Here is a 57,671-nt window from a genome sequence, read left to right on the forward strand (position 1 = left end):
TTCATACTTTGCTGCTCGCTACCTGCGCAGGCAATGAGATGTATCTACGGCCAAATTGATGGTTAACGTAAAATTTACAAAATAAAAAAAGCCCAGGTATTATCCTCCCTGGGCCTGTTTGATTATCTATTTCTTATCTTCTTTTTAAACCTCTAAACGCACTGTAGATTATCCAGATCAAAAACCCTATAGCCACTATAGGAACGAGTGCAGCCAAGAAGACGTACGCAATTACAAGCATTACCAAAAATATGATAACACCAAGGATCCAAACCAAAAGTGGTGTTAAGAACGGCAATAATGAAATCACTATCAGTGCAACAACCAAAATCCCTATAAGTGTGAATATCCACATTTTAGTTACCTCTTTTCTTTAGAATTACTTCAAATCCAGCAATTTATAATCAGGCAACCCGTTCTTGAATGGTGGATAGAACTCTCCCTGGATCAACGGTAGGGCGTATCTGAAGAACTTCTCGGTTACCGTAAATTTGTCAAAGTAATCCTTCGGAAGCATCTTTGTTTGTTCAGCGACTAAGTTCAGTGGTACGGAAGAATACCTAATCTCGTATGGATCATCCGAAATGCGCTCCATTGTGACCATAACACCGTAGTTATCCTCAAGTGCATACCTCACTGCCATCCTTCCGCACATCTCAGCTTCCTGGACATCAGTGGCACTTGCTATATGCCTGCCGCTTCTTTGCAGATAGTCCGGAATTGCAACATGCGTTTTCAAACCAAGCTCGGACCTCACCATTCCAGCGATAGTAAATCCGACACCACCAAGCTGTCGGTTACCAAAACTGTCGGTGAATCCCATATCCGAGACAAAGAAACCATCGGGATACTTCAAACCTTCGGCAACTGCGATTGCGCAGTGCCCCTTTTTCGAAACGACATTATCAACCGCAGCGATAAACTCATCCTTATTGAAAGGTTCTTCCGGAAGTAGGACAATATCTGCGCCTATACCATTCACCCAGCCAAGAGCAGCCGCTGCAGCAAGCCAACCCGCATGTCTTCCCATGATTTCCATAACAAAGACTTGTGTCGAGTCCACGTACATACTTCGCAAATCAAGAGCTGCTTCCATCATTGCTATCGCTATGTATTTCGCAGCCGAACCGTACCCTGGACAATGGTCGGTGTGGGGCAAGTCGTTGTCAATTGTTTTGGGCACACCGACAACTTTCAGTTCATATCCCCTTTTTTGTGCTTCCATTTGTAACCTCCAAGCTGTATCCATAGAATCGTTACCACCATTGTAGAAGAAGTATCTAATATCGTTTTTCCTAAAAATCTCGAAGAGTTTCTCTATGTCAGATTCGCTTTTCAGCTTTTTCCTGCACGACCCAAACGCACCTGCAGGAGTATACCTCAGAAATTCTATGTCAAGCTCAGTTGCATCTAAAAACTTCTCTTTCAAAACTCCTGTAACACCGTTGATGCCGACGTATATTTCCAAGCCGTTCCTTCTTGCCTCATCGATAACTCCGTACGCGCTCGCGTTTATAACGCTCGTAACTCCACCCGACTGTGCGTACAACGCCTTCATATCAACAACACCCCCAAACTCCGTCCGAAATTTTACAGTCTCCAAAGAATACTTATCAGTATTTTACCATAAGAGTCTGAAAAAACAAAAAAGCCCCGGAGGTTCCAACCCGGGGCTTTGTAATTTGTAAAACAATAATTATTGGACAACAGACTAGAAGTTCACATACCCACTAATCATTATTGTATTTGTCATTATGTCTGTAATATCTGGATTTTCTATCTTTATGTTAAGTCCTTTTTCCTTATCGAACAGTCCGAACAAGAGGTATACCTTGGTTGGATATGTGTAACCCAAACCAACTTTGTAACCATCCGCAATGTACGTAACATTCCCACTCAAGTCCGCACTTGAAATGTCGAAAGAACCAGAAAATGCCAATTTTTCTTTACCAAGCACAACGTTTCCACTCATTCCGATTATCGAACCATCGAAATCAACAGACAACCCGAAGAGCTCGGTATCGAAACCAAGCGCGAAGTAGTAGCTGTTGTCCAAACTGTAAAGTCCAACGAGCGAGACATTTATCGCACCTTGTAGAGAATATTCACCAACAACTGAATAGTTATTTGTGTAATAATCCTTCGCGCCGAAAAGTCTAATACCACCGAACTCAATACCTGCTATCAAGGGCAATTTGTTACTTTCGTATCCCAAGCCAAAGACGATGCTGGTATCTTTCGCAATTTCGTAAGAAAACACTATTCCTGTATCCTTTCCTTCAACAGGCAAAGTCCAAGGCTTTTTGTAGTGGAAACCAACAAGCAGTCCATCGTTTTTCATTCTCAGCAATGCGTTGGAAATTGCTGCACCACCGTATGTCAATGACAGGGAAAGGTCTGGATTTGGGGTGAACGTTAATGTCAACTTGCTTGTTGCCCCAGAGAAAACAAGGTAATTCGTTGCGTTCGTTTGGAGTGTGTATGTGAATTCGTATTTCCCTTTTACTGGTAGTCCCCCACTTTGTGCTTCTACTCCCTCTATTTTTAGAAGCCCATCCTTTTGGACTAGGTTGAAAACACCGTTCTTACCACCAAAGCCATCTGGTTCATACCCAGGTGCGTGCGGGTCTTCTTCCCAAACGTCGTTTCCACCAATTACAAAAACGTATTTATATTTGTGAACCCCCGGTTGCAGAGCGAGTGAAGTCACCCAATAACCATCAACAAGTTGCATCTTCTGCGCCCTTGGATTCCAACCGTTGAAAGTTCCGGCAAGGTAAGCCTCCTGCGCGTTCTCTTTCTTAACAGCAAACACAACCTTGCCATCGACAATTGAAAGTCCCGGAGTTACCTTCACGGTTGTCACTACTGCTGGCTTTTCTTCTGCCTTAACTACTTGCTTTCCTTCCTTGACCGCTCCGGCTGGTGCTCTTACAACGAGCTTTCCACTTTCCATAGCAACTTCAAGAACTGAGTTCAACCCGCCAAATCCGTCATCTGTGTACGCAAATGCATTCGGGTCTGGTATCCAGTTACCGTCAACAACAAACTTGTATTCGTACACCCCTGGCTTTAGTTCCAAAACCGCTTCCCACCAGCCATCTTCGATGAAATAAAGCGGTGTGTCATCAGCTTTCCAATTGTTGAATGAACCAGCGATATATGGCTGCTTTGCATCCTTGTTGTAGTAGCGGATGATGACGTAACCATCGACATCAACAAAAATCGTGTTTTCTCTCTTTTCGTTCAACACATATTTCTTCCCAGTTGGTTGGGCTTGTGTACTTTCCGCTTGCCCTAATATTTTGCCGTCTGGTGTAAGTGTAAACATTCCATTTTTCCCGCCGAATCCGTCATCTGTGTATGCTGGAGCTTCTGGGTCTTCTTTCCAAATCTTGCTGTCAATAACGTACTTGTATTGATAAGTACCGGGTTTCAACTCGACTTCGTACACCCAAACACCGTCAACTAATTTCATAGGCCACGTTGTTGGGCTCCAGTTGTTGAACGAGCCTGCAAGATAGACAACTTGTGCTTGAGCTTTAAATGTGAATACGACCTTACCATCTTTGTACTGAACAGCAGCAAACGAAAATGTGAAAACAATCAAAAATGCAACCAATAAGAATCTCCTCACCATTCTCAAACTTTCCATTAAGTAACACACCTCCTACATAAAAATATGGTATAAATAATTTAGCTTAAAAAAATTGAGGGCAGGACAACTTATGTCACCTTGGCTTTTAAGCCATTTTGGGAGTCTGTTGCCTGCCTTTAACCATGATAAGTTGGTTGGGCTTTCAGCCCTCGTCAGCATGGAGGATTGGTTCAGTAGGCTCCCTGCCCTCATCAATTGAAAGGAGGTTCTTGTATGAATAACTTCTCCATATTCGTCGGCATCGATGTTTCCAAGGATAAGTTCAACGTCTGCGCTATCTCTAATCCCAGTTCCATCATCTTCGAATCTTCTTTCGATATGTCCCAGCAAGGCTTTTCCTCCTTCGCAAACAAACTCTCTGCCTTCCCAAAACAATCCATCATCATCGCTATGGAATCTACTGGCTGTTATCATCTCAACCTTCTGGCTTTCCTTTCTTCCAACGACTTTGCTTGCGCTGTTTTTAATCCTCTAACTGTTAAAAACTTTGCTTCTCTTCGAAAGACCAAAACCGACAAAATCGATGCTCGCATTATCGCTACTGCTTTGTTTTACCTACAACATCAAATTCCTTCTTCTGCTTTTGTCAACTCTGAGCTTCGTGATATTGTCAGAGCACGCGAAAACATTATCCACCGCATCGCAAAAGTTAAAGACAATATCGAAAAACTGCTCAACGTTCTTTTCCCTGAACTCGAAAGAGTTACCAATATCTACAGTGACACTATCCTCAATCTTCTTTCTCATTTCCCTTCTGCCAAGGCTATTCAAAAGGCTCGTAATCTGGATGTGTTCTTTTCCAAAGACCGTGGCAGAAGTACAAAACTTAATGCTCAAAAACTTAAAGAACTCGCTAATAACTCGATTGCTCAATATTGGCCGATGAAAGAAAAGATTCTTGTGCAAAATATCAAAGAACTACAATTTTTACAGCAACAGCTTGAAGAATACGACAAGATGATGAAAGAATATTGCGAATGTAGTGCGATAAACCTTGATATCGAGATACTCACGTCAATACCAGGTATTGGTGAAAACAGCGCGATGCATTTCTTGGCAGAAGTTGGAGATATCTCAAGATTTAGTACATACAAAAAACTCATTGCGTATTGTGGACTCGATCCAAGCATTGCCCAATCAGGCAAAAGCAAAGTAGAAGGACACATATCGAAAAGGGGCAATGCCCACCTAAGACGAATACTATGGCTAATGGCAGTGAGTGTAGTGATTCACAACGAATATTTCCGAACATACTATGAACGAAAAAGGCAGCAAGGTATACCGTACAAAAAAGCGATAATGTCAGTAGTACACAAGTTATTGCGAACGTTGTACGCAATGTTGAGAAAGAAAGAGAAGTTCAATATTGATTATGCTATCTCACACTCAAAACAAAAATTTAATTTTGCATAGTTGACTCCCAATTTTTAACCAATTTATCGATAATTTTTTCAAACATCTGTTCATTACCACCAGGTGTTTATAATAACATTAACAACTGGCCTGAATGGATTATCACCTGCAAAATCACCATTCCCGAGCTGCATAGAGATTTGAGCATTCTGAAATCCTGTCAATTTCAGTTCACCGAAGAAGGAGTCCTTTTCTTCGTAATAACCTATAATTTTCTGGTATTTTGCAAACGCTGAGACGTTGCCAAACGACCTTCCCAATTCCAAGTAGTATATTTCACCTATTGTGTTAATCGAGGAGTGTATCGGTTTACCGAACGAGTAGGACGCTTTTCCTGAAAAGTCCATAAACGAGAACGTGGACCCAAAAGTTACGATGAACTTTCCCCACTCTGTTGGCATGAAACCTGTGACATCAGAAAAACCTACCTTTTTGAGATTCGCAAAGAATTGACCGAAATTAACATCTATACCAGCTTCGGAATTGTTGAGCAGGTCATCGAAAGTGTTCTCAAAATCAAAGTTTGTGTTCACATACGTATTAAACGCCGGTGAGCTGCCAAATTTGTACCACAGGCTTACGACATTCTGATTGCTTATATTCGTCGGGCTCAACGCTAAGCGAGTATTTGTAGCACCAGCAAGAATGTACCTAACTCCCCAGTTGTAGCTTCCTTCTGCAAGCGATAAAAAGGCGACACTGTTTTTGAGTTCAAAGTTTGTTAAATCCTGCTGGATGAGTTCATAACTTAGATTAAAACCTGAGACCTTTTGATAACCGGAAAGCGCTACGTCAAACTTATTCCCCCTCTTACCGAGCATGACTTTGTGGTTGGGAATCATCGGCACTGGAGCATCGAAATACATCACATCCTGGCTCAGAACCAACTTACCGAAAGCAGTGTTTACATCTATCCCATCCCTACCGCCATCAACTTTGTACAATACAACTGGATCGCTTGTGGAAATGAAAGATATATTCTTATAGAGGTTCAATTTCAAATCGCTGAGCTTCAAAGAAAGTTTCGCAGATTCCAGATTAATATCTTTCAAACTCACCGAAAGATCGAAATCTCTACCGAATGCTGAAGGATTCATTCGAAACTCGGTTGAAAACCACGTATTTGGTGCTTCAAAGCCGTTCGAAAAGTCAAAGCCGAGTGAAAAATTCGCCGAGTAAGTCGATTGGAATGCAAAAACATTTGCGGTAAGTAGCAAAGTACACAATAATATTGCAACCCGTTTGGTCAAATTCTGAGCATTTCTCACGCCATCATCACCTCACAAGGTAATTATTCATATTTACCAACAAAGGCTATTTCTTCTCGTATTTCACTTCCAGAATAGAGAATTTTGGATTATACGTGAACGTTACATCGTACGTTCCAGCCTCTGGGAGCGAGAATGATGCGTCTTGCCCCATCCCCGCATCGTATTTCTTCCCATCGTAGTTCATTTCCCACGGCTTCCAGTCGTTGTCTGTTCTTGAAAGCTTGTATTTGTACTCTTTCTTCTCACCTGTGAAGTTCGTTCTTTCGTACAAAAAGACCTTCTTTGCACTATCCCAATTCATCTGCCCTTGCGACAAATTCCAACCGTTAATTTCCCCACCAATTGACCAGTTCTTAAGTGCTGTTTTGAATTTCTCAGAATCACCCACCCCGACTGCCTGACCGTTCACCATAGCCGTTGGTGTTGCGTAGATCGTCAGTTTAGTATCAGAACCGAGGTTTTCTTTCCAAACGGGTATCGCTGAAGAAACATTCGTAACTCCACCTTGTTTGTATATAACCTTGTACCATCCGATCGAAAACTGAGGACCTGATCTACTCGGATTAAACGTGACAGATGCAACCGGTAGTTCAAATACATATGCATCTTCCTCGCTACTATAAGTCATTTTGTCTGCTTCTGTTGGCACCCAGCCATTCCATTCTCCGACAACGTACACACCATCAGGTAATTGTAGGTTCAATAATTTCATACAACTTGAAACGGTTCCAAAAACAAGTAAAAAAATCGAGATGGTGTAAAGCAAAATAAACAAACTTTTTTTCTGCCATTTTCTCAAAAAAATCACCCCTTTTACAAGCTGCTGGCATTTCGTTCAGTTTCTTACTATTAAAGAAGGGGCATACGCCCCTTCTAAGTGGAAATCTATAGTTAGAGCTCTGTAACTTATTTTTTTAGAGGATTAGAAATAGTCTTAGCTATGACAACCGGCACGTTATAACCACCATCTCCAGCTTCAAATCCCTGATTCGGATAGAAGTCCCCTGCGTATTGCTTGCTTCCGTCATTGCTCAATCCACCAGTTAATACGAAAACAGCCTTTACAGAAAGTTTATTGGGATCCGTGACACCAAGCTTATTAAGTGGGACGGCTATTTCGACTACTTTGTGACCATCAGATGTTTCTGTTGATGCAAGTGTAACTTGAACACTCGTAGCTTCAGCTGATGTAAATCTCCAAGCACCGTAGCCATCGCCCCATGTTTCAAGGACAAAGTCCACATCACCTTTCTCGAATTTGTATTTTCTTCCCCAAGGATGTTTGGTTGTGTCTTGTGCACCAGTTACACCTGAAAGGTCGACGATGACCATGAAGTTGTTGAAGCCTTCCTTCGTAAACTCGCCAGCGATGTAAAGATTTGTCGCATCAAAGAGAATACCAGCTCTGTAAATTTCGTTATTTGCACCCCACTGTGAATCGGTTGCTCCGTCGGTGTAAACATAGTTTCCCCAATCTGAAAGGCTACCGTCAAGTGTCACGGTCTTAAGAAGTGGTGGAGCCTGGAAGAGTTCACAACTCGTAAGCAGCAACACAACCAAAACAGCCGCAAATACCACAGTACTTTCTTCATAACCCATACCTCCCCTTTCTAAAGGTTTTTTAAGTTCAGTTACTAAGTAGCAGCGGACATCGTTAGAACAAAATAGGTCGATTAGATCATCCAAATTTATATTATACTATTTTCCAGAGCATAGATTTTTCGTCGTGGAACAAATTCCACACTCTTCCAATTGTAAAATACAATTCTTAGTCCTTCACAAACACATACACTTGCCTTGGATTGACCGTCCAGTTGGTATCTTGACTCAGTGTTGATTCGTTTTTATTGCCAAATTCAAATAAGCTTTCATTAAAGAACGCATACCAGACCCATCTGTATCCTGCTGGTACTGTGTAATTGTTCGGCCAAGTTGGGTCTAAGTTTATCAATACAAGCACTTCCTGACTTCCGTATGTTCTTCTGACAACGTACAAGTTCTTCCAGTCGCGTTCTATCGTCAACAAACCTTTCGATAAAGCCGGATATGTCTTCCTCAGGTTTATGAATTGTTTGAAGAAGTTATATATCGTGTAACCATTCATCTGCTCTTCTACTGAAACCCCATCGTTCGGATCATCGTACATCGCACCATCGACGTTTGCATTTCCAAACGTAATTCCTTTTTGTTGGTAAATTGGCTTCGTCCACCATGTCTGCCCAGCTCCGTTTTGACTTGCATACCACTGCATCGGCTCTCTCACTGGCAAGTCCCACGGATCTTGATCCCATTTCCATCCTCTCAAGCCTATTTCATTCCCATAATAAATAACAGGCATACCATTTAAAGAAAGCAAGAGTGCATTCGTCAAAATATACTGCTTTGTACCAACTTGTGTGTTTCCACTATACTTTTGGTCGATAAGTACAGATATCCATCTGTTCAAATCGTGATTATCTATGAACGGGAAATGTTTTACGTTGAGATAATAACTCGCTCCATTAACCCATGAAATTGTTTCTCCCAGCAGGTTATCTTTCCCCTCATGGTTGCCTGTTATTCCATACATGAATGTAAAGTTAAATGCCGGCATCGGTGCGAATTGCGAAAGAACCGATGGATTTCCATCGTACACTTCTCCAACAACTATCGCATCGTTTCCTAACTTGCTCCTGATGTAACTTTCTATTTCCCTTGCGATTGCTGCAGAATCCGAAATTCCATCGTTCCAATCCCAGCCTTTGTAGTGCTTTGGTGCATCAAGTCTGAAACCATCCACACCAACGGTTATCCAAAAATCGATTATTCTCTTGATTTCGTTCATTACTTGTGGATTGTCGAAATTCAAATCGGGCATTGATGAGTCAAACAGTCCAAAGTAGTAAACTTTTAGCCCTTTTGAGTTTATCTTCCAATGCCAGTGATTCCAACCGTCTCTATTTTCAAGTGTCATTATGTAGTAGCTCCAATACTTCGAATTCGTTGTGTTCTCAATGGCATCCAGGAACCACGGGTGTGTATCGGAAGTGTGGTTCACAACCAAGTCCATAACGACACGAATTCCGTTCTGATTGAGTGTTTTTATCATATTTTCAAGTTGTGCGAATGTTCCATAGTCAGGTTCTACATCGTAGTAGTCTTCAACATCGTAACCGTGGTACGATTTTGCTTTGTTGAACGGCAAGAACCAAACTGTATCCACTCCAAGCGTTTTGAGATAGTCTACTTTTTGGGCAACACCGTTGTAGTCACCTACACCGTCGTTGTTTGTATCGTAAAAAGAGCGGATGAAGAGTGTGTACATCGTTGAGGACGTGAGTGGAACATTTAACGAAGTTATACTCACATCTTCTTTGTTGATGTACTTAGTCTGGCTCTCTTTACCGTTAACAATCGCACAAACTCCGAATTTCTCTGCTTCCCAGAAGTCTTTACCATAAAAGTCTTTTACACTTAGTGTTGTTGCACTTGTTGAACCCAAAGGCTTCTTCTCACCTGTTTTTTTCAAAACGTACACATTAAAGTGAATGCTTGACAAATTGGAACTCCAACTAATCGTAAGTTCGTTGATATCGATATTGTAAGTAACGAGTCCCTTTTCTATGGAAGGCAACTTTATAACACACGAAGACGTGACGAACAGTATTAGAATAAAAGAAGTCAAGATCAGTAGCAAAGTCTTGTTCGGCATACCTTTCCGCATAAAACTTTACCCCCAGTTCCAAGGTTGTGGAGTATCCACATCTAATCAAAGATTGTATCACTTTTACTCACCACTTTTTTAAGAATTCAATGCGTTCCACGATTTCTACTTTGAGAATTATGCGAACATTAAAAATCCCCCTCGCTTGGCAGATTAAGGAAAATTCCAGCAAGGAGGGGGATTTATAAGTCTGCTTTTCAATCTACAGAATCATTTTATCTTTCCCTCGTGGACAAGATAGCATGCAACGTAGTGACCTGGAGCAACCTCTTTCAGTTCAGGATGCGGATCGGTTTTGCACTTTTCAACTCTAAATGGGCATCTATCGTAGAACCGGCAAATTGGTGGTGGGTCAATTGGAACGCTGATATTTCCAATGATGTTTGGTTCATTCCTTTTGTATTCTGGATCTGGTACTGGGACCGCATCCATGAGAGCCTTTGTGTAAGGATGCATCGGATGGTGTAGTAATTCCTCGGTTTCAGCAAGTTCAACGATTTTTCCAAGGTACATAACCGCTATCCGGCCAACCATGTATCGAGCGACAGCTAAATCGTGCGTGATGTATAAATAGCTCATACCGTGTTTTTCCTGTAGTTCCATCATAAGTTCCATAACGGCAGTTCTAACGGAGACGTCTAACATCGATGTCGGTTCATCAGCGACGATGAGCTTCGGGTTTAGAACGAGTGCCCTTGCGATGGCAACCCTTTGCCTTTGTCCACCAGAAAGTTCGTGCGGGTACCTCCAAAGAAAGCTGTCAGGCGGTGTGAGTCCCACTTCTTGGAGTAGTTGAGAAACCTTGGCCTCTCTTTCTTCGAGCGTTCCTATGTTGTGTATATTGAGCGGCTCGGCGATGATATCAAATATCGTCATCCTCGGGTTCAGTGATTCGTACGGGTCTTGAAATATCATTTGGACCATCGCATGGTATTCCATGCGCTCGTATTCGTTGATGTCTTTTCCCAAGACCTTTATAGTCCCATCTGTCGGTGCTTCGAGCCTTACTACCATTCTTCCAGTTGTTGTTTTTCCACATCCCGATTCACCAACAAGACCGAGTGATTCACCCTCCAGTATTTCGAATGAAACGTCGTCAACAGCATGTACAAAGTGTTTGGCTCTGGCAAAGAGAGCCCTTTCAGCTGGGAAATATTTTTTCAAATTCTTTATCTCAAGTAACACATTTTTATTTTCTGAACGCATCTCTTCTCACCTCTTCTGTAAGTGGATACCAACATGCAACGAAATGCCCCTTTTCTACTTCCTTGTACTCTGGTTCTTGCTCACGGCACTTGTCCGTTGCCCAAGGACATCTTGGAGCAAACCTACAACCAGTTGGTGGGTTGAGTAAGTTGGGTGGCTCGCCCGGTATTGTGAAGAGTTTCTTCTTCTCACCTACATGGCTCGGAAATGCGTTCATGAGCAGGAACGTATACGGATGCATTGGTCGTTTGAAGACCGTCGTTGCATCAGCCTGTTCGACGAATTTACCTGCGTACATGACTGCGATCTTATCACTGACTTCCGCAATGACTGCAATATCGTGCGAAATGTAAATCATCGCCATGTTGAGTTCTTTCTGAATCTTCTTCAACTCGCGCAGAATTTTATCTTGAACGATAACGTCCAGGGCTGTTGTAGGTTCATCGGCAATAATCACTCTTGGATCACAAGACAGCGAGAGTGCGATAACCGCCCTTTGTTTCATACCACCGCTGTATTGGTGTGGATACTGGTCCATACGTTTTGGGTCAAGTGTAACCAGTTCAAAAAGTTTCGCTACCTTTGCCTTTGCGTCGTCGATAGGTGTGTCTGGATAGTGGTTGAGTATAGCCTCAACGATTTGGTCTCCGACTCTGTACACTGGGTTCAATGAGTTCATTGCGGCCTGGAAGACCATGGAGATGCCCTTCCATCTGTAGTGCCTCATTTCCTCTTCTTCCAAACTAACAAGGTCAACCATTTTCCCATTATCGTTAAACCACACATGCCCACCCATGAACTGTGCGTTTTCTGGAAGTATTCTGAGCAATGTCATGGAAACGGATGTCTTACCACAACCAGATTCACCAACGATACCTAAGCTCTCCCCGGCTTCGAGTTCAAATGATATCCCATCAACGGCTTTAACATAGCCCATTTTTGTTTTGTAATGCATCTTTAGATCCTCTACTTTCAACACTGCCACAGCAATCACCTCTTTCTAAGTCTTGGGTTGACAATCTCTTCAAGTCCTCTACCGAGGAAGTAGAAAGCAGAACAAAGCAACGTGATAGCTCCACCGGCCGGAACCCACATCCACCAATACGCACCGATGTTACCAGAGCCAAGGTAACCGGAACTCCAAACGGTGTTTATCATCAAGCCCCAAGACATTCTCACTTTCATCAATCCAAAAAAGCTCAAAACCGCTTCTGAAAAGACCGCACCAGTTACATTGAACATCATGTAGAGGAAGGAAAGTGGCATAACGTTCGGGATGATGTGGTTAAAAATTATATAACCATGGCTACCTCCGGAGACCCTTGCAGCATCTATGTATGGTTTAACCTTGATTGTAAGTGCTTGCGCTTTCAGAACAAGTGTAATACCTCCAAACCCTCCGAGCAAACCAAGTATAACCGCCAGTTTGAACAAGTTCATCGTCATGAAACCAGAGAGGACTATCAAGAACGCTGTTGACGGGAAAAGCATCATCAAGTCAGCTATACGCATGAATATAACATCAACGGCTCCACCGTAGTAAGCTGATGCCGTACCAATTATCGTACCAATCACGACGGTGATGAGTGCTGCAAGTACACCGAGCACGAATTCACTGGGGGTACTGACCATGAGCTGGACTAAGATATCTCTACCTATTGGGTCCGTGCCAAGCCAATGCCATTTACTTGGTGGTAGTGGATGCGCAACTCCGATTTTGTTTGTAAGAGACAGCCTATTGAATATCTCGACGAGTTTCGCTTCTGCAAACTGCTTGTTCCACTCCACCCTTTTTGGTTCCATCTGTGCAATTGTTTCAGAAGAGATTTTGTCCCAAAGCGCAGAATTTTCAAGGTACGTTTTGTGCTCATCTATCATTTTTTGATATATTTCTTCGTCTATATCTCCCTTGCCGATCAGGAAATTAACAGCTTCAATAGGTTCTTTATTTTCGAAAATCTTCAACTTCTCAACGATATCCAGCCTTCTAAAATCATCAAGTTGTGAATTCTCGATGTTTGAGATCACCTTTTGCAGTTTGTTTGTACCACTAAAAGCATAGGCCATAAGTGAAGTGATAGGATCAGAGATAACCTTAATAACCTCACTTCCAAGCATTTCGTAACTGTCTGGAACATTTTTGTCATTAAGAAGTTTTGCCATCATGGTCCTTGCGGTTGCGATGTCTTTGAATATCTTGTTCATTTCATAAACATATCCTTTGTGAACTTCTTCTGAGTATTCCATTATTTCGTTTTCAAGTTTTGCTCTTGTCTCTGTTCCGATATCAACTGAGACTTTTGCAAGTTCCATACCTGCGTAAATTTCGAGGAACTTTTCAACATCTTCGTGCGAAATCTCTACACCCGCTTCTTTCAGTTCTTGCTCAATTGCACTCAGCGTTGTTTTAGCTTTTTTCAAGGCAGGTTCGAGTATCTCTTTCTTTGAAAGGTCAGAAAGCTTACTTTTTGCAATTTCTACAAGCGCATTAAACTTGGAAGCTTCCAATTTTTTGGATATTTCCTCGTCTTCATAACCCAAAATCAAAAGGTCCTGTATCAATGAAAAGACCGCTGCATTGATTAAGTCAGAGACACTGACGATGCTGTTATTAATAACTTCTGCTAACTGCGTATCTGAATTGACGAACAACTGCTGCCCACTACTTCCAGAAACCAATCCTCTTGCAACTTCCAATACTTTCTTTTCTGCCTCTTCAACTTCCTCTTCTGAATATTCTGCAGATAATAGTTCGTTGAACTCTTCGACAATTTCAGGTCTATCCCTGTTCAAACTTCTGAACCAGAGCTGTACTCTTGAAACTTCGTCAGAATCTTTGAACGCAGAGAGCGCAACCGCTAGTGTTTTATAATCAACTTTCTGGAGTAGCTCTGAGAAATTTTGGAACGTGAACTTATCTCTGTTGCCTACATCTTTAACACTTACTAAAGCAGAGAATTTGATTATACCTTTCTCAACAAGTTCAGAAATGCTATTTTGGAAGTACATTCTCTCTTTTGCAGGAATGTAGCTATCCGCTATCGTATCAAGTAAGTGCCTTAGTGCGTCCGGAGCATAAGTTGTCATGATTTCGTATTGTGAGTTCCTAACGAGGTTCTCCATCGATGACTTGAAGGATTCGCCTTTGTCCATGAACGAATATACCCACATCTGCGCTGTCGGAACTTCAATTCCCTTGACCAAGTTCTGCGTAGATAAGTAATCGGTGATGTATTTACTGGAAAGAATCCTGGCATCAAGCCCCGTGACAGGATCATAAATATTCGGATCGAGCACGTTAAGAACGATAGGGGAAAGTGCCCCAAATATACCGAACGCTATGATAACCCAAAGCCCAAACATTCCCATTTTGCTCTCTTTAAAGAGTGCCCAATTCTTTCTGAAATTCTTAACAAAGAGCTTGAATTTTATCTTTAAAATCGATTCTTTTACTTCGGCATTATGCACTTGTGCCATCTGCTGTCACCTCACTTAGTATCTGATTCTCGGGTCTAAGAATGCGTAGAGTACGTCCGCAACCAAGTGTGCAACCAATACCAAAACACCTGTAAAAACAAGGCATCCAATAGCCAGTGGTGTATCTTGCGAAGTTGTTGCTTCAAGTAGAGTAAGTCCCATACCTTTCCAGGAGAACATTGTTTCAGTTATAACTCCACCACTTACTGTGGAGGCGAGTCCGATCACAAAGCTTGTCATGAGCGGTAGCAAAGCCGTTCTGGCTGCATGCTTGTCTCTTATCACTTTGTCAGGTAATCCTTTCGCACGTGCTGTAGTGATGTAATCTTCTTTTATAACTTCAAGCATCGTATCTCTCATAACAAGCATGTCACCTGCAAAGTGCAGCGTCACTAAAGCGATGACCGGTAGCGCGAGGTGATAGATGATATCAAGAGCATAGCTTCCCATACCGTTTGTAGACCAATAAACAAAAGCTAAGACTATTCCCGCGATGATAAACGACCAAACAGCTGTTCGTTTCGCTTTAATAGTCTTCAATCGGGAAGCCACAACAATGCCTGCTATCCACATAATCAGTAAGAAGAATTCAGTCCATAGAAGCTTGATGAACACAGCCTGTGCACTAAACGGGGCGTTAAACCACTTTGCGGGCGTAACAAATCCAGATAGTGGGAACCACCTCAGTGTAACGGCGAAAAGCCATATAAGGATAAGCATGTAGAATGGAGTGAAGATCGTCCAGAAAACAATTCCAACAAATGTAGCGGTTTTATCGATTAATCCTCCTCTTCTCCACGCAATTCTTTTCCCCAGGTCAAAACCAAGTAGGAACGAAAGTACGGAACTGGCAAGGAACAAGAAAAGTGTCCTTGGTAGTCTTTCTGCTATGATTTCTTCTACCTTTTTTGGATATTCGCTGAACGATATTCCCATTTCGAGGTTGAAGAAGTTCCTCATATGTTTGTAATATTTCACATACCACGGGTCGTCAACACCAAAAAGTTTTTTCATCCTTTCGTACATTTCTGGGTTTCTCATTAACTTTGGGTCTAGGAACTTCGTTGTGTAATCTCCAGGCATGGCAAGGAATATGAAAAATACAACTGTTACATAAATAACAAGCAAAAGAACTATTTGAGCCGTTCTATTTCTGATAAATTTGGCAAGTCCAGGAAGATCAAAACCATAGAAATAGATTATCGGTGCAATGATAAAGTTGAATCTCGGGCTAAACAAATAAAGATACTTCACATTGAAAAGCGCACCATAATACAGTGCTAACGAAATTGCGAGAAATATGTAATTCGAAGGTTTTTTCCCTTTATTAATGGAAAAATAGACACCTAACAGCGGTACGACGACTGCGAATAAAATCAGCTCCAAGCTTCCCATCTTCACCTCTCCCTTTTCTTAGTTTCGCAACCCTGACGCACTTTACTTATGTTGCTCAATCAGAACTTTATACTTTAAGATCTTCATTTAATAGTCCCCCCTTGCGGGGGGACCTGAAAAAGATATAGTGAACAAACTATCAGAAGTGGAATGTTATTGGATTACTGAACCTTTCTTACTCCTTCTGGGAATCCGTAGTAACCCTGGATACCATCAAGCATTTGGTCAAACGGGAATTTGATACTTGTTCTGTAAGCTTCTATCATTGGGTTCGTGAAGAGGATTATATATGGAAGGTCTTCTGCAAGTATCTTTTGAGCTTCAAATATAGCTTTTCTTGCCTGCTCAAATGTGTCTGCATATTCGAATTCTTCAACAAGGGCATCGAACTCTGGATTGCTATAACCAGGTGTGTTGAAACCATCTGGTGCCATTTCTGAACTATGCCAGAACGATTTGAAGTAGGTTGGAACTCTTCCAATACCCCAACCAAGTATGTACATATCGAAGTCAACATCGTCAAATGCTTTTGTGACTATTTCGTTGAAGTCTGTGAGTTTCAGGTTGAGTGGTATACCGATGTTCTTTGCCCACTGTTCGATGTACATAGCGGTCTGCGCTCTCATTGGGTCGTAGTCCATACCCGGTGAAAGGAGCGTAACAGTTGGGACTGGTTTTCCATCTGGACCTTTTAAGCCCTTACCGGCAGTCTTAACTGGGTTCTTCGTATCCTTTGGATCGATGACGGGTTCCACATCCCACTTGAAGCCGGCTTTCTTGAGCAAACTGACCGCAAGCTGGTATCTTTCACCCATACTCAAACCTTCACCGATTGTCTTAACTGCAGAGTTGTACCAGAAGCTGTTAGCTGGTGGAACTGGTGTTGCAAGTGGAATAGCTCTACCTTGGAGTACTTGGTTACAAATGAAGTCGCGGTCGATGAGAGCAGCGAGTGCCTGTCTGAATTCTTTCACGTTCATCGGGAACTTCCTCATGTTGAATGCAAGGTACCTGAAGCCAAGTTGTGGGTTTGAAACGATCTTTATATCTTTCTGACCTTTGAGTTGTTCAGCTTCACCTGCTGTCAATCCTACAGGGTTGTAGATGTAGTCAATGTCACCAGCAATAAGTGCTTGGATAGCAACTTGTTTGTTACCAAAGATTTTGTAAACTATCGTGTCTACAAATGGACCATTCTCAACTTCGAGTGTAACTGGTTGTTTCGTGTCTCCAGTTGACCATTTGAAGCCTGTTTTCGGGTTAACTATTGAGAATCCGCCGCCTTTGTAGTAAATGTTCTTTTCACCGTATGCCCAGTACTTGTCGTTTGCAACTTGCTTTGTGACCTGGATAAACGCACCTTTTTCAACTTTCCCAAGGTTGAGTGCAGTAATACCTGGGTCTATGACTTCCTGTGAAAGAAGCCACTTGACTGGGTCTTTTTGTTTTTTTGCTTTTTCAACGATCGGTTTCCAGTAGTTGCTGCAAACAATAGCAGTCATAAGCGTGTCGTAGTAGATCGTCATTGTTTTCTTTTCTTTGAAGTAAAATTTCACTGTCCATTGGTCTACTTTTTCGACTTTTTCTGGTTCGTAGGCCCCACCCCAGTTACCACCAGGGATTTGCATTTCTTTTACTGTGGTGTAAGTGAATACAACGTCGTCCGCTGTAAATGGAGCACCATTCGACCAGCGCATGTCCTTTCTGAGCTTAACTGTTACGGTGTACATGTTTCCTTCTTTGACGATTTTTGGAATTTCAGCAGCTGCGGATGGGATGAGCGTTCCGTCTTTGTTCATACCAAGCAAGGATGGATACTTCCAGAGCTGAACAACGAAGTTCCAAGATGATGATCCTGAGCCAAGTAAGTTCCAAATGTTCGTGGTTGTAATGTCGGAAAAGATACCGTAGTTAACCTGCACCGCAAAGATAGAGAGTGCAACAAGCACCAAAAGTCCCACAACAACTTTCTTCACAGCTGACCCCTCCTTTTGATATGGTGTGGGAACATACCCCCGCTTTTTGCATTAATACATGATTAAAAAACCAGAGTAGTAATGATACAAATTTAGCCACTTTACAAAAGCTACATAAATTATACAACATTTCTACCATCCATTGCAAGTAGGTGTAGCCAACAAATAGCTACTAAAATAGAGCATTCTTAGTTATCGGTGAAGTAATTGAATATATTTCCAATTTTTAAGGATATATGATAAAATAACAATATACCGGGAGGTGATATTTGTGTATCATAAAGTATCAAGAGATCCCATATACTCCGAAATCATGTTGTACCCGATTGAAATAATGGTCATAGACACAAAAGCAATGCAGCGACTTAGGTATCTTAGCCAGTTAGTAGGAGCAGAATACGTTTATCCAGGTGCAACCCATACTCGTTTTGCACACTCTCTTGGTGTGATGCATCTTTCAGGAGTCTATGCGGAACATCTTTACGACACGCCTGACAAAGTTCGTATCCTACGCCTTGCAGGACTTCTACATGATATCGGTCACGGTCCGTTCAGTCATCAATTTGACGATGTTGTTTACAAAAGACTTGGATTTGATGACGGTCACGATGAGTATAGAACCAAACTTTTAAGAGAATACTTTCCAAAGGAACTAACAAAAAAATACGAAGAAGCACCTTCGACGTTAAAACGGGCTGTTTTAGAAGATTTGGAGATAACACTCGGAGAACTTTCGAATAATATGAAGGATAATTTTGCTCAGCTGATGGAAGAGGTTGTTAAGGTTTACGAAGGTGAAGAAAAAGGAACTATTGATTTCGCGATTGTTCAAGGTCCTCTTGGAGCTGACAGGCTCGATTTTGTTCTGAGAGATTCTTATTATGCAGGAACACGTGGCTTTGGAACAGGTTCAATAGATAGGTTGATAAGAAATTCAAAAATAGTGGAAAAAGATGGAAGGTACATACTTGCTTACGATTCAAAGGTTGTAGATGAGATATACACAATTCTCTTCGGCAGGTTTATGATGTACAAAAACGTATATTTCCACAAAACCTCTAGGGCTGCCGACATGATGATCCAAGAACTTCTTGACCTTTCTTACAAAGCCCTTAAATTAGACGAGCGAGTACTCGATATAGAAAAATTCCTTGACCTTACAGATCAAACAATAATCAACGAGGTTGTATTTAATTTCTACAACCTTGTCGAACAATACGGTGGAGGAGAAGAGACAAAACAAGCACTCCTGAAATACGAAATAGACCTGCAACCGCTTGAACTTGACATCGTAATGGCATACGAAATCGTTGAAAGACTGAAATCCCGTAATTTATGGAAGGTTGTTTTAGAAACACCATTCTCGATAGAAGGAGTCGATCCTACGCTCGTAAGTCAAGGTATAGCAGGTGATTTGCTCCAAAAGATCCGTTTGAGATTGGAAAGATGTTTGGAGATTGCCGACGAAGAAGATACAAGACTCATAAAACACATCCTTGGCAACTTTGACGAGCTATTCAAAATCGATACACCTTATAAATTGACAGTTGTTCATCCGGAAGAATTTTTGAGAAGTAACATTTACATACTGAGAAAACACAACCTCATGACATTTGAAGAATACGTCAGACAATATCCAGCGTACAACTTTATGAAGAGTAATTTAATACAAATCATAAGGATTTACGTCACGAAAGATATACGTGAGATACTAGAGAAGTACAAGATACTCCCTGAAACTGGTGTGGAAGTAACTACACGGTGGTAAAATGTGGTAATAGAATGTGAGGTGAATGTCAAACCATGGTCCTACTCTTCGACGTTGGAAATACGCATACAACTATTGCACTGACAAGAAACGGCAAAGACTTTGAAAAATACAGAATTTCAACTTCAAAGTACGAAACAGAAGACGAACTGTACGCATTCTTAAAGAGCTTTTTCAAGGACTATGTTGAGAACTTGCCGATAGTTGTATCTTCCGTTGTTCCTTCTGTAAACACGGTTTTTGAGTACTTTTCCCAAAAATACGGAAATGGAGAAGTACATTTTGTTAAGGCTCATGATTATGATAAAATAATATGGAACGTGCACTATCCGAAAGAGATAGGTGCAGACAGAGTTTGCGATGTGATAGCTGCCAAGAAAGACTACGGCGATAATTGTATCGTTATTGATTATGGAACAGCAATAACTATAGAAGTCCTCAGAGATGGGGTTTACGAGGGTGGAGCAATACTTCCAGGCTTTGCAATGATTGTAAATGCACTTTTCAAAGGAACTGCAAAACTACCGCTTGTGGAACTTAGACCTTCTCCTACATTCATTGGCAAAGATACCGAGTCGAATATACAGATCGGAGCTATAAATGCAACGGTTGGTGCGGTGAAATATGTTGTGGAAAATATTATTAAAGAGTTTTCAACTGATCCCAAAATTATTCACACAGGGGGTCAAGCTATTTTCGTGAAAGATATAGTGGCCGGAATAATTGACAAAGATTTGACATTGCGAGGGATGTACTATTTTTATGAGGAAAAGAAAAATACTACTCGTTAACCCTTGGATTGAAGATTTTGCTGCGTACGACTTTTGGTTGAAGCCAGTTGGCTTACTTTATGTGGGAAGTTTTTTGAAAAGTATAGGAATAGAAGTTGAATTGATAGATTTGATGAATCGATACGACCCAGAATTACCACTGTATACAAGAGTTCCAAAAGACAAATTTTACGGCACAGGTAAATTTCCACATATGGAAATTAAAAAGCCTGAGATACTTGACTTCGTGCCCAGAAAGTACAAACGCTACGGAATGCCGGAGGAACTTTTTAGAAAAAGATTGCGAGAAATTGGAAAAGATGTTAGCGCTGTTTTTGTTACTTCGACTTTGACTTATTGGTATCCAGGTTACTTTGATACGATTCGTGTGTTGAAAGAGGAGCTTTCTGTTCCTATCGTGCTTGGGGGGTTCTTCGCAAGAAACCAGCCTCATGTGGCCAAAAAATCAGGCGCATACGTTTTTACTAAAACAGATTTGAGGTATCTACCGCGGTTTCTGAATGAACTGCTTGGTTGGGATATTCCAGACACGGAAATAGATTGGTTCACAGATCTATCTCCGGCGTACGAGTTATACAACAGGGTAGGGTATGTTGTCTTATTAACAACACTCGGTTGTCCATACAGATGTACTTATTGTATAGCCCATAGAAACTGGGAAGTCATGAAATTCAAAGATCCGGACGTGGTGGTAGGAGAAATTGAAAAGTTCTCCGAGTTGCTCAGTGTCAAAGATATTGTCTTTTTTGACGATGCGATACTTATTAATAAAGAAAGGCACTTTAAGGTCATTCTGAGAAAGATACTCGAAAAGAACTTGCACAAGCAACTTAGATTTCATCTTCCTAACGGTATCCATGCAAGGCTATTAGATCAGGAAACTGCAGATCTACTTTTCGAGGCAAATTTCAAAACAATAAAACTCGGATATGAAACATCTGGAAAGCTTCAAATAGCAACTGGTGGGAAAGTTAGAGATGAAGATATAGTTCGCGCCTCTGAGATACTTCACCGTGCAGGGTACACACGCGAAGAAGTCATGGCATATATAATGGTTAATTTGCCTGAACAAACTACAGAGGATGTGAAGAACGCAATCGACGTGTGTGCATCAATAGATATAGATTTCTCCGTAAATGAGTTCACGCCTATTGTGGGAACTGATATCTGGATCGATTTGGTGAACAAAGGAAAACTCACGGGGCTTGAAGATCCTCTGCTGCTTAACAACACGGTTTTGCCGTATTGGTGGGGCAATATGACTTACGAACAAATACACGAAGTAAAAGAATACGCCAAACAAAAGAAGATTGAACTTGGATGGAAAAAAGATGGGAACAAAATTATATGACATTTGTTGGAAATCAAGTGGTATTCGAGAGGGGGATCTTTTTGAACCAGCTTATATCTTCCTTGCTGAAAAATGTTTTATACGGTTTTGCAGCGTACATTTTAATTAGTTGGCCACGGGAGCTTCTCAGATGTGTGTTCTACAGAATAAGCTTTGGACGAGAAAGAACGACGAATAAGCTTTTCCCATTCCTTAAGAAATCTTTAATTGGATATGTGGATCCTATAGGTGTGTTAACATTTCTGTTTTTTGACTTTGGCTGGACTAAACCTCCACTTGTTGACTACATTAAAGTGCGACGGAAAAAGTTGTTTCTTTTCTCACTGTATGGTATACTTGCCAGCTTTTTGCTTGGACTAATCTACGGAATGGCAAGTAGATTTTCAAACTCTCCTATACTTTTCAACCTTCTATATCTGTCTTCTAAATGGAGCTTTACGTTGGGAGTTATTTCTTTGATACCATTTCCTCCACTTGATAGCTCGCGTATGGTTTTAGCCTTTTTAACGGACAAGTCTTACGAGTGGTACATAAAGTTCCAATTTTATGGTATCCTTTTCATGTTGGGACTTCTTGTCTTGTGGATTTTGCCCATGATAATGCATCCGTTAGTTATTTTTATTACAAATGTTACAAATTTTATTGTTTTCGGAAACTGGTAAAACGCAAGGGAGCGTGGTATAATGAACGAAAAGGTGCAGGAATTAGAGCGTTTGGTAGAAGGTATAGTAACGAGTTATGTTGAACTAAAAAAAGAGAATGAAAAATTATGGAACGAGCTCAATCAAGCGATTGAGAAGATTAGTCAGTTGGAAAGAGAAAAAAGCCATCTTGAGAACTTGCTAAGGAACAACGAAGAGATCATAAACAAGCTCGTAGTACGAGTAAAAGATTTAATGCGGATACTGGAAGTGAGCGAACATGAGGAAGGTTAAAATATCGGTTTTCGGTAAGGACTACGAATTCGCCACTGACGGTTCCGATGAACTTATAGACTACGTTCTCAGAAGATTGAAAGAGCTTCAAATCACTTATAGAAATTTGTTCGAGGAAATTCCATTCGACGAACTTCTGGTTCTGATGATTTGCGATTTACTGGAAAGCGAGTATAATACACAAAAACAGCTTGACGAACTCTACAACAGGATAAAAGAGAAAGTCAGAACTTTAGGCTAAAAGAACAGTTAAAAAACTACACAATGGAGGGATTTAGAACCAGATGAGAATCGGGCTATTTGACTCCGGAATAGGTGGGCTTTCCGTTCTTAAGAAGTTAATAGAAGCTCTTCCTGCTCATTATATTTACGTTGCCGATACTATGCGTGCCCCTTATGGCACGAAGTCTCGTGATACAATAGAAACGTTCAGTAGGGAAATCATTGGTTTTCTAATGGAGCGAAAAGTCGAGCGCATATTTGCGGCATGCAACACTTCAGATTCAACAATGGCGAAATATCGCCACGCTTTTAAGATACCGTACCATAGTATCATCCAAGCGGGGGTCAACGCTTCAAAGTACGAAAGAGTTGCAGTTATAGGTACACATACGACCGTTCAGAGCGGTATTTACAAGCACGCCCTTGAAGAAAGAGGTAAAAAGGTAGCTCAAAGGCCTGCTCAGCTTTTTGTTTCATTAGTCGAAGAAGGTATATTCTACGGCAATATGGTTGAGGCCGTTGTTAAGTTCTATCTTGAACCATTTAGAAGATTCAAACCAGATGAACTAATACTTGGTTGTACACATTTTCCATTCCTTAAAGACATAATAGCACGTGTTATGGAAAACGTTAGGATTATCGACCCGGCGGATGAAATGGTTAGGGAAATTTCTCACCTTGTGGGTAGTGGAAAGCCGTTTGTCGAGTTTTACGTAACAGGAGATCCTAATGAATTTGAGAAGAAACTCAAAAAGATAGGTTTCAGGCATCCTTATCAGGTGAAACATCTTGATGTTTCGGAACTAGAGCAGAAGGTGGTATACTTTGAAAGAGCTTGTGATATTGACAGGGTACTCGGGAGCGGGTAAGTCTACTGCTGCAGGTCTACTCGAAGATTTGGGATTCTTCTGCATAGACAACCTTCCACCTGAAGTTATATACCAAGTAGCCAGCCTCGTGTTGCCAAGTGTGGAAAAATTGGCCATTGTTATTGACGTTCGAGGATATATGTTCGGCAATGTTACAAAAGCCATCAAAGATATCAAAGAAAGGTTCCCGTTCACAAAGGTTATCTTCTTAACCGCCACGAAAGAAACTTTGGTCCAAAGATTTGCGCACACTAGAAGGTCTCACCCACTTTCTAAACAGGCCACATCGATAATGGAAGCAATAGATCTGGAAGCTGAGATGATGAAAGACATCCTCGAGATGGCTGACATCGTGATCGATACGTCCCAGATGAATCCTCACCAACTAAGAGAAAAATTGACAAAGGTTCTTGAGCCCACGGAAGGAAAGGATTTTACCGTGCATATAATCAGTTTTGGTTTCAAATATGGAATACCGCTTGATGCGGATTTTGTTTTCGATGTCCGCTTCTTTCCAAATCCTTTCTATATTCCAGAACTCCGCCCGAAAGACGGCCGCGATGAGGAAGTTAAAGAATTCTTGAGAAATATAGAAGGTATTACCGAATATTTGAATAGGATAAAATCCGTTATCTTGTTTGCCATAAATAGATACCACTCAGAAGGTAGAAAAGAATTAATTATTGCGATAGGATGTACCGGTGGAAAACACCGGTCTGTTTACTTTGCTGAAGAGTTGTCTTCTCAGCTTGAAAAAGAGAATTTCAAAACAACCGTTGAACATCGGGATGTGGCACTTGGATGAAGGTCGTTGCCGTAGGTGGTGGAACAGGTCTTTCTACGTTGTTACGTGGTTTGAAAAATTATCCATTCGATATAACAGCCGTAGTTACAATAACTGATGAAGGTGGAAGTTCAGGTATACTTAGGGAAGAACTAAACGTTCCACCACCTGGTGACATAAGAAACAATTTGGTAGCGCTTGCAAGTTCTGAAAGTATTCTTAGTGCGTTGTTTAACTATAGATTTCAAGATGGCTCTTTGAAAGGCCACAGTGTCGGTAACATCATTTTGGCCGCGCTAACAAAGATTACAGGTAGTTTTGCAGAAGCCGTAGCAAGAGCGTCTGATATTCTTGCAATAAAAGGTCGCGTGCTCCCTGTATCATTGAAGATGGCAAGGCTTACTGCAATCTTTTCCGATGGGAAGTGCGTGGTTGGTGAAACAAACATCGTTGAGTATGGTAAGACTACCAAGAATCGAATAGTTGAATTGAGATTAGAAGAACCTGTGAGAATAAATCCAGAGGTTGAACACGCAATAGAAGAAAGCGATGCTATTATCTTCGGCCCCGGAAGTCTGTATACAAGCGTCATTGCGAATTTAATTATCGGTGGATTTCAAGAGAGTCTTAAAAGGTCGAAAGCCATAAAAATCTACATAAGCAATATAATGACTCAACCCGGTGAGACTTTGCAATACTCGCTTGGCGACCATGTACAGGAGATTGAAAGATATGCGGGAATCTCTATCGATTACATAGTTCACTCTTTACCTCCTAGAAACGAAGAGGTTTTGAAAAGATACATCGAAAAGGGTTCCGAACCACTGAAGGTGGATATCAACGATAATCGCTTAATCTTAGGACATTACTCTTCGGTTATTTTCGAAAATGAATACCGAATTAGACATGATCCATTGCTAATCTCAGAAGTATTATTCAACTTGCTGAGCTCGTTAAAGAACAAAATACCGAGTGAAAGTTTACAAATTTAGAGGTGAAGTCGTGAAATACACATTTTCTGAAGAAGTTAAAGGTGAATTATGTCAAGTTGATGTTCTCAGCCAGGAAGAGGCACGGGCTGAGATTGTTGGTTATTTAAAAGGTAAAGGAACATACGTGAAAACTTCGGTTGATAGCTATATTTTGCTCGAAGTTGGTTTCATACCAGCTGCTCGTAGGGTCATGAATTTGCTGCACATTTTAGGAACGGACAAGAAAAAGCTTACACTGATAAAAAACAAACTCCAGCGCAAAAGAGTTCAGATCTTTATTCCAACAGACATCTTAAACAAACTCCAGTTGTCCATACTCTCAATGCCTAAAGAAATCCAAGAAGACATAGGTTTATTCGGTGCATTTTTGAGAGGCTTCTTTGTCGCTTCTGGATCTGTTACCGACCCAGCAAAGAACTATCATTTCGAATTGGTTTCTTATAACGAACAACTACTGTATTTCATTGATAGAAAACTCGAAGATTTTCTTGGTGTAATTGGAAAAATCACAAAGTTGAGGTATAATTATAGGTACTACTTAAAAAGGGGTTACGACATACAAGAAGTTTTAGAATTAATGGGCGCAATTCGTGCAGCGTCGCATATAGAAAAAATCACTACATCTCGGGAGATAAAAGCGGATATAAACCGCACTCTTAATTTTTTGAGTGCTAATGCTAAAAGAACAGGCGAAAGCAACGCAAAACAAATCAGAGTTATCAACGAAGTTATTAAAAGAATCGGCTTGGAAAATTTGCCTGACGAACTGAGGAAACTGGCTCTGCTTAGGTTGGAGCACGAAGACCTTCCTTTAACGGAACTTGGAGAACTCTTCGACCCACCAATGACGAAAAGCATGGTGTATAATAGGTTTAAGAGATTAGAAAAGCTTTTGGAAAAGACCAAAGGAAGTGGTGAGGGAGAATGAGGTGCCCATTCTGTGGTTACGAAGACACAAGAGTGCTTGATTCGAGGGAACTGAGTGAAGGTAGGGCGATAAGACGTAGGAGAGAATGTCCGAACTGTCATGCGAGGTTTACCACGTATGAAAGGTACGAAACTGGACCAATAACAGTAATAAAAAAGGACGGCAGAAGGGAAAAATTCGACAGAAGAAAGATATTGAACGGTCTTCTGAAGGCTTTTGAAAAGCGACCTGTCACTTTGGAAGATATCGAGCGAATAGTTGACAATGTCGTTTCGACTCTGCAAAAAAGTGGCTCGGTCGAAGTAAGTACTGAACAAATCGGGAAAATTGTCATGGAAGAGTTGAAGAAAATAGATCAAGTAGCCTACGTTCGTTTCGCATCGGTTTACAAAGATTTTAGAGAAATTGATCAATTTATAGAAGTCATCAAAGAATTGCGCGGGGAATCACAAAAACAAAGTGATTAAATTTCTTAGTAGGAGGGAGAAAGTGATGGAAAAAGTTAAGCTAACAAGAGCAGGTTATCAAAAGCTCAAAGAAGAACTCGATGAATTAAAACGCCAACTTATGTTCGAAATCCCAGAGAGGATAAAAGCTGCAAGAGAATTAGGAGACCTTTCGGAAAATTCAGAGTACCAGGAAGCAAAGAACGAACAAGGCAGAATTGCTTCTCGTATCAACGAACTTGAACAGATGCTCATGAACGCAGAGATAATATCAGAAGCCTTCGATTCCTCAACCGTGAGTCTTGGTGACTGGGTACTTCTAAAGAACCTCGAAACCGGTGAAGAAATGAAAGTCCAACTTGTAAACCCGCAAGAAGCTGATATATTTGCAAATAAGATAAGCATTGACTCCCCGCTTGGAAGAGGTATTAACGGAGCGAAGAAAGGGCAGACTATAAAGGTAAAGGCACCGAAAGGAATTGTTAAATACCAGGTGCTCGATATAACAGCAGAGTAGTCAGCTAAAATTACCAAAATGAAATAACTTTTACACTTTTGAAGCAGCTTAGGAGGGATTCATCTTGCTTAAGGACTTTAGAGAGCAAAGGGTTAAAGAGATAGAAGAACTGCGAAATATGGGCATAAATCCTTATCCATATTCCTATCCGAAAACACACACAACGGAAGATATAAAGAAGCAATTCGAACACCTTGCAAACGGAGAAGTCACAGATCAAAAGGTTTCAACAGCTGGAAGGATAATGTCCATAAGAGAGCACGGCAAAAGTGCGTTCTTTCATATCAAAGACACCTACGGACGCATACAAGCATACGTTCGAAAGGATAAAACAGAGAACTTTGAGTTCTTTAAAGAACACGTAACTGTGGGAGACATCATCGGTGTTGAAGGTATAGTATTTAAAAGCAACACCGGTGAGATTACTATCCTTGTCGAAAAGTTCCAGCTCTTGGTCAAACCTCTTAGACCGATGCCTGAGAAATGGCACGGTATAAAGGACAAAGAAATACTCTACCGTCAAAGGTATGTCGATATGATTGCCAATGACGAAACCATAAAGAGGTTCAGAATAAGGTCAGACATAATTAGAATGATCCGTGAATTTCTACACAAGAAAGGATTCTACGAGGTCGAGACACCTATTCTTCAATACCTCACCGGTGGTGCCTCAGCACGTCCATTCATTACACATTGTAATGCACTGGACATCGATATGTATTTAAGAATCGCAACTGAACTCCATCTGAAAAGATTTATTGTTGGAGGCTTCGACAAAGTTTACGAAATCGGAAGAATTTTCAGGAATGAAGGTATTTCCTATAAACACCATCCAGAATTCACCTCTATAGAGCTCTACCAAGCGTATGCAGACTACGAAGATATGATGAACCTCACTGAAGAGCTCATCACATATCTTGTTGAGCAAATCTTTGGAACCACGAAGATCACGTACCAGGGTCAGGAAATAGATTTCACAAGACCTTGGAGAAGGGTTAAGATGAGAGAGTTTATAAAAGAAAACCTAGGTGTTGATATACTCGAAGACTCAGACGAAAAAATGTTGTCTGTTCTAAGAACCCACGGTGTCGATGTTGAAATAGAAGACAGGGGGCACATGATCGAAAAACTTTGGGACCTTGTTGAAGACAAGGTTGTCCAGCCTACGTTCCTACTCGACCATCCAGTTGAAATTTCGCCCCTGGCAAAGAGACACAGGGAAGATCCTAGGGTTACCGAGAGGTTTGAATTGATAATTTACGGTCGCGAGATGGCGAATGCGTTTAGTGAGCTCAACGATCCTGTGGATCAGCTTGAAAGGTTCATGAATCAGCTGAAATTAAGAGACCTCGGTGATGAAGAAGCACAGATGCTTGACAAAGACTTCGTCCGCGCACTTGAATACGGAATGCCACCAACTGGTGGACTTGGAATAGGGATTGATAGGCTTGTCATGTTGCTAACAGACAGTGCGAACATCCGTGACGTTATCGCATTCCCGCTTGTCAGACCGGAAAGTGATATTGATATAGAAGAAATTGAAATCTCTGAGAAAGCAGAAGAAGGGGGAGATAGAGTATGAGCAAAGAAAGCAAAGATGTAAAACTCCGAAAACACATAAGTAAGTGGCAACAAGTATTCATTTGGATCATAGCGATCGCATTCATCGCAGGTATAGCACTCTGGGCTTTAGCGGTTAATTACACTCCTGGAGCAAAGAAAATGAAGAGAACATTAGAAGAAACTGCAGCGTACTTAACAAAAGATGGGACACCTCTGAAGAATGAGACTTATTGGGTATTCCCGGAAGACATCGAACAAGTCTACGGAAACCTGTTAGCTCAGTACGGCAACCCTTCACTTGATCCCGTTACTGAAGAACCATACGTTAAGACACTCATCGCCGTTGACCTACTCAACAAGAAACTTATGCTCTACTACGCAGAAGTCAACAATATCAAACCAGATAAAAATAAGGTCAAGGAAGAAGTCAAAAAGGAAATAGACGAATTGAAAAAGGACAATACAAAACTCCAGCAGATTAAAACTCAGTACGGAAGCCTCACAAATTACGAGAAAGAACTAACACGTCAGAAAGAACAGGAGCTAACAATACAAGCTGTAAGAGATAAACTCGGGGCTGTTACCGATAAAGAGATTCAAAACTATTACGACAAAAACAAACAAGACATAATTAACAAATACACAAAAGCAGAAACATCGTATTTGACATTCGAAAGCAAAGAAGAAATGGAGAAATTCGTCAAATCAGCTATGGAAAAAGGTGTAACGCAAGCTGCATCCGAAGCTTCATTGACTTTAACGGATTACACGCTGAACAAAGGTACGCTTCCTGAAGAACTTGAAAACATGATTTTCGATGCAACATCGACACTCGTTTCATTCCCGTACAACGACACGTACTTTGTATTCAATGTGAAAAGTGTACAAAAGGTTGATACATTTGAGAATTTCAAAAAATCCGACGCCTTCAACGAAATTGTCACGAACTTGAAGAACGAGAGATTCGGAGAGAACTTCAAGAAATGGAAAGAAGAAAACAAGATTGCGTTTGAGATAAGGGATCCCGTTTACAACGCATGGTACCGAGCGCTTACTTCGGAAGGCAAAGACTTACTGACTGCGTACAAGAAATTTTACGAAGAGTTCTTCACCGAGAAAGAGGAAGTTAAAAGCGATATACCAGCTGAGCAAAAAGCCGCCTTCTTGGTAATTGCAGATAGAATAATTGAGAGTACAGATACAGCTCTTGAAACTGTAAAAGGCGATGTCAGGGAATTTGAGAAGAAAGTGGTTCTATCTATATACGAGCAAGTGAAAGGCTCTTCACTTGAAATACTCAGAAGGATGAAAGAGTATTACCCAGACAGGAAAGATATCACCTACGATTACTACTCAAAATTGTACGACACTATAAAACCGTATCTTTCAATTGGCGGAGCTTACTACGTAATGAATCAACTTTTCGAAGTTTACCAAGGTTTTGCTGATCTTGCTGAAGCCACGAATGTCGATGTTAAAATAAGGGCAGATTCATACTACAAATTGTACGAAATGAACAAGCTTCTCGATGATCCTAAAACGGCAAAAGGATATCTGGCAAAGCTGAAAGAACTTAAACCGGACTATAGTATAAACTTTGATTCAGCGGAAAAAGAACTCGAAGATATGATCAAACAAAAAGAAGCAGAAGCAACGCAAACGACAAATGAATCGACACAAACTACAAACAACGCAACACAAACAAGTGATACAAACAATAAATAACGAGTGAGAATATCCCCCGCAAAGCCTGCGGGGGATAATTTCAAATGTCAGATTCTTGGTCTAATTCAATCCTCAACAAACACTTGGAGGTGTTATTATGAAAAGGTATTTGAAGATTCTCTCTTTACTCCTTACGGTTGGTGTCTTGTTCCTCAGTTCAATTGCTTTGGCAAGCACTCAGCAGAATTTCGCTGCTTATCTTGAAAGAGGTGGAAAGATTCTCACTGGAATTACGTGGGACGATATTGACCAGCTTTACGAACTTTACGAAATGTACTACGGTTCTTTCGATCCTATATTTGAAAAACCATACGTTGAAGCACTGATAATGAATCAACTACTTAAGGACAAGTTCGTCGAGTATCTTTCAGAAGCAGAAGGTCTATCTTCTGAAGAGTTCAAGGTTGCTCACTCTGAAATTTCGGAATCTGATATGGAAAAATACTACGAAGAAAATAGAGAAGACATCCAACAAGAAGCATACGTGGACTTTGACTACGCTGTTTTTGAAACGGAAGAAGAAGCAAAAAAATTCTACGATAGAGCCTCTGAAGTCGGCTTTGAAAAAGCTATTAGTGAAGCTTCCGAGTCTTCTGGACTTTTGGACTCAGATTCCTATGCCGGACTTAAAAAGAGTCAAACGAGCGCTTCGTTCATAGATGTGCTGTTCACACCATCTGAAAAGAAACTCAAAATGCACACGACTGACAACGCAAGCTTTGTGTTCAACATAAAGAATCTAAATGACCTTTCCACATTTGAAAAGTTCAAAGAATCACCAATGTACGAGGAAGTTATGGCAAATCTTTCCAACGAAAAATTTGAAAAATATGTTGAAGAAAAAATTAAGAGTGAAAAAATCAACTTCGCTGTGCCTCAAGAGTACAAAATATGGTTTGATATGGTCCGAAATGTACCTTCTGAAAAGCTTGTTGAACAGTACTATTCTACAGTCTTCAATGAAACTGGGAATCTCATAGAGACTGATCCTATCGTACTAACAGGTTTGCTAACTGCTTTGGAGGATGCCAATCTAGTTGAAGAGTACATTGAGGAATACGAAGCACTTGTAAGAGAACTTTATGAATTAGGATACAGATCTTTCTTGGTCCTTGCAAGACTCAGGCAGTTTGACAATTCAGAAAACGTTCTTCTGGAATACAACGTTGAACTCTCGAAGATTCTTATAAACTACATAAACAACGGAGACACGTTGTCTGTCCTGCAATACATATATTCAAATCTCTCTGAACTTGAAGAACTAAGCAACTCTGGAAATCCTGAAGTAAGGCAAAAAGCACTTGAATATCTATACAGAATGAACAAAGCACTTGGAGACGAAGAGAGTGCAAATAAATATTTGGAACAGTTGCACCAAGAGAATCCGAATTATAAAATAGAAAGTGAGCAATAAACCCAAGACAAAATTTGGACTATTTAGCCAAAACATTCAAAGATATTGTTCCCAGGGGGGTTAGAGCATGCACTGGGTTATCACAGGTGCAAATAGAGGTATCGGTTTAGCACTGACCAAACAACTGCTATCAAAAGGTGAGAAGGTAACCGTGGGCGTCAGAACATCCATGCCCATAGAGCATGAAAATCTTAAGGTATTGAAAGTCGACACTTCAAATCCAGTCTCTATAGAAACCTTCGTTTCTCAAATAATTGAACCTATAGACGTGCTTATAAACAACGCGGGTGTGCTTATTGAAGAAAGGTTCCCTGAAGTCACAGAGGAAGGTATGATATTATCCTTCAAAGTCAACACAATGGGTCCATATATGCTCGTACAGGAATGCTACAAACAGAGCAAACTTAGAGAGGGAGCTAAGATAATAAATATATCAAGCATCCTTGGTAGCATTGCAAGTACGGGCGGAACTACATCCGTGCCTTACTCTGTTTCAAAAGCTGCGTTGAACATGGTTACGAAATTACTGGCGCACAGGCTTAAGAACATGTACGTTGTTTCCGTCCATCCAGGCTGGGTAAAGACGGACATGGGCGGTCCTGAAGCACCCCTTCTTCCAGAAGAATCAGCGGCTGGTATAATTAAAGTAATCGAGAACTTGAACCAAAGTGGGGTCTTTCTTGATTATACCGGGAAACCCCTGCCTTGGTAAACAAACTTGTCAAAGTTTCTATGCACATAGTGCAGGGGTGTTCTCCATGAAAGCTGTGGCCAAAAACATATTCATTGTCCTTTTAGGTTTGCTTGCTATTTCCCTGATTGTTGCGTTTATGCAGTTGTACAGAAATGTTCCTGGAATAGAAGAGTTTAAAGATGCAACCGTTGTTGTGAACGGTGAAGAAAAACCATTCCCGTACTTTGTAGCAGACAAAGAAAACAACGAGTACGTCATGCAAATAAAAATAGATGGGTCGAAATACAAAGGAAAAACTCTTGCCGTTTCGGCGACCGCTAACCAGTACTTACGAATCTACCAAAATGACGTGTTGATATATGATATTTCATCTAAGAGAGGTAGTGTCAATCCTTGGCACAGGTATTTTCCTGTTGTTCTCCAAGGCGATGTGGTTATTGAACTCTCTTTTATCTCGAACGGTGGTATCGAGCGGAAATTTTATATTGGTAAGCACGAGGATATAATTAAATTTGTTGAACGTGCCAACGCTATCGAAGAGTACATGTTTTATCTGGGCACCGGTTTCATGCTCGGCCTCTTTTTAGTCGTACTTTTATTGGCTGTTGCATTAAAGGAAAAAAGCTTCCTGTACGGTGCTTTAGTTATAGTTTCTCCCTTCTTGACAAGCATTGATGAGATGAACCTTTTCTTGCATCCTTTCATAGTTTGGAAAAAACTAGCGATACTCGGTGCAGCACTTGCGATGTATTTTGCTTACAGATTCGCAAACGAGATTTTCAAAAGAAGGGCAACGAAACTGGAAAAGCTCTACATCTTGGGCTACTGGTCGTTGTTTGTTCCCGTAGTCTTATCTAACAGTATGACGTTACTCAAAAGGTCGTATGCGAATTTTTACCTTTACTCTCTCATTTTACTATTAATCGTCCTAGGTATACTTATTAGAAAAACGAAGAACAGATATGAACAGTTGATACTCTTTGGTTTCTCTGCGGTTATCGGTGCTACTTTCTTGTCTCTGCTTTCCGTAGCAAACATAATTAAAATTGAATTCATGTTCTTCAACATAGGTCAACTTTTCTTTGGGTTCACCGTAGCTACATACGTTGCTGCAAAAACTATAGAAGTTTTTAGGAATACTCAGAACATGAACGAAGCAATTAGCAGACTAATGGAGCAACAGACCAATTACATTCAAAATCTCGTCGCTTCCAGGGATAAGGTGAACGAGCTTTCATCATCTTCCGTAAAATACTTCGACGAAATAGAAGACTTGTACCAACACCTCAGCAACTCTTCTAAGAATGCACAAGAAACACTTGATAAACTGCAGAATATCGTTGAATACTTCGAAAGTTTTTTGGACGAGATAATAAAAACTTCGTCGCTGTTGCAAGAAACTGTCAGTAAGTCAGATAGCATAATGGCAGACATAATTGCACTATCTGAAAATAGTAAAGCGAACTTTTCTGAAACGGAGACGATCGTCGATAACTTTAATCAAATGAGCACAAAACTGAAATCTACATTCGACGACCTGTACCAAGATTTTGCTAAAATAAAGGATATTTCAAGTCTCATAAAAGCTATCGCAACTCAAACCAATTTACTTTCTTTAAATGCATCCATAGAAGCAGCAAGAGCCGGAGAGGCTGGTAAAAGCTTCGCCGTTGTTGCAAGTGAGATAAGGAAGTTGGCTAGCGAAGCTTCTGAATTTGCGGAAAGGATTGAAAACAGCATCACTCTGATCTCCAGCAAGTTTGAAGGATTCGCAAAAGAACTATTCGACCTTTTCAACAATCTTGAGATTATAAGTAAGAGCAACGAGAAACTTTCACAGTCCATCTACAGATTTATCGATAACGTCCAGATTTTAACTCAAGACTTCGACAGAGTTGAGGCAACTTTTGAAAAACAATCATCGGAGATGAACAACCTAAAAGACAGCATATACGAGATAATGAAAACCTCGGAAGAATTGAGACAAGCATTTGAGTTGTTTGGAGAAACTCAAAAGAAAATAGAAGATATCTTTTCCGTAATTATGGATCAAATTCTTGAGGTTCAGAACGCACTGAAAATTGAATAATTTGGTTGAAGCCAACGGAAACCAGCAATGGGGGTGATTTTCAAGTGAACATAAAAAGGGCATTGATAAGTGTCTCAGATAAGACGGGAATCGTTGAATTCGCCAAAGAGCTCCACAACCGCGGCGTGGAAATAATTAGCACCGGGGGTACAGCAAAGCTTCTCTCAGATTCCGGAATCCCCGTGAAACAAGTATCCGAAGTAACAGGTTTTCCTGAAATCCTTGGTGGTCGTGTAAAAACCCTTCACCCATTCATATTCGGTGCTATCCTTGCCAATTACGATGAACAGTCCCATATCGCAGACCTTGAAGAACATTCGATCAGTCCTATCGACATGGTCGTTGTGAATTTGTATCCTTTTGAAGAAGTTCAAAAACAAACGAGAGACGAAGATACGTTGATAGAAAATATCGACATTGGTGGAGTTGCACTCCTTAGAGCCGCTGCGAAAAACCACAGGAACGTTGTCGTTGTATGCGATCCAGCCGATTATCCAAAGGTTATAAAGTTACTAGACTCCTGTGGAGATGTCCCACTCCACGACAGAAGAATGTTCGCACTAAAGGCGTTCTATTACACCATGAAATATGATTCCACGATTCACAAAGTCCTTTCCGAACTATTTGCTTCCGAAAAATACGAACATATGACCTTTGAAAAATTCTCCAACCCGCAGGTTAACTACGAAATCCTTGACAACGTCGATAAGCGATTCGTTAGGCTCAGCAAATACACAGAACAATCTACCGTAGTAACCTTAGGTGCGCTCGTCGTTGCACAAGAACCTGACTTCGTTATTGCCTTTAACGATTCTCTGCCTGTCTCCATGGTAAATTTGAAAACCTCTGGCGGACGGATATGCGACCTCGTAGGTTCTACAGTAGTCATGAGAAGACTTACAAACGATATGGTAAGAAAGCTAAAAGAAAGCACGTTTACCATAATATCATACGAGGAAGCTGAAGACGAAGAGTACGCACAAGAAGCACTAAAGGGGAAGGAATTAATAAAATTCACATACTTTTTCGAAAATTTACAAACTGAAAAAATCCCAATCGTTCACATGGTTGGAAATGTGATGATAAAAAAACTAGTAAGCACCATGAACATCTATCGGTTACTTTTAGCATCAATGCCAAAAAACAGCTTGATAGCCGAACAAAATGACGGATTCTTCAAATTCGAAACATGCCCAACCAATATTATTGAAAGCCTTGAAAAACTCATTTTCGATTCTGAAAAAGCGATGATTAAATTAATTAACATCTATACGAACGCTGAAGTAGATAACCTTTTCACAAAAATATGCGGTGAACGTGGCATTAACATTTTCACTTTCTAAAGCTAATTGGACACACCAACTCTCAATTTTGCAAAGCAGTTTTTAAAATGACACCCTTGCACAAGCTTGCGAGCACACTCGCAAGCTTTTTTGTTAACTCATAAAGCCTGGCCAACTTACCGTCTTCTTCCGCCTTTTCGAAATCCTCCATCATAGCTCTCCTATTGTACAATATCTCTCCAAAAGCCTTCTTCACTTCATCGTGTACATCGAAAAACATAGAATAAGAAAATAATATCGCTTCGTATATAAGTTGTTCATCCGAAACAGGGAGCGTCAAAGGTTTTGCCTCTCTTATAAGCTTATAAAACTCTTCTTTGTACTTTGACCTTGTCAACAAGAAAGTCATATAATCATCGTAAGTGCTGTGAGCATTTCTCAGAAATACTCTCATTTTCGGATCAAACAAGAACTGGATAAGTTCTGGAACAGTTCCTGGTCGTACATGATATGGCTGCATCAAATCCTCAAGATAGTGCAGTGCATACGAAAGGAACCTATAACCCCAGTACTCATCACCTTTTCTGAAGGCTTCCTTGGACATCTTTATAAAGTGCAAAAAGGATTTATCACCCTCCATATATTCAAAAAAGGTTACCTTCAAATAAGCGTGCCTATTTGCCTGAGTATCTCCAAGGATTGCGTTGACAATCCCAGACTCCTCAACAAAATCCATGCCGTTGTCTGGAGAACGAGAGTACACGTAAAATATAGCCCATACAGGAAGTTTCCCATCCTGAACCAGCTGATACTGTATTAGCTCAACACCGCTCACTTTCAATAAATCGCTATCAAACGTGATTTTTGCTTTGCCGTGTGCAACAAGGTCGTACGTGACGTACTTTTCGGTGTTGTACCTGCGGTTTTCCACATAATCGTAATCCCTTATTTCGACAAGCTTTTGATAATCGAAATTTGGAATAGAGGTTGCCACCAGGAACGTGAAGATATCATGCGACCCCCAACTGAAAAGAGATTGGGAAAACATCAGAAATATTATCAAGAACACAACGACTCTCGTCAAGTTGAACACAACAAATCACCTCAAATCTTTATGCTTTTTTTAGATTATACTCCACAACTGTCAAAAAATCCAAATTTTAGCGTTATAATACATGTGTATACCAAGCACACCGAATAACCGCTGAGAGGTGATTGTTGTGAAGATTCTTCATACGTCTGATTTACATCTAAGAACCGATTCTCCCGAAAGATGGCAAGCACTGCAGCTCATAGTGGATAAAGCCAAGCAAAACTCTGTTGATCTTCTGGTAATCAGCGGGGATCTGTTCGACAGCAGGGAAGATGCCGTGAGAAGTTACGAGAGGTTAAGAGCAATATTCTCTGGATCAAGTTTTCAAACATTTATCCTACCTGGCAACCACGACGAAACATTCTATGAAGACGGACTTCATTTTGGAGACAACGTTGTTGTTCTCTCAAAAGAAAAGAGCATCTATGACTTCGAAGATGCAAGAATAATCGCAGTTCCGTTCAAGAAAGAATATTCATCTGCTAAGGAAACTTTTGCCGTTCTTCGCCAATCCAACGAACTTACAACTTCGAATAAATCAAACGTCTTGCTTTTTCATGGAGAATTGCTCAGTCCTTATTACGAACCAGATGACTTTGGAGAAAAGGGCCGATATATGCCGGTAGATTTGAACCTCCTAAGATCGTTGAATTTTCAATACATTCTTGCTGGACATTTTCACACAAAATTCAATATTCTGAGAATTTCTAATAACTACTTCATCTATCCAGGTTCACCGGTATCAGTTACGAAAAAAGAAAGAGGCAAGAGGAAAGTCAACCTGTTAGAAATAGGTAAACAACCGCAAGAGTTGGAACTCGGCTCATTCTATTACGAAGAAATAGAAATAAACTTGAGCATTTTCGACGATGAACATCCTTTTGATAAGTTTTCAAATGTTTTGAACAGTTTGAAACTTCCTCAAAATTGTTCACCCATTTTCAAGATTACCGGGCACTTCGACGGTGCGAGATTTTCTATCAGTGAATCAGAGCTGAAAGCAAAAATCCAAAGTCTCGCGGATACGTTAGGCACAAAACCTGAGGTTGAGTTCTTAGCAAAAGACTTGGGAAAGATCAGCAACGACATGCTCTTTAAAAAAATAGTAGATAGGATAAATCAGCAAGAACTCGACGAGGAATCGAAAAAGCAGCTCATCGAACTCTTCGTTAACGCAATGATGTGAAAAGGAGGAAAATAGTATGAGGATTAAAGAATTCCATATCAAAAAATACGGACCTTTGTCGTTTACAAAACTTGTCAAGTTGAATAATTTCACGATCTTTTACGGTGAAAACGAAAGTGGCAAGACATTAACAATAGAGGCCATTCTCAAAATACTCGTTGGCAAGAAAGAGGCAAAAGATAGGATCTACGAAAATATCGAACGAGTAGAGGAATATCCCGACGGTTACCTCATCATTGAAGATGGAGAAAAATTAATTCGTGTGCAAAATGGGGAATTTCTGAAGCACTTTGAACTATCCCACGAAGAACTCAAAAATATATTCATCATCCGCAACAGCGACCTAAGCATCGAGTTTTCTCAGAAGAACAAAGAACCAGACGTGTACAGCAAAGTTTCTGAAAAACTTGTCGGTTCCCAGATATCAAAGATCCAATCCATCAAATCTAAGATTCTTGAAAACAGTATCATCACAGAATCAGGTATGTTTAAAGACCAAAAGGAAGCAAAATACAAACAGTACTTCGAAAGGATAAATAAATTGATTGAAGAGATAGACAACTTACTACCGAAGCTTGAAAAAAGCGACTATTTTGAAATCGAAGAACAAATAGCAGTGGTGCAAAAGGAGCTCGAGGCACTTAGAGCAAAGGTAAAAAGTTTAGAAACGTCAAAACAAATTGCCACGTGCAAGGAGCTTTTAGAGGACATAGCTAAGCTCGAGTCGTTGGTAAATGAATTGAGTAACTACAAGACATACACAAACGAAAATTTACAAAAGTACGTAGAACTTGAGAATAAAATTGAATGGTTAAAAGACGAGATAGACAAGGTCACTAACGAAAAGCAGAAACTTAAAGATAAAGTAGAGAATATCAATAAAGAAATAGAGCGAATCGAAAATAACATATCCTTGTTACGTGAAAATAGCAAGAACGCAGAAAAGATAAAAGAAAGAATCAACGGATATCTATACAAGAACTCTGAAATGAGCAATAAATACAAGAACAAAAACATACTTCTAACTTCGACCTTCACCGCAATTGTTCTTGCCATAATACTCTTTCTAACAATATCAGGAACCATCTTCAAAGCTGTAATAACAGCAGCTGGTATTGTAACTACACTCTTTTTGTTTGCACTTTATTCCAAACTAATCAACCAAATTAGAGCTGTCGAGCAACTTCGGAAAGAAATCCTAAGGGAAGGGCAAATAACTTTTCGAACAACTTTCACAGATATCGAATCCCTCGAAAACGAATGTTTAAACACTATGAAGGACTACGAAAAGACCATTGAAGAAGAAACGGGATTAAGAAATCGTAAAACTGAGTTCGAACGAGAAATAGACAATTTAGAAGACCAGCTCAAAGACTTAACTGAACAACATTCAAGAGCCGAAACAGATTTGGAGACTCTTAAGAACTTGTTGTCCGTGAATTCAGCAGAAGGGTTGAGACAAAAACTAAATGAGAGGTCAAAACTTGAAGGAACATACCAAGCCTTAAAATCACAAATTCTTACAAAGATAAAAACCTACGGTGTCAAGCTGGACGGCCTTCCTAAAGATTTACCGGAACCATGTGGGCCAGAAATTGCCGGTGAACTTGCGAAAATAAAGGATACGCTTGTTAAATACATGGAGCTAATGAGTAAAGACCGAACAAAAGAAGAAAGCGAAGAGTTGAAACAATTAGCTGAATTCGAAGAATACGAAGAAAAAATAATGCACGAAATTGAAAAGCTCCAAAAACAGTTGGAGGACCTAAGAAACAAAGAAAGACAGTTGCAAGAATTGATGAAATTCATTTTTGCCAAAGCAAAAGAATCAAAACTGCTAGATGAAATCTTTGATGAAGTGCCCGACGTTGTATACAAATCTGACCTGATCAAACTCAGAAATGAACTTCGAGAGTTTATCGACGAATTAACAAAACGACAAAACATCGAGAAAACTGCACTTGAAATACTGCGAAAAATCGAGGAAGAGGAGAGAGAAAGCATTTCAAATTTATTCAAACAAAGCAATTTAATAAAGATCTTCACTGAGATAACGGACGGAAAATACATCGATGTGGTGTATGGTAAAAACAAAACCGACGAATACATCAAAGTCAGAAGTGCAGATGGTCAAGAATTCACACCAGAACAACTCTCCGCAGGCACATACGACCAGCTCTACTTTGCCATTCGACTTGCTCTTGCTGAACATCTTTTTGGCAAAGAAAACGGGCAAAAGGCATTCTTCATCCTTGACGATCCATTTGTAAAATACGACAAAAAACGCCTTCTAAAACAAATCCAAAAACTTGTAGAACTTTCAAACCAAGGATGGCAATTTTTGTATTTCACAGCAAAAGATGAAATAGTTGACTTAGGTGAAAGACTCGGCATTGATATAATCAATCTTGATGAGATCGTTCATTAATCATAACTGTTCATTTCTTCTTTACGGTATGCTAAAATTAGACGTGGACCTACAAAGAGAAAAGAAAGGAAGGGAAGATATGGCTATCTTAGTTGCTGGTGGGGCAGGATACATCGGTTCGCACGTTTGCAAGATGCTGAAAGAAAGAGGATATGAAGTAATTATCTTGGACAACCTTTCTCACGGATACCGAAGCTTTGCAAAGTACGGAGAGTTCATCTTAGGTGATATCGCAGATGCAACCTTGCTCGACTTGATATTCACACACTACAAAGTCGATGCAGTAATGCATTTTTGTGCGTACATAGAAGTTGGGGAGTCTGTGAAAGATCCGAATAAATACTACATAAACAACGTCTCAAACACAATCACCTTGCTCAACGCCATGCTGAAGCACAACATAAAATACTTTGTCTTCTCATCGACCGCTGCGGTGTACGGCATGCCAGAGCGAATACCGATAAAAGAAGACGACCCAAAAGCGCCGATTAATCCATATGGAAGAAGCAAATACATGGTCGAACAAATCTTAGAGGATTACGATAGTGCTTACGCTTTGAAAAGCATACGCTTTAGATACTTTAACGCCGCAGGAGCTGACGAATCGCTCGAAATTGGCGAAGCACACGAGCCAGAAACACACCTCATTCCTTTGATCCTCGACGCAGCTTGCAAAGTTAGAGAAAGCGTAAAAATATTCGGTACAGACTACAAAACCAAAGACGGCACCTGCATCAGAGATTTTGTGCACGTTAACGACTTAGCGGATGCACATATAAAAGGTCTCGAATATCTAATGAGCGAAAACAAAACCGACTATTTCAACCTTGGTAGTGGTTCAGGATATTCGGTGAGAGAAGTTATCGAAAAAGCCAAAGAAATCACGAAGGTTGATTTCAGAGTCGAAGAAACCGGTAGAAGACCAGGGGACCCAGCTTACTTGATAGCCGATAATGAAAAGGCAAGAAAGATACTGAACTGGGAGCCAAAGTACGACCTTGATGGGATAATAGCCACTGCTTGGAATTGGCACAGAAAGTTGAGGAAGGAATTCTGCAATGAATAATTCATTTGGAAGTATAAAAAAGGCTTCGGGTCGACCGAAGCCTTTTTGGTTGAATTATATTGATAATTACCTTCTGTATCCCTTGGCTAAAGCTGGATTTCTGACCTGAGCAGTTCTTCTGAGATTCACTTGTCCTTTTGGCCCTCTCAAGCTTGCTAAATCAAACGACTTCCCATCAACGGTCACCTTTTCCGCAACGATGAACTTATCTGAACTAGTTGTTACAATTCTTCCTACAATCTCAATAGACTGCCCTTGTTTGAGTTGAAGAAGTCTAAATATAGGTCCTGCATGGACATCGTAGACCGTGTCACCAACTTGAACTTTGAAAACAAATCCGTTGTTTAAATCGAGTGAGTACTCCTTTACAGTACCTTTAAACGTCTGCGTTGCACTCAAAGAAGCATCTGCCGGTAAATTTCTGTGAAGTCTCTGCTGAACGGCTTGAGCAACCTGCTGCGATGTTTGAGTGTTTGCTGCAGCTTGATAACCGAATCTTTGAGCGTTCATGGGACCAAATGCAAAAATACTACCTGCCAAAAGAACTCCCGCTGCCAAAACTACCAAGAACTTTTTCATACTTACCAACCTCCTCAAAGTTTTTTAGTTTTAACCTTTTTTCGTTCTCACCTTTTCGGTGAGTTGCAATAGTATTCTACTCGTATAACCTTAGAAAGTACTTTAAATTTGCTGAGAACTTGCTTAGAAAATAAAAAAAGAGCAAGCCTACTCGGCCTGCCCTTTTTTCTTGCCGTTATGAGAGCAGTAGTGATTATTTCTTCTGCTCAATTAACTCCTTGAGCTTTTCTCTTATCATGTACCTTGTTATCTCTCTCTTAAAAGCTGAAGGAATAACTTCCGTAAACATCGCCTTTACTCTGAGCTCAATCTTTATCATTGGGTCATTCAAGTTTCCGTTGTTGTTTAGTTGGAATTTCAAAGCGAACTCAGGATTATTAGCCAAGTCTTCACTGATATAAATAAACGGCAGGTTATTGACAATAAGTCTAACATCATCAATTGTTGGTTCACGTTCTCCTGTAAATAACTTTTTGAAATTCTCGTAGGACTGCTTGTCCTTAAACACCGTGTCCACAAAAGCTTTTCTAATACCGATGTTGTTATCACGCAAGTCAATGGAATCTTTGTACAATTTTCTGAAATCTAAAGTAACTATCACTTTGTAACTATATTCACTTTTACCTTTGCTGTTTTCAAAAGTAGTTGTTGCGTCGTTCGTAAACTCAATGACCCCAGCATTCGGTAAAGCTTTGTTGAATTCAACAAGTACATCCTTTACTTTCTGCGGCACGTTTCCATTCAGCTTAAACCCACCCAAATCTACAGGCTGATTAAGTGCCTCTTTTGCTATGAAGCATTTTTCACTTCCTGCAGCTTTCACAAAGAGTGTAACTATTGTTTCTTTTCCATCCTTTCTGAAACCTTTGTCATCTACGATACTTGTGTTGTTCTCAAAATCACCGATTTCAAGGAAACTCATAACAGACCATTTAAGAGCATCTAACGTCTTGTTGACTCTTGTTATTTTGAACGGTTCCTCCACAAAAATATCTGCCATGTTCAAAAGATCTTTTGGATTTGCAATTGCTGTTAATTTGCCGAAGTGTTCCTTTATTCCGTCAAAATCTTCTATAAGTATCCCCATAAGGAAATAGTAAAGATTATTCTCAGCTTCATCAATTATAATAGGGCTTTTAAATTGATTCTGGGAACTTCTCATGACATTTCTCCATGCTTCTACTAATTCCTCTGCTTGAAGTGCTGATTGGTAACTATGATAAAGCGATGAAAGTGCGTTATAAGCAACGGAAAAATCCCTGAAATCCATGTACAGCTTGTCAGGTTCAGTAATCTCTGGTTTTATCTTCTTTGCAAGCGCAACGATTTTGTCCTTTCTCTCTCCTTGAATCTCTACTATGTACTTTTGCCTGTCCGGATGTGTGTAAAATCTTCTTGCACCTTCATCAAGGAATTTTTCTATCTTTTCGATGTACGTTTTGTGTTTTTCTAAAATGTTCAAAATCTCTGACGGATCAAACTCTTCGTCTTCCAAAAGCTTGAAACCATTTAAGCTCTTTGTAAAAGCTTGAAACGTGCTGGATGGAACAACTTGCTGGAGTTCATCCAATATACTTTCAAGTTCATCGTCCGCAAGTAAATCCGCTACATACCTCGGATCGTTTGGCTCGAGCTTGGTACTATCGTTGACAGGTTGATTTGGTAGTGGTTCAGGACCAAAGAGAGTACAGCTTGTCAACAAAGCTATGCCAAGCACAATAAAAACAAGCATACCGACAAAAGTGAATCTTTTTAGCATACTTGCCCCCCTTCCTGTAAAAGAATAGTTTTCTCTCGCTCATATCTCCTACGAAATTATTGTAACACAGGCTCTATCCAAAATCAAAGATACTTATCTTATTCAAATTCGCGCTAAATAAAGAATTCGTCCCACATCTTCTCAATCAGAAACCTTAATCCTCGAAAAAGGGAATATTACGTAACCTATGTTACGGACAATACTTCGAACCTTTGATACAGTATAATTAGGTAAAACTAATTACGGCGATCTTCATATGGAGGTGTTCGATATGGCGGAAATTTTCAACAAGAGGGAATACTTGAAGAACCTCATCAGGCGAGCGGACCGAAATCCACAAGAAGTTGAGAGACTGAAAAGCGAGATTAAATCAGTTATAAAAGAACTAAAACCTGTAGAAATCGCTATCGTTGAAAATGAACTCTCAAGAGAAGACGGGATCACTGTCGAAAGAATTAGGGAGATCTGCGACATCCACCTTGAGCTAATGGAAGAGTTTCTGAACGAAGAACCTCCCGTCGAACCATGGCATCCTGTATTCATCTCAATGAAGGAACACGAGAAAATTCTTGGTATGCTAAAGCGACTGAAAGATCTTGTTGAATCGGCGGTGAATTCTCCTTCGTTTGAAACGTTCGTAAGTATTTCAAGTGTCGTTAATGAGATGAAAGGTATCGAGCTTCACTTCCAAAAGCAAGAATACGGTATATTTCCATACGTAGAAAAATACGGTGTCGAACAACCACCAAAAGTTATGTGGTCTGAGCACGATACAATGCGCTCCATGATTAAGCAAATCACGGAAATCGTCGAAAATCGCGATGTTGAAGCTCTGAAGACGGTTGGTTTAAAGCTCGCAACAGATTTGCTTGAAATGTTTATGTTGCATGTTCATAAGGAAAATCACATACTTTTCCCAACCGCTCTTAATCTTGTTAGTGAAGAAGAATTCAAACAAATCCGAAAAACATTCGATGAAATCGGATATTGCTGCTACTTTCCTGAACCATTCAAAAGTGAGAGACAAAAAGAGCAAACTAATAAAGTTGAAGAAAACTCTTCGGCCCAACCAATCTCGGAAAGTTCCACTGGTTCAACGCAAATTGAAAAGTTGCTGAACGCTTATAGGGAATTGAAAAGTTTGCTCGTTCAAATGAGTGTTATCGATGAAAGTGCGGAAAAGCAAAAGATAAAGCTTCCCTCTGGCGAGTTTGAGATTGAAGAATTACAATACATGCTCAACACTTTGCCTGTCGATATTACTTTTGTTGATAGGAACGATCAGGTGAAATATTTCAGTGAAGGAAAAGAGAGGATATTCTTGAGAACACGTGATATAATCGGTAGAAAAGTTCAAAACTGTCATCCTCCAAAAAGCGTGCACATCGTGGAAAAGATATTGCGGGACTTCAAATCAGGCAAACGTGATCACGCCGATTTTTGGATAAAACTCGGTGACAAGTACGTTTTGATAAGGTACTTTGCTGTTAGAAACGAAAAGGGAGAATACCTCGGAACCCTTGAAGTAACCCAAGACATCGCCCCGATACAACAAATCACCGGTGAAAAGAGGATATACGACGAGGAATGATTATCATATCAAAGGGAGGTAAACGCAATGGTCTACAGAGTATCCGATACCCCGAACTTAATGCAAGGTCCCATCGATGCGCGAAGGTTCTACGAATCCAAGAAAGCTATTGTCGCACAGATTACACTCCAGCCTGGTGGGAAACTTGAAAAGCACTCTTCAAAGGAATTCGCACTTCTTTTCGTCATATTTGGGAAGGTTAGGGTAGAGGTAGGGGATCATTCGTATGAACTCGAACAAGATTCCCTAATCGAATTTCCACAGAATATTTTGCACAGTGTCGAAAACGTGGGCGACGGAGTGGCGAAGGTGCTGGTGGTCAAGATTAAGTGAGCATTCTTTTTGACTGAATTTTCTAAATAAAAGGTCGGCCGTGCGGCCGACCTTTGTTTTTTCTAACCAACAATCAACACGATCAAATCGTTGACATTCGTGCCTGTTGGACCTGTGATTAGAAGGTCTCCAGCGATCTTGAGTGCGTTGTATGAATCGTTGTTTTCTAAGAAGCTTTCAGCGCGGTAGCCAACTTGTTTTATTCTTTGCACCGTTTGACCGTCGACGATTCCCCCAGCAGCATCGGTTGGTCCATCGGTGCCATCCGTTCCAAAGCTGCAAAGGACAACATCGCTCAAACCATCGATGGAAAGAGCAAAGGAAAGTGCCAATTCCTGATTTCTTCCACCTTTTCCAGTGCCTTTAACTCTAACGATAGTTTCCCCACCAAGTATCACAGCTGCGGGCTTTCTAACAGGCCTATCATTTTCTTTTATCTCTTTAGCTATCGAACCTAAGAACCTACCAGCTTCTTTTGCTTCACAATCAAGAACCGTTGTTAAGATAAGCGTGTTGTAACCAAGTTCTTTTGCTACATTTTGAGCAGTGTCGCAAGCTACTTTCACGCTGCCTATGATGTAAGTTTCTACGTTCGATAATTCTTTTGGCGTTTCCTGTTTAAGTGCGTTTAGAATACTTTCGCTTGTAGTGATCTTGTACCTTTCCAGCACTTCCAATGCTTGCTGCGAAGTTGTGTTGTCCGGATAAGCAGGACCTGAAGCAATGCTGTCCAACCTATCGCCAAGCACATCGGACAGAACAAGTGAGATAACTTTCGCAGGATGAACGTGCTGAGCAAACCTTCCACCTTTGACTTTTGAAAGGTGTTTCCGAACGGTATTTATCTCCACTATATTCGCACCACTTTTTAGCAACGCTTCGTTCAATTTCTGGATATCTTTAAGACTGATACCATCCACTGGCATTTCAAAAAGTGCAGAACCACCGCCTGAAACAAGAAAGAGCACTACATCGTTCTGTGTTAAATTTTCCGTGAGTTCAAGCGCTCTTTTCGTTGCATTTAAGGTGTTTTCATCAGGTATTGGGTGGCCTGCCTCATAGATTTCAAAGCCTTCTATATTCCCTTCCGAATGACCGTATTTAGTTATAATTATGCCTCTTTCGATCTCGTCTTTCAAAACTTCCTTTGCGGCCTTCGCCATTCGCCAAGCTGCTTTTCCAATTGATACCACAATGAGTTTGCCTTTTCTATTTTGGAGTTTTTCGATGTTCTTAGTAAGCCAATCCTTCACCGTATTGTCTGGAACTACAGATTTTCTGACTCTTTCAATTATCATCTCAATGTCCGTTCTTAATTTCTGAATTACGATCAACGAATTCACCCCTCTCTAACTATTTTTATTATACCGTTATCAATTATCAATTCGCAATTAAAAGTGCCTGCAGTAATCCTTCAAAACTTGTAGAATTTACTCCTTTGATGTGATAAAATAAATCAATAGACAACATTATCTATTCCAGGAGGTATACGGTTTGGAAAACTCCAGTAATTTAAAAGTTTTTTCGCTTGACACTTCATCACCGCGTGTTGTTGCTTGCTATTTTGATAGTGAGAAAAAGATAATGATCGAATTAGAAACCAAAGCAAAGCACGGTATCCAGGTATCACAAGTTGTTGAAAAGTTGAAGGAAGTCGATTTCAACTCACTTGATGTGATAGGTGTAGGTATTGGACCTGGTGGCTTGACAGGTCTTCGAGTTGGCATATCCTTTGCACTCGGATTGGGAATCGGGAAGAGATTTGTTCGAATAAGTTCGTTGAAACTTATAGCAATGAACGCACTTGCCTCCAACGGCTATATTGGAGTCGTGAGAAAGGCAAGGGAGGGTTACCTTTACGCAGGGCTTTACCATGCCGAAAATGGAAAACTGCATACGCTTGTTGAACCCTTTATCGAGTCCATAGATGTGGTAAGGGAAAGATTTAAAAGCTATAACCAGCTACTTTTGCTTGGCGATGGTGCGGAATATTTTAAAGACTATGGCATCGTATTTGAACAACCCACGTATTCCCAATACAATTTTCCAAGCGTAAGAAATCTGTACTTATTAACAATCGAAGAGATAGCCAACGGCAATTTTGTGGATGCTCTACACATCGAACCACTCTATTTACAAAAGAGTATCGCTGAATTGAATTTCGAAAAAAAGCTAAAACAAATTCAGGAAAAATAAAAATAACAAGTTTTGAGGTGGTTCAATGGCGTACCATCCGGAAAGCATGGGAAACGTGAAAAAGCCGGTAAGAGAAGAATCAAATGAAGCGCTATTTTCTAATCTTAAAGATATGAAATTGACACCAATGATGAGGCAGTATCTTGATATAAAGAAGAAATATCAAGATTCCATTCTGCTCTTCAGGCTCGGGGATTTTTACGAAGCCTTCTTCGATGACGCACTTGTTGTATCCAAGGTGCTCAACATCGTTCTCACCAAACGTCAGGATGCTCCAATGGCGGGCATCCCATACCATGCGCTCGATAATTACTTGAAGAGACTTGTAGATAGCGGCTACAAGGTTGCTATTTGCGAGCAGATGGAAGATCCAGCAACAGCAAAAGGTATTGTGAAACGCGAGGTAACACGTGTAATAACTCCCGGAACAATAATCGAAGATGAGCTTTTGACAACAAGCAATAATTACATGGCTTCAGTATATGAAACAAAATCAGGGGAAGTCTACACTGTCCTTGCTGACTCTTCAACCGGTGACGTTGTGGTAAAAAAATTCGACAATCTCGAAGAGTTGTTTGACTTTGTTGAAACACACGAGATTTCTCAAATCATCTGTCCGGAAAGTCTTTATCCGAAGATAAAGTCCAGAATTAAAATATTCGTAGACCGACTCGACGACTGGTACTACACGGGAACAATCGATGCGCTCAAGCAGGCCTACGGACTTGCAACGATAGAACACTTCGAGCTCGGTGAAGCACACTACCCGCTCGGTGCAACAATAAAATACCTGAGCTATACTTTGAATAAGCCAGCGAAAATGAAAGTTCCAAGGATACTCGATGAATCAACATACATGATTCTTGACTCTACAACAATTGAAAACCTCTCCCTCGTTCCGGGAGAACGAGGTAAGAATCTCTTCGATGTTCTCAATAAGACAAAAACTCCGATGGGTGCAAGGCTATTAAAGTGGATAATCCTCCATCCACTCAAGGACAAAAAGGCGATAGAAAGAAGGCACGATATGGTAAGTGCCTTCTTTGAAGATTCTCTGCTCACAAACGAAATTAGAGAGTATTTAGACGGTGTGTACGACTTGGAACGGATAATCAACAGACTGCAGTACGACAGTGCAAAGCCAAAGGACTTGATAAGCCTGAAAAACACACTGGAAGTTATCCAACCCATTCGGGAAGCGCTGGAAAGCAACGAAAATTTGATGACGCTCGTTGAACAACTCCCGGATTTGAATATAGTCAAAGAAAAGATTCAAAGTACAATAAACGATGAGATAGAGGGGGATTTGGGAGAAGGCAAGATCATCCGCGAAGGTGTGTCAAAAGAATTAGATGAATACAGAGAACTTCTTTATCATTCCAGCGAAAGGCTCAAAGAATTTGAGGAAAGAGAGCGCTTAAGAACGGGAATTCAAAAACTAAAAGTCGGATTCAACAACGTTTTTGGATATTACATAGAAATTCCAAAAGGGCAAACGAAAAACGCACCGGAAGATTACACAAGACTCCAGACACTTGTCAACGCTGAGCGCTACACAAATCCAAAATTGAAAGAGTTCGAGCAAAAGATTTTGGCAGCCAAAGAGCGAGTGGAAGAACTCGAGAAATTGATTTTCAACAACTTGTGCGAAGAACTGAAAAACTACGCGCAAGAGCTGAGAAAGACTTCCGAAACGCTTGCATGGATTGATATATATACATCGTTTGCGTACCTCGCCAGGCTTTACAGTTACGTCAGGCCAATCCTTTCAAACGCAGAATTCGAAATCCTCCAAGGCAGACACCCAGTAGTGGAAAGGTTCGTTGATGAATTCGTTCCTAACGACACGTACATGGACGATAAGTTGAGAATGTACATACTCACGGGTCCCAATATGAGTGGTAAGAGCACTTACATAAGGCAAATAGGCCTGATAACCCTGATGTCGCAAATAGGTTCGTTTGTACCTGCATCATTCGCAAAATTGCCCATCTTTGACCGAATATTCACTCGAATGGGTGCGAGGGACGATATTTCAACCGGCAAAAGTACGTTCTTAACGGAAATGAGCGAAGTTGCCTTAATACTTAATAAAGCAACGGAAAAAAGTCTTGTTTTACTCGATGAAGTTGGAAGAGGAACAAGCACGTTTGATGGAATAAGCATCGCATGGGCGATAAGTGAGTACATATACAATGAACTGAAATGTAAAACCGTCTTTGCTACTCATTTTACAGAATTAACTGAACTTGCCGACATGTACCCAGGCATCAAGAACCTGACCATCCAGGTCAAAGAAACAGCCGATGGTGTCATCTTCCTTCACAAAGTGGTGGAAGGTGTGGCTGATAGAAGCTATGGTATAGAAGTTGCAGCTATCGCCGGTTTACCACAGAGCATCGTTGAAAGAGCAAAGGAGATTCTCGACATCATAGTAGAAAAGAGCGATATAGAAAAGAAAGTTGGAATACTAAAAGAAGGACAGATGAAGAAAATAAAATCAACGAAAAAAACTGTCCCCGAGGGACAGTTGAGAATGTTTTGAGCAATATTCTAATGTCTTTCTTTGCTCTCCAAAAAGCAGAGCAAAGGGGGATGGGGATTGTTCAAGCTTTGTAGAATACCCGCTTTGGGTATTCTTCTTTTCTTCTAACGCTGTTGAACGAACTCACGGGCACAAGGTATCCCACTATCCTCAAGTATTCATCCGCCTTTTTCTTCCCACATACGGGGCATTGTTCACCATAGAACGCATGGCCTTCTTCACATACGCTTATCTTTTGATTAAATGCAAAATACACAACACCCATATTTGCAACCAAATGGACCATCTTCCATGCTTCTTCTTCCGTTCTAAACGGTGAATCTACGTTTATATGCAGTATCGCCCCGCCTGAGACTTTCTTATCAAACATGCCTGAGTATTTTATCCTGTTTAGCATGTCCGTGTCTGTTGTGAGTGGGAGCCATTGGTTGGAATAAAGCACATACTCTGTGTTGTAAAGGAGTCTATCTTTTTGAGCAAAGGTAACCGCCGCTTTCTCAGCAGGCACCTGTTCTATATTGAACGTGAACCCGTACTTTTCAAAAGCTATATCGTTCATCCTTCTGATTTCGTCAAGTACTGCGTTTACAAATTCTTCCCCTTCTTGTGTATATTTCACCCCGTCGATGTCCACCATCGTCAAACCGAGCAATTCCATCGCCTCGTACAGTCCGTTTATACCAACCGTTCCGTACTGCCTGTTTAGATCCATCAGTCCCAAGCTATAAAGCGGCAGTACGCCCTGCTGGATTCTTTCTTGAATTATGTTTCTGATAGCTGCCAAAACTTTCTGGACGAGTTCTACTTTCTCGGCAAGCCTTTTGATAAAACCTTCCTTATTCCCTATTTCAAGTGCGATCCTTGGCAGGTTTATCGTCACTACCTTGAAAGAACCGATGTTCAAGTCCGAGCCACCGATGGAGTTCACCATACCAGACAGCTTATCAGGTCCCATCTTAAACTTCAGTTCCTTTGTAGAACTCGTGAGCCTGCAGCAAGAAGCCACCGCATCAATGCTATCAGAGACGTACCAGTTCGTATCTTGCCATCTTAGGTTGACTTTGTTTATAAACCTCGCACTGTCTTCATCAACAAACTTACCATCTTTGTACAGCAAAGATGCTGTTAAAACCGGGAACGTGAACATCTGCTTTTCTCTTTCTTGAGATATCCACAGCCAGTATTCTTTCTGCAATTCTATTATCTGCTCAACGTAGTCTGTGATAGCCGAACCATCTGGATAACTTTCTCCTTCGAAAATCGTTTTGATGTAGTTCCTATCCAGATATGTGAAGTTCGTGTAAGGAGACTGAGTGCCTCTTATCGGCTGGTTAATCGAGTAGGTGAAAATCTGGAAGTGCTGGTGCAGGTATTCCTTTGCCTTACCTTTTGGTATTACTCCACTTTCCAAATCTTTTCTGTAAAAATAAGCAAGCCACACAAAGAAATCCGGCAAACCAACGGCACCTGATTGCTGGTTGGATGCAAACATGACAAATTGTATCACGTGCTGGATGTAAGAAGAAAGATGTTTTGCCGGGATTGATTTTATACTATCGATGAAAAATAATCCCTTTTCCACAATTGGTCGCAAGGAATAAGCGTAACAATACGGCTCGAATGCGGCATGATGAGCATCGTGCAGGTAAATATCTCCGTACATTTGGAATCTAAGGAACTTCTTCGCATCTTCCAAACCAAAGAGTGACTTCATTCGTTCGTAAATGTAGTAGATGGAGTACAGCTTCGACCAAGGTTTTACAACCTCGTTGAAGTACGTGTAGACGTTTGTACTCCTCACATTTGCATTTGCATCTATCGTAGAATTCAGAATTCCGCTGTTGAAAAAGTGCTCTGTGAACTTTGCTACATCAAGCTGCCAGCTGATACCTTCTAAATCCAAAAATGGTTCTGGAATGCTTGATATTTCTTCAATAAAATCATCAGAAAAACTGAACGATTTAAGCACATCTCTCAACAGTTGCATAGCACGTCCCCCTTTTTTATGTCTACTTTTTGTACTTTGCTCTTGTTTTTCAAGATTTCCAAGATCTTGAAAAGTTCTTCTTTTGTGAGATACATTTGATTTGCCGATGCAGGAAAACCGTCACGATGATACTTTTTCATATACCGCCCAAGTACGTACTCGTCGAAGTAATCCAAAGGTATGTCAAGCTCTAACAAATCCTTCGGACTTCTCCAAGAATAGACAAGTACAACCACTTGCTCTTGAAAAATCTCTTTGACCGTCTTTGCAAGCATATACGCAAACCTTCTGTTTCGCACAGACAAAGGTTCTCCGCCGAGCAATACGAGTGCAACTTTATCGTACGTACTCAAAAGCAACCTAAGCTTAGCTATAGTGTGTTCAACAAGGTGCCTGAAGTCGATAGCAAACCTTTCGTCAAACTCCCATGTCTCAGGATTATGACACCCCAAACATTTCGGGAACGCATCGCACCCCTGGAAGTAAACACTAACGGAAGGAAGGCTCGGATGGTCGCCTTGCATTACACGTAAAACACGTAGAAGCGGTTCATCAAACATCAGTGAGCTGAATAGTTCAGCAACTTGACCCTTTTGTTCCATAAAAACCCCCCAGTTTAGTACAAACATTAAACACAGTACATGAGTTCGGAAAGTAGAAATATACACCGAAGCAAGAGGCTACAAAGGTCGATAAAACACATTATATCGTAGAATTTCCATATTATTACACAATATATAGTATCACATCTGATGCCAGATTGTCAAGAAAAAAGGGTGGGAAAATTCAAAATCCCACCCAAGATATTGTATTAACATTATTTCGACAACAACAATTAGTTATCAACGGATAGAATTACAATCCCAGGTACGCCTTTTTTACCTGTTCATCCTTGAGCAGATCTTTTGCTGGGCCTTCAAGAACGATATTACCTGTTTCCAAGACGTATCCGTAGTGCGATATGTTCAGTGCACCAACAGCATTTTGTTCCACAAGTAGTATAGTCATCCCTTCTGAATTCAACTTCTTGATAATTTCAAAAACCTCTTCCACAAGTATCGGAGCAAGGCCAAGCGAAGGCTCATCCATCATGAGCACCTTTGGCCTGCTCATAAGAGCTCTAGAGATGGCCAGCATCTGCTGTTCACCACCAGAAAGTGTTCCACCGAGCTGATTTTTCCTTTCAGCAAGCCTTGGGAAAAGTGTAAAAACCCATTCCAGATCTTGTTTGATTCCATCTTTGTCTTTTCTATTGAAAGCACCCATCATGAGGTTTTCCATAACAGTCAGGTTGGGAAAGATCCTTCTTCCCTCTGGAACAAGACATACCCCCATCCTGTTTATCTGGTGTGGAGGTTGGTTTTGGACTTCTTTACCATTGAAGATGATTCTTCCCCTTCTTGATTTCACCAAACCTGCAATTGTGGAAAGCGTGGTAGTTTTCCCCGCACCGTTTGCGCCGATGAGTGTCACTATCTGTCCCTGTTCCACCTTAAAAGAAATACCTTTGATAGCGTGGATTGAACCGTAAAATACATGGAGCCCCTCAACTTCAAGCACCGGCATGTTCCCACTCCTTACCCAAGTAAGCTTCTATAACTCTCGGGTTTCTACTTATCTCCTGAGGTGTTCCTTCAGCAATGATCTTTCCAGAATCCATAACGATTATCCTTTCACACACGCCCATAACAACTTTCATATCGTGTTCAATCAGAACCACTGTCAATTTGAACTCATCCCTTATGTATCGAATAAATTCCATCAATTCTTCCGACTCTTTTGGATTCATACCAGCTGCTGGTTCATCCAAGAGCAACAATTGGGGTTCTGTAGCTAACGCCCTTGCAATTTCTAATTTCCTTTGCTGACCGTATGGAAGTGACGAGGCAATCTCGTATGCCAGATGGTCCAAGCCCACTTTTCTTAAAAGCTCCATACCTATATCGCGCATCTCGAGCTCTTTTTTTCTGTACCCTACCTTCGTCACAGCTCTCCAGAACCAAAGGTGTCCCTTGATCTTAGGATCTTTACCATGTTTTTTCAGAATCTCGTCTGCGTCCCTTGTAGAGAGCAAATGGTGCATAGCTACAAGCACATTGTCAAGAACTGTTAACGTCCCAAAGAGCCTTATGTTTTGAAACGTTCTTGCTATACCAAGATGCGTAATTTGGTGAGGTTTGTACGGTGTGATGTCTATGTCATCAAAGATTATCCTACCCTTTGTTGGGTAGTAAATCCCAGTGATAACGTTGAACGCCGTAGTCTTACCAGCACCGTTTGGACCTATGATGCCAAGGATCTCACCCTCGTAGACGACGTTGTCAAAATCGTCTACAGCCGTCAATCCACCGAACTGCATTGTAACATGGTCCATCTTTAGAATTACACGCCTGTTTTTTTCGTTGTTCAATCTCTTTTCTTGCATTAATGTATTGTTCATTTTTCACCACTCCTTCTCAAGCCGAGGCGCTTGAAGAAGTTGATTATACCTTCCCAAGTGAGTTCGCTTCTGCCAAAAATTCCCCTCTTCCATACGATCATCGTCACGACAAAGAGCACAGACAACACAAGCATCCTCATACCTTGGATAGCTGGAAAAGACCTTCCAAAAAGTGTGAACGGCTGTTCGAAAGCTCTGAGCCACTCCATCAAAAACGCAAAGATTATCGCACCAACAACTGATCCGCTTATACTTCCGAGCCCACCAAGAACAACCATGATAAGCACGTAGTAAGTGAGTATTGGACCGAATGTCGTGATTCTCGGATCAATTGTCGTAAGCCAGTGCGCATAGAGTGCACCGCTAACACCTGCAAAAAACCCGCTTATGACTAATGACAACAACGTGTGTTTAAAGACATTAATTCCCATTGCTTCAGCTGCAATTGCATTGTCTCTTATTGCCAAAAATGCCCGACCGTACGAGCTTTTCACAAGGCTCACGATGAAAAGTATCGTCACAAAGAGCCAACCCCAGCTCCACCAAATGTTTGTGTAGTTAGGTAAACCCTTTAATCCGAGTGAACCGTTTGTGATCGATTGTAAGTTGAGTGCAAGGATTCTGAGCACTTCGGAAAAGCCAAGTGAAGCGATAGCAAGGTAATCACCAGAAAGTCTTAGAACTGGAAATCCGATAATAAAAGCTCCAAAGGCAGCAACAAGCCCTCCAACAATCGTGGCTGTAAAGAAATCTGTGTGCAAATTAGCAATTAACGGGCTCGGTGGAGCTATAATGAATATCATTGCTTTTTGGTCAGGTGGAATTGTCAAAAGCGCGGAAGTATACGCACCAAGCAGTATAAAACCTGCATGACCCAGTGAGAACACACCGGTAATCCCGTTGACCAGGTTCAAGCTAACAGCCATGATTCCGTATATGGCCATCAAAGAGAGAATTTGCTTTTTATATGAATCAAAGCTCGCATCCGCAATCGCCAGCAGAATAATAACCACTATTAAGAACAGAACAGTCAAAATCAAATCTCTTTTCGTTCGGTTTCTCATCTCTCTCACCCCAACTTTAGTGCATCAAACTTTTTCCACAGCGCGTTTACCGAGAAGACCTGCTGGCCTGACAAGAAGTATCAGAATCAGAATAATGAAAGCAAAAGCATCTTTGTATTGCATAACCGTCGGGAAGAATGTGATTATCATCATCTCGATCACACCAAGCAGTATTCCACCAAGCACTGCACCACCGATAGAGCCAATCCCACCAAGAACTGCTGCAACAAAAGCCTTCAAACCGGGGACAAAGCCTGTGTAAGGATAAAAGCTCGGATACCTCAATGCCCACATAACCCCAGCAAGAGCCGCAAGAGCAGAAGATATGGCAAACGTAAAACCTATAACATTATCGACATTGACACCCATCAAAGATGTCGTAGGTATATCAACCGATATTGCGCGCATGGCCATTCCCATTTTAGTTTTATAAACTATCAGGAAAAGCACAAATAGAGCAACAGCTGTTATGCCAAGTATGATGAAGATAATCTTTGGTAGATACACGTTACCAATTACAAACGATTCAAACGCAATAGTCTTGTTCTGAAGAGCTTCCAAGAAGGCCTTGTAGTTAGGTCCAAAGAAAACAACAGCGAAGCTTTCGATAAAAAACGAAACACCTATTGCCGTTATCAGTGCTGAAATCCTTGGAGAATTTCTCAGTGGCTTATAAGCCAGTCTATCGATAAGCACACCCAAAATCGCCGTTGCTCCAAGAGAAACAGTAACAGCAAGCGGAAAACTCAGCCTTATCAGTGTTGCACCGTAGTAAGCAAAGTAAATGCCCATAACCATGATGTCACCAAAGGCGAAATTTATCAATCTCAATATACCGTAGACCATCGTGTAACCAACAGCTATGAGTGCGTACAGCCCACCGACCATAAGACCATTGAATAAGTTTTGAATGAAAATCGTTAGGTTTATAGTC

At 40.8% G+C, this 57,671-nt stretch carries 48 protein-coding genes; 26 read left to right on the forward strand and 22 right to left on the reverse strand.

Annotation, left to right across the window (positions count from 1 at the left end):
- Positions 1–133: 133 nt before the first annotated feature.
- The 3 genes from NA23_RS07400 to NA23_RS07410 all read right to left on the reverse strand — a co-directional run bounded on the left by NA23_RS07400 (position 134) and on the right by NA23_RS07410 (position 3,655).
- On the reverse strand, positions 134–355 hold the full coding sequence (locus NA23_RS07400; protein ID WP_033192051.1) for a hypothetical protein: 222 nt from the start codon (positions 353–355) through the stop codon (positions 134–136).
- Positions 356–379: 24 nt separating this feature from the next.
- A complete protein-coding gene (locus NA23_RS07405; RefSeq protein ID WP_033192052.1) occupies positions 380–1,558 on the reverse strand; it encodes a 6-phosphofructokinase in 1,179 nt (392 codons plus the stop codon).
- Between the two features lie 153 nt (positions 1,559–1,711).
- Positions 1,712–3,655, reverse strand: a complete 1,944-nt coding sequence (locus tag NA23_RS07410) for an early set domain-containing protein (protein ID WP_052107203.1) — start codon at positions 3,653–3,655, stop codon at positions 1,712–1,714.
- 216 nt (positions 3,656–3,871) lie between these two features.
- Between NA23_RS07410 and NA23_RS07415 the strand changes: the two genes are divergently transcribed.
- On the forward strand, positions 3,872–5,071 hold the full coding sequence (locus NA23_RS07415; RefSeq protein ID WP_128998116.1) for an IS110 family RNA-guided transposase: 1,200 nt from the start codon (positions 3,872–3,874) through the stop codon (positions 5,069–5,071).
- 53 nt (positions 5,072–5,124) lie between these two features.
- Here the strand turns inward: NA23_RS07415 and NA23_RS07420 are convergent, their stop codons facing one another.
- The 9 genes from NA23_RS07420 to NA23_RS07460 all read right to left on the reverse strand — a co-directional run bounded on the left by NA23_RS07420 (position 5,125) and on the right by NA23_RS07460 (position 18,099).
- Complete coding sequence (locus NA23_RS07420; RefSeq protein WP_249477006.1) at positions 5,125–6,288, reverse strand: hypothetical protein; 1,164 nt, start codon at positions 6,286–6,288, stop codon at positions 5,125–5,127.
- Between the two features lie 97 nt (positions 6,289–6,385).
- A complete protein-coding gene (locus NA23_RS07425; protein ID WP_249477008.1) occupies positions 6,386–7,054 on the reverse strand; it encodes a hypothetical protein in 669 nt (222 codons plus the stop codon).
- A 194-nt stretch (positions 7,055–7,248) separates the two neighbouring features.
- Positions 7,249–7,941: a hypothetical protein gene (locus NA23_RS07430; protein WP_033192054.1), complete on the reverse strand. Its 693-nt coding sequence runs from the start codon at positions 7,939–7,941 to the stop codon at positions 7,249–7,251.
- Positions 7,942–8,110: 169 nt separating this feature from the next.
- Positions 8,111–10,045, reverse strand: a complete 1,935-nt coding sequence (locus NA23_RS07435) for an alpha-amylase family glycosyl hydrolase (RefSeq protein WP_033192055.1) — start codon at positions 10,043–10,045, stop codon at positions 8,111–8,113.
- 210 nt (positions 10,046–10,255) lie between these two features.
- Positions 10,256–11,251: an ABC transporter ATP-binding protein gene (locus tag NA23_RS07440; RefSeq protein WP_033192056.1), complete on the reverse strand. Its 996-nt coding sequence runs from the start codon at positions 11,249–11,251 to the stop codon at positions 10,256–10,258.
- On the reverse strand, positions 11,235–12,236 hold the full coding sequence (locus tag NA23_RS07445) for an ABC transporter ATP-binding protein (protein ID WP_033192057.1): 1,002 nt from the start codon (positions 12,234–12,236) through the stop codon (positions 11,235–11,237). The genes NA23_RS07440 and NA23_RS07445 overlap by 17 nt, the downstream gene beginning before the upstream one ends.
- 5 nt (positions 12,237–12,241) lie before the next feature.
- A complete protein-coding gene (locus NA23_RS07450; RefSeq protein WP_033192058.1) occupies positions 12,242–14,728 on the reverse strand; it encodes an ABC transporter permease in 2,487 nt (828 codons plus the stop codon).
- A 15-nt stretch (positions 14,729–14,743) separates the two neighbouring features.
- Positions 14,744–16,123, reverse strand: coding sequence for an ABC transporter permease (locus tag NA23_RS07455; protein WP_033192059.1), 1,380 nt, complete (start codon positions 16,121–16,123; stop codon positions 14,744–14,746).
- Positions 16,124–16,284: 161 nt separating this feature from the next.
- On the reverse strand, positions 16,285–18,099 hold the full coding sequence (locus NA23_RS07460) for an ABC transporter substrate-binding protein (RefSeq protein ID WP_033192060.1): 1,815 nt from the start codon (positions 18,097–18,099) through the stop codon (positions 16,285–16,287).
- A 271-nt stretch (positions 18,100–18,370) separates the two neighbouring features.
- On the opposite strand from NA23_RS07460, the gene NA23_RS07465 reads away from it, so the two are divergent.
- The 18 genes from NA23_RS07465 (at position 18,371) to NA23_RS07550 (ending at position 36,530) form a co-directional block, all read left to right on the forward strand.
- Positions 18,371–19,867: an HD domain-containing protein gene (locus NA23_RS07465; RefSeq protein ID WP_033192061.1), complete on the forward strand. Its 1,497-nt coding sequence runs from the start codon at positions 18,371–18,373 to the stop codon at positions 19,865–19,867.
- Between the two features lie 35 nt (positions 19,868–19,902).
- Positions 19,903–20,658, forward strand: a complete 756-nt coding sequence (locus NA23_RS07470) for a type III pantothenate kinase (RefSeq protein WP_033192062.1) — start codon at positions 19,903–19,905, stop codon at positions 20,656–20,658.
- Complete coding sequence (locus NA23_RS07475; protein ID WP_033192063.1) at positions 20,630–22,009, forward strand: B12-binding domain-containing radical SAM protein; 1,380 nt, start codon at positions 20,630–20,632, stop codon at positions 22,007–22,009. The genes NA23_RS07470 and NA23_RS07475 overlap by 29 nt, the downstream gene beginning before the upstream one ends.
- A 41-nt stretch (positions 22,010–22,050) precedes the next feature.
- Positions 22,051–22,671, forward strand: coding sequence for a site-2 protease family protein (locus tag NA23_RS07480; RefSeq protein WP_033192692.1), 621 nt, complete (start codon positions 22,051–22,053; stop codon positions 22,669–22,671).
- Positions 22,672–22,692: 21 nt separating this feature from the next.
- Positions 22,693–22,944 (forward strand): hypothetical protein, encoded by a 252-nt coding sequence (locus NA23_RS07485; RefSeq protein WP_033192064.1) that lies wholly within the window; start codon positions 22,693–22,695, stop codon positions 22,942–22,944.
- Positions 22,931–23,185, forward strand: a complete 255-nt coding sequence (locus tag NA23_RS07490) for a cell division protein ZapA (RefSeq protein ID WP_033192065.1) — start codon at positions 22,931–22,933, stop codon at positions 23,183–23,185. Before NA23_RS07485 ends, NA23_RS07490 begins: the two co-directional genes overlap by 14 nt.
- Before the next feature lie 43 nt (positions 23,186–23,228).
- Entirely contained in the window at positions 23,229–24,035 is an 807-nt protein-coding gene (gene murI, locus NA23_RS07495; RefSeq protein ID WP_033192066.1) for a glutamate racemase, read from the forward strand.
- Entirely contained in the window at positions 23,992–24,840 is an 849-nt protein-coding gene (gene rapZ, locus NA23_RS07500; RefSeq protein ID WP_033192067.1) for an RNase adapter RapZ, read from the forward strand. Before murI ends, rapZ begins: the two co-directional genes overlap by 44 nt.
- The gene (locus NA23_RS07505; protein ID WP_033192068.1) at positions 24,837–25,811 is read left to right on the forward strand and encodes a gluconeogenesis factor YvcK family protein; all 975 of its coding nucleotides are present in this window, start codon (positions 24,837–24,839) and stop codon (positions 25,809–25,811) included. The genes rapZ and NA23_RS07505 overlap by 4 nt, the downstream gene beginning before the upstream one ends.
- 10 nt (positions 25,812–25,821) lie before the next feature.
- A complete protein-coding gene (gene whiA / locus NA23_RS07510) occupies positions 25,822–26,739 on the forward strand; it encodes a DNA-binding protein WhiA (protein ID WP_033192069.1) in 918 nt (305 codons plus the stop codon).
- Positions 26,736–27,206 carry a transcriptional regulator NrdR gene (gene nrdR, locus NA23_RS07515; RefSeq protein WP_033192070.1) on the forward strand — a complete coding sequence of 157 codons (471 nt, stop codon included), beginning with the start codon at positions 26,736–26,738 and terminating at the stop codon, positions 27,204–27,206. The genes whiA and nrdR overlap by 4 nt, the downstream gene beginning before the upstream one ends.
- A 25-nt stretch (positions 27,207–27,231) precedes the next feature.
- Positions 27,232–27,702, forward strand: a complete 471-nt coding sequence (gene greA / locus NA23_RS07520; RefSeq protein ID WP_033192071.1) for a transcription elongation factor GreA — start codon at positions 27,232–27,234, stop codon at positions 27,700–27,702.
- Between the two features lie 64 nt (positions 27,703–27,766).
- Entirely contained in the window at positions 27,767–29,284 is a 1,518-nt protein-coding gene (gene lysS, locus NA23_RS07525; protein ID WP_033192072.1) for a lysine--tRNA ligase, read from the forward strand.
- On the forward strand, positions 29,281–30,990 hold the full coding sequence (locus tag NA23_RS07530; protein WP_033192073.1) for a peptidylprolyl isomerase: 1,710 nt from the start codon (positions 29,281–29,283) through the stop codon (positions 30,988–30,990). The genes lysS and NA23_RS07530 overlap by 4 nt, the downstream gene beginning before the upstream one ends.
- A gap of 97 nt (positions 30,991–31,087) precedes the next feature.
- Complete coding sequence (locus NA23_RS07535) at positions 31,088–32,404, forward strand: hypothetical protein (protein WP_033192074.1); 1,317 nt, start codon at positions 31,088–31,090, stop codon at positions 32,402–32,404.
- 67 nt (positions 32,405–32,471) lie between these two features.
- Positions 32,472–33,116, forward strand: coding sequence for an SDR family oxidoreductase (locus tag NA23_RS07540; protein WP_033192075.1), 645 nt, complete (start codon positions 32,472–32,474; stop codon positions 33,114–33,116).
- Between the two features lie 46 nt (positions 33,117–33,162).
- Positions 33,163–35,187 (forward strand): methyl-accepting chemotaxis protein, encoded by a 2,025-nt coding sequence (locus tag NA23_RS07545; protein ID WP_033192076.1) that lies wholly within the window; start codon positions 33,163–33,165, stop codon positions 35,185–35,187.
- A 44-nt stretch (positions 35,188–35,231) separates the two neighbouring features.
- Positions 35,232–36,530, forward strand: coding sequence for an IMP cyclohydrolase (locus tag NA23_RS07550; RefSeq protein WP_033192077.1), 1,299 nt, complete (start codon positions 35,232–35,234; stop codon positions 36,528–36,530).
- 22 nt (positions 36,531–36,552) lie between these two features.
- On the opposite strand, the gene NA23_RS07555 is transcribed toward NA23_RS07550, so the two are convergent.
- Positions 36,553–37,563, reverse strand: coding sequence for a phospholipase C/P1 nuclease family protein (locus tag NA23_RS07555; protein WP_033192078.1), 1,011 nt, complete (start codon positions 37,561–37,563; stop codon positions 36,553–36,555).
- Between the two features lie 127 nt (positions 37,564–37,690).
- Between NA23_RS07555 and NA23_RS07560 the strand changes: the two genes are divergently transcribed.
- Genes NA23_RS07560 through galE form a run of 3 tightly spaced genes read left to right on the forward strand, consistent with a single transcriptional unit; the run spans position 37,691 to position 42,243 of the window.
- Positions 37,691–38,749, forward strand: coding sequence for a metallophosphoesterase family protein (locus NA23_RS07560; protein WP_033192079.1), 1,059 nt, complete (start codon positions 37,691–37,693; stop codon positions 38,747–38,749).
- 16 nt (positions 38,750–38,765) lie between these two features.
- Positions 38,766–41,177: an ATP-binding protein gene (locus NA23_RS07565; RefSeq protein WP_033192080.1), complete on the forward strand. Its 2,412-nt coding sequence runs from the start codon at positions 38,766–38,768 to the stop codon at positions 41,175–41,177.
- A 28-nt stretch (positions 41,178–41,205) separates the two neighbouring features.
- Complete coding sequence (galE, locus tag NA23_RS07570) at positions 41,206–42,243, forward strand: UDP-glucose 4-epimerase GalE (RefSeq protein WP_249477010.1); 1,038 nt, start codon at positions 41,206–41,208, stop codon at positions 42,241–42,243.
- A gap of 66 nt (positions 42,244–42,309) precedes the next feature.
- On the opposite strand, the gene NA23_RS07575 is transcribed toward galE, so the two are convergent.
- Together NA23_RS07575 and NA23_RS07580 are read right to left on the reverse strand one after the other, a co-directional pair.
- A complete protein-coding gene (locus NA23_RS07575; protein WP_033192082.1) occupies positions 42,310–42,822 on the reverse strand; it encodes a hypothetical protein in 513 nt (170 codons plus the stop codon).
- Positions 42,823–43,015: 193 nt separating this feature from the next.
- Positions 43,016–44,581 (reverse strand): hypothetical protein, encoded by a 1,566-nt coding sequence (locus tag NA23_RS07580; RefSeq protein WP_033192083.1) that lies wholly within the window; start codon positions 44,579–44,581, stop codon positions 43,016–43,018.
- A 271-nt stretch (positions 44,582–44,852) separates the two neighbouring features.
- On the opposite strand from NA23_RS07580, the gene NA23_RS07585 reads away from it, so the two are divergent.
- Positions 44,853–46,172: a DUF438 domain-containing protein gene (locus NA23_RS07585; RefSeq protein ID WP_033192084.1), complete on the forward strand. Its 1,320-nt coding sequence runs from the start codon at positions 44,853–44,855 to the stop codon at positions 46,170–46,172.
- A gap of 27 nt (positions 46,173–46,199) precedes the next feature.
- Entirely contained in the window at positions 46,200–46,505 is a 306-nt protein-coding gene (locus tag NA23_RS07590) for a cupin domain-containing protein (RefSeq protein ID WP_052107205.1), read from the forward strand.
- A gap of 62 nt (positions 46,506–46,567) precedes the next feature.
- On the opposite strand, the gene NA23_RS07595 is transcribed toward NA23_RS07590, so the two are convergent.
- Entirely contained in the window at positions 46,568–47,803 is a 1,236-nt protein-coding gene (locus NA23_RS07595; RefSeq protein WP_084384126.1) for a glycerate kinase type-2 family protein, read from the reverse strand.
- Positions 47,804–47,999: 196 nt separating this feature from the next.
- On the opposite strand from NA23_RS07595, the gene tsaB reads away from it, so the two are divergent.
- A complete protein-coding gene (gene tsaB, locus NA23_RS07600; protein WP_033192085.1) occupies positions 48,000–48,701 on the forward strand; it encodes a tRNA (adenosine(37)-N6)-threonylcarbamoyltransferase complex dimerization subunit type 1 TsaB in 702 nt (233 codons plus the stop codon).
- A gap of 112 nt (positions 48,702–48,813) precedes the next feature.
- A complete protein-coding gene (gene mutS / locus NA23_RS07605; RefSeq protein WP_033192695.1) occupies positions 48,814–51,246 on the forward strand; it encodes a DNA mismatch repair protein MutS in 2,433 nt (810 codons plus the stop codon).
- A 61-nt stretch (positions 51,247–51,307) separates the two neighbouring features.
- Here the strand turns inward: mutS and NA23_RS07610 are convergent, their stop codons facing one another.
- The 6 genes from NA23_RS07610 to NA23_RS07635 all read right to left on the reverse strand — a co-directional run bounded on the left by NA23_RS07610 (position 51,308) and on the right by NA23_RS07635 (position 57,625).
- A complete protein-coding gene (locus tag NA23_RS07610) occupies positions 51,308–53,233 on the reverse strand; it encodes an anaerobic ribonucleoside-triphosphate reductase (protein WP_033192086.1) in 1,926 nt (641 codons plus the stop codon).
- Entirely contained in the window at positions 53,221–53,835 is a 615-nt protein-coding gene (locus tag NA23_RS07615) for a 4Fe-4S cluster-binding domain-containing protein (RefSeq protein ID WP_052107206.1), read from the reverse strand. The genes NA23_RS07610 and NA23_RS07615 overlap by 13 nt, the downstream gene beginning before the upstream one ends.
- Before the next feature lie 253 nt (positions 53,836–54,088).
- Positions 54,089–54,799, reverse strand: a complete 711-nt coding sequence (locus NA23_RS07620; RefSeq protein ID WP_033192087.1) for an ABC transporter ATP-binding protein — start codon at positions 54,797–54,799, stop codon at positions 54,089–54,091.
- Positions 54,786–55,673 carry an ABC transporter ATP-binding protein gene (locus tag NA23_RS07625; RefSeq protein WP_236938345.1) on the reverse strand — a complete coding sequence of 296 codons (888 nt, stop codon included), beginning with the start codon at positions 55,671–55,673 and terminating at the stop codon, positions 54,786–54,788. Before NA23_RS07625 ends, NA23_RS07620 begins: the two co-directional genes overlap by 14 nt.
- Positions 55,670–56,737 carry a branched-chain amino acid ABC transporter permease gene (locus NA23_RS07630; protein WP_033192088.1) on the reverse strand — a complete coding sequence of 356 codons (1,068 nt, stop codon included), beginning with the start codon at positions 56,735–56,737 and terminating at the stop codon, positions 55,670–55,672. Before NA23_RS07630 ends, NA23_RS07625 begins: the two co-directional genes overlap by 4 nt.
- A gap of 24 nt (positions 56,738–56,761) precedes the next feature.
- Positions 56,762–57,625 (reverse strand): branched-chain amino acid ABC transporter permease, encoded by an 864-nt coding sequence (locus NA23_RS07635; RefSeq protein WP_052107290.1) that lies wholly within the window; start codon positions 57,623–57,625, stop codon positions 56,762–56,764.
- Positions 57,626–57,671 lie beyond the last annotated feature (46 nt).

It is taken from the genome of Fervidobacterium islandicum (assembly GCF_000767275.3).
GTDB classification, from domain to species: Bacteria; Thermotogota; Thermotogae; order Thermotogales; family Fervidobacteriaceae; genus Fervidobacterium; species Fervidobacterium islandicum.

What these genes read in the sequence shown, in the direction of transcription:
- NA23_RS07400 (WP_033192051.1), bottom strand. Translation starts at nt 355, where the DNA reads ATGTGGATATTCACACTTATAGGGATTTTGGTTGTTGCACTGATAGTG.
- NA23_RS07405 (WP_033192052.1), bottom strand. Translation starts at nt 1,558, where the DNA reads ATGAAGGCGTTGTACGCACAGTCGGGTGGAGTTACGAGCGTTATAAAC.
- NA23_RS07410 (WP_052107203.1), bottom strand. Translation starts at nt 3,655, where the DNA reads ATGGAAAGTTTGAGAATGGTGAGGAGATTCTTATTGGTTGCATTTTTG.
- NA23_RS07415 (WP_128998116.1), top strand. Translation starts at nt 3,872, where the DNA reads ATGAATAACTTCTCCATATTCGTCGGCATCGATGTTTCCAAGGATAAG.
- NA23_RS07425 (WP_249477008.1), bottom strand. Translation starts at nt 7,054, where the DNA reads ATGAAATTATTGAACCTACAATTACCTGATGGTGTGTACGTTGTCGGA.
- NA23_RS07430 (WP_033192054.1), bottom strand. Translation starts at nt 7,941, where the DNA reads ATGGGTTATGAAGAAAGTACTGTGGTATTTGCGGCTGTTTTGGTTGTG.
- NA23_RS07435 (WP_033192055.1), bottom strand. Translation starts at nt 10,045, where the DNA reads ATGCGGAAAGGTATGCCGAACAAGACTTTGCTACTGATCTTGACTTCT.
- NA23_RS07440 (WP_033192056.1), bottom strand. Translation starts at nt 11,251, where the DNA reads ATGCGTTCAGAAAATAAAAATGTGTTACTTGAGATAAAGAATTTGAAA.
- NA23_RS07450 (WP_033192058.1), bottom strand. Translation starts at nt 14,728, where the DNA reads ATGGCACAAGTGCATAATGCCGAAGTAAAAGAATCGATTTTAAAGATA.
- NA23_RS07455 (WP_033192059.1), bottom strand. Translation starts at nt 16,123, where the DNA reads ATGGGAAGCTTGGAGCTGATTTTATTCGCAGTCGTCGTACCGCTGTTA.
- NA23_RS07470 (WP_033192062.1), top strand. Translation starts at nt 19,903, where the DNA reads ATGGTCCTACTCTTCGACGTTGGAAATACGCATACAACTATTGCACTG.
- NA23_RS07475 (WP_033192063.1), top strand. Translation starts at nt 20,630, where the DNA reads ATGAGGAAAAGAAAAATACTACTCGTTAACCCTTGGATTGAAGATTTT.
- NA23_RS07485 (WP_033192064.1), top strand. Translation starts at nt 22,693, where the DNA reads ATGAACGAAAAGGTGCAGGAATTAGAGCGTTTGGTAGAAGGTATAGTA.
- NA23_RS07490 (WP_033192065.1), top strand. Translation starts at nt 22,931, where the DNA reads ATGAGGAAGGTTAAAATATCGGTTTTCGGTAAGGACTACGAATTCGCC.
- murI (WP_033192066.1), top strand. Translation starts at nt 23,229, where the DNA reads ATGAGAATCGGGCTATTTGACTCCGGAATAGGTGGGCTTTCCGTTCTT.
- NA23_RS07505 (WP_033192068.1), top strand. Translation starts at nt 24,837, where the DNA reads ATGAAGGTCGTTGCCGTAGGTGGTGGAACAGGTCTTTCTACGTTGTTA.
- nrdR (WP_033192070.1), top strand. Translation starts at nt 26,736, where the DNA reads ATGAGGTGCCCATTCTGTGGTTACGAAGACACAAGAGTGCTTGATTCG.
- greA (WP_033192071.1), top strand. Translation starts at nt 27,232, where the DNA reads ATGGAAAAAGTTAAGCTAACAAGAGCAGGTTATCAAAAGCTCAAAGAA.
- NA23_RS07530 (WP_033192073.1), top strand. Translation starts at nt 29,281, where the DNA reads ATGAGCAAAGAAAGCAAAGATGTAAAACTCCGAAAACACATAAGTAAG.
- NA23_RS07535 (WP_033192074.1), top strand. Translation starts at nt 31,088, where the DNA reads ATGAAAAGGTATTTGAAGATTCTCTCTTTACTCCTTACGGTTGGTGTC.
- NA23_RS07540 (WP_033192075.1), top strand. Translation starts at nt 32,472, where the DNA reads ATGCACTGGGTTATCACAGGTGCAAATAGAGGTATCGGTTTAGCACTG.
- NA23_RS07545 (WP_033192076.1), top strand. Translation starts at nt 33,163, where the DNA reads ATGAAAGCTGTGGCCAAAAACATATTCATTGTCCTTTTAGGTTTGCTT.
- NA23_RS07565 (WP_033192080.1), top strand. Translation starts at nt 38,766, where the DNA reads ATGAGGATTAAAGAATTCCATATCAAAAAATACGGACCTTTGTCGTTT.
- galE (WP_249477010.1), top strand. Translation starts at nt 41,206, where the DNA reads ATGCTAAAATTAGACGTGGACCTACAAAGAGAAAAGAAAGGAAGGGAA.
- NA23_RS07575 (WP_033192082.1), bottom strand. Translation starts at nt 42,822, where the DNA reads ATGAAAAAGTTCTTGGTAGTTTTGGCAGCGGGAGTTCTTTTGGCAGGT.
- NA23_RS07580 (WP_033192083.1), bottom strand. Translation starts at nt 44,581, where the DNA reads ATGCTAAAAAGATTCACTTTTGTCGGTATGCTTGTTTTTATTGTGCTT.
- NA23_RS07585 (WP_033192084.1), top strand. Translation starts at nt 44,853, where the DNA reads ATGGCGGAAATTTTCAACAAGAGGGAATACTTGAAGAACCTCATCAGG.
- NA23_RS07590 (WP_052107205.1), top strand. Translation starts at nt 46,200, where the DNA reads ATGGTCTACAGAGTATCCGATACCCCGAACTTAATGCAAGGTCCCATC.
- NA23_RS07595 (WP_084384126.1), bottom strand. Translation starts at nt 47,803, where the DNA reads ATGATAATTGAAAGAGTCAGAAAATCTGTAGTTCCAGACAATACGGTG.
- mutS (WP_033192695.1), top strand. Translation starts at nt 48,814, where the DNA reads ATGAAATTGACACCAATGATGAGGCAGTATCTTGATATAAAGAAGAAA.
- NA23_RS07610 (WP_033192086.1), bottom strand. Translation starts at nt 53,233, where the DNA reads ATGCAACTGTTGAGAGATGTGCTTAAATCGTTCAGTTTTTCTGATGAT.
- NA23_RS07615 (WP_052107206.1), bottom strand. Translation starts at nt 53,835, where the DNA reads ATGGAACAAAAGGGTCAAGTTGCTGAACTATTCAGCTCACTGATGTTT.
- NA23_RS07620 (WP_033192087.1), bottom strand. Translation starts at nt 54,799, where the DNA reads ATGCCGGTGCTTGAAGTTGAGGGGCTCCATGTATTTTACGGTTCAATC.
- NA23_RS07625 (WP_236938345.1), bottom strand. Translation starts at nt 55,673, where the DNA reads ATGAACAATACATTAATGCAAGAAAAGAGATTGAACAACGAAAAAAAC.
- NA23_RS07630 (WP_033192088.1), bottom strand. Translation starts at nt 56,737, where the DNA reads ATGAGAAACCGAACGAAAAGAGATTTGATTTTGACTGTTCTGTTCTTA.
- NA23_RS07635 (WP_052107290.1), bottom strand. Translation starts at nt 57,625, where the DNA reads ATGGTCGGTGGGCTGTACGCACTCATAGCTGTTGGTTACACGATGGTC.